The 43083-nt window shown below is 49.9% G+C and carries 36 protein-coding genes, 1 tRNA gene, 1 other RNA gene and 1 pseudogene; 29 read left to right on the forward strand and 10 right to left on the reverse strand.

The window, feature by feature from the left end:
* Window positions 1–317: 317 nt before the first annotated feature.
* From HZA49_07020 to HZA49_07040, 5 genes are all read right to left on the reverse strand, one after another.
* Window positions 318–1238 (reverse strand): RimK family alpha-L-glutamate ligase, encoded by a 921-nt coding sequence (locus HZA49_07020; GenBank protein MBI5779192.1) that lies wholly within the window; start codon window positions 1236–1238, stop codon window positions 318–320.
* A 39-nt stretch (window positions 1239–1277) separates the two neighbouring features.
* On the reverse strand, window positions 1278–2939 hold the full coding sequence (nadB, locus tag HZA49_07025) for an L-aspartate oxidase (GenBank protein ID MBI5779193.1): 1662 nt from the start codon (window positions 2937–2939) through the stop codon (window positions 1278–1280).
* 66 nt (window positions 2940–3005) lie between these two features.
* Complete coding sequence (locus HZA49_07030; protein MBI5779194.1) at window positions 3006–4526, reverse strand: FHA domain-containing protein; 1521 nt, start codon at window positions 4524–4526, stop codon at window positions 3006–3008.
* Between the two features lie 3 nt (window positions 4527–4529).
* Complete coding sequence (locus tag HZA49_07035) at window positions 4530–5237, reverse strand: ABC transporter ATP-binding protein (protein MBI5779195.1); 708 nt, start codon at window positions 5235–5237, stop codon at window positions 4530–4532.
* A 35-nt stretch (window positions 5238–5272) separates the two neighbouring features.
* Window positions 5273–6484: an ABC transporter permease gene (locus tag HZA49_07040; GenBank protein MBI5779196.1), complete on the reverse strand. Its 1212-nt coding sequence runs from the start codon at window positions 6482–6484 to the stop codon at window positions 5273–5275.
* Window positions 6485–6586: 102 nt separating this feature from the next.
* Here HZA49_07040 and sppA point away from each other — a divergent pair, with 102 nt between their 5' ends.
* The 6 genes from sppA (at window position 6587) to HZA49_07070 (ending at window position 11415) form a co-directional block, all read left to right on the forward strand.
* Complete coding sequence (sppA, locus tag HZA49_07045) at window positions 6587–7639, forward strand: signal peptide peptidase SppA (GenBank protein MBI5779197.1); 1053 nt, start codon at window positions 6587–6589, stop codon at window positions 7637–7639.
* A gap of 9 nt (window positions 7640–7648) precedes the next feature.
* A complete protein-coding gene (locus tag HZA49_07050) occupies window positions 7649–8242 on the forward strand; it encodes a hypothetical protein (GenBank protein ID MBI5779198.1) in 594 nt (197 codons plus the stop codon).
* Window positions 8240–8430: non-coding RNA, 6S RNA (gene ssrS, locus HZA49_07055), on the forward strand. The genes HZA49_07050 and ssrS overlap by 3 nt, the downstream gene beginning before the upstream one ends.
* An 87-nt stretch (window positions 8431–8517) precedes the next feature.
* Window positions 8518–9348: a DUF2520 domain-containing protein gene (locus HZA49_07060; GenBank protein ID MBI5779199.1), complete on the forward strand. Its 831-nt coding sequence runs from the start codon at window positions 8518–8520 to the stop codon at window positions 9346–9348.
* Window positions 9345–9887 carry a shikimate kinase gene (locus tag HZA49_07065; GenBank protein ID MBI5779200.1) on the forward strand — a complete coding sequence of 181 codons (543 nt, stop codon included), beginning with the start codon at window positions 9345–9347 and terminating at the stop codon, window positions 9885–9887. The genes HZA49_07060 and HZA49_07065 overlap by 4 nt, the downstream gene beginning before the upstream one ends.
* A 1-nt stretch (window position 9888) precedes the next feature.
* On the forward strand, window positions 9889–11415 hold the full coding sequence (locus tag HZA49_07070) for a DUF2851 family protein (GenBank protein MBI5779201.1): 1527 nt from the start codon (window positions 9889–9891) through the stop codon (window positions 11413–11415).
* A 9-nt stretch (window positions 11416–11424) separates the two neighbouring features.
* On the opposite strand, the gene HZA49_07075 is transcribed toward HZA49_07070, so the two are convergent.
* A complete protein-coding gene (locus HZA49_07075) occupies window positions 11425–12447 on the reverse strand; it encodes a lysophospholipid acyltransferase family protein (protein ID MBI5779202.1) in 1023 nt (340 codons plus the stop codon).
* A 125-nt stretch (window positions 12448–12572) separates the two neighbouring features.
* On the opposite strand from HZA49_07075, the gene HZA49_07080 reads away from it, so the two are divergent.
* The 8 genes from HZA49_07080 to gatA all read left to right on the forward strand — a co-directional run bounded on the left by HZA49_07080 (window position 12573) and on the right by gatA (window position 22996).
* On the forward strand, window positions 12573–13964 hold the full coding sequence (locus HZA49_07080; protein ID MBI5779203.1) for a glucose-6-phosphate isomerase: 1392 nt from the start codon (window positions 12573–12575) through the stop codon (window positions 13962–13964).
* A gap of 90 nt (window positions 13965–14054) precedes the next feature.
* The gene (locus HZA49_07085; protein ID MBI5779204.1) at window positions 14055–15230 is read left to right on the forward strand and encodes an acetyl-CoA C-acetyltransferase; all 1176 of its coding nucleotides are present in this window, start codon (window positions 14055–14057) and stop codon (window positions 15228–15230) included.
* Window positions 15231–15271: 41 nt separating this feature from the next.
* Window positions 15272–16123, forward strand: a complete 852-nt coding sequence (locus HZA49_07090) for a Bro-N domain-containing protein (protein MBI5779205.1) — start codon at window positions 15272–15274, stop codon at window positions 16121–16123.
* Window positions 16124–16219: 96 nt separating this feature from the next.
* Window positions 16220–16891, forward strand: coding sequence for a hypothetical protein (locus HZA49_07095; protein ID MBI5779206.1), 672 nt, complete (start codon window positions 16220–16222; stop codon window positions 16889–16891).
* 1089 nt (window positions 16892–17980) lie between these two features.
* On the forward strand, window positions 17981–19450 hold the full coding sequence (gene aroA / locus HZA49_07100) for a 3-phosphoshikimate 1-carboxyvinyltransferase (protein MBI5779207.1): 1470 nt from the start codon (window positions 17981–17983) through the stop codon (window positions 19448–19450).
* A 63-nt stretch (window positions 19451–19513) separates the two neighbouring features.
* Entirely contained in the window at window positions 19514–20863 is a 1350-nt protein-coding gene (locus tag HZA49_07105; protein MBI5779208.1) for an NAD(P)/FAD-dependent oxidoreductase, read from the forward strand.
* Window positions 20864–20865: 2 nt separating this feature from the next.
* Complete coding sequence (gene radC, locus HZA49_07110; GenBank protein MBI5779209.1) at window positions 20866–21561, forward strand: DNA repair protein RadC; 696 nt, start codon at window positions 20866–20868, stop codon at window positions 21559–21561.
* Between the two features lie 4 nt (window positions 21562–21565).
* Entirely contained in the window at window positions 21566–22996 is a 1431-nt protein-coding gene (gatA, locus tag HZA49_07115) for an Asp-tRNA(Asn)/Glu-tRNA(Gln) amidotransferase subunit GatA (GenBank protein ID MBI5779210.1), read from the forward strand.
* A gap of 2 nt (window positions 22997–22998) precedes the next feature.
* Here gatA and HZA49_07120 read toward each other — a convergent pair whose 3' ends face one another.
* Genes HZA49_07120 through HZA49_07135 form a run of 4 tightly spaced genes read right to left on the reverse strand, consistent with a single transcriptional unit; the run spans window position 22999 to window position 27186 of the window.
* On the reverse strand, window positions 22999–24294 hold the full coding sequence (locus HZA49_07120) for an O-antigen ligase family protein (GenBank protein ID MBI5779211.1): 1296 nt from the start codon (window positions 24292–24294) through the stop codon (window positions 22999–23001).
* Window positions 24295–24317: 23 nt separating this feature from the next.
* Window positions 24318–25175 carry an FkbM family methyltransferase gene (locus HZA49_07125; protein ID MBI5779212.1) on the reverse strand — a complete coding sequence of 286 codons (858 nt, stop codon included), beginning with the start codon at window positions 25173–25175 and terminating at the stop codon, window positions 24318–24320.
* Window positions 25176–25219: 44 nt separating this feature from the next.
* Entirely contained in the window at window positions 25220–26257 is a 1038-nt protein-coding gene (locus tag HZA49_07130) for a glycosyltransferase (GenBank protein ID MBI5779213.1), read from the reverse strand.
* Window positions 26258–26259: 2 nt separating this feature from the next.
* Window positions 26260–27186: a glycosyltransferase gene (locus HZA49_07135; GenBank protein ID MBI5779214.1), complete on the reverse strand. Its 927-nt coding sequence runs from the start codon at window positions 27184–27186 to the stop codon at window positions 26260–26262.
* Window positions 27187–27352: 166 nt separating this feature from the next.
* Between HZA49_07135 and HZA49_07140 the strand changes: the two genes are divergently transcribed.
* From HZA49_07140 to HZA49_07210, 15 genes and pseudogenes are all read left to right on the forward strand, one after another.
* Complete coding sequence (locus tag HZA49_07140; protein ID MBI5779215.1) at window positions 27353–28648, forward strand: thiolase family protein; 1296 nt, start codon at window positions 27353–27355, stop codon at window positions 28646–28648.
* Window positions 28649–28673: 25 nt separating this feature from the next.
* On the forward strand, window positions 28674–30707 hold the full coding sequence (locus HZA49_07145) for an enoyl-CoA hydratase/isomerase family protein (protein ID MBI5779216.1): 2034 nt from the start codon (window positions 28674–28676) through the stop codon (window positions 30705–30707).
* A 96-nt stretch (window positions 30708–30803) separates the two neighbouring features.
* The gene (locus HZA49_07150) at window positions 30804–31583 is read left to right on the forward strand and encodes an enoyl-CoA hydratase/isomerase family protein (GenBank protein MBI5779217.1); all 780 of its coding nucleotides are present in this window, start codon (window positions 30804–30806) and stop codon (window positions 31581–31583) included.
* A gap of 2 nt (window positions 31584–31585) precedes the next feature.
* Window positions 31586–31969, forward strand: a complete 384-nt coding sequence (locus HZA49_07155; GenBank protein ID MBI5779218.1) for a hypothetical protein — start codon at window positions 31586–31588, stop codon at window positions 31967–31969.
* Window positions 31970–31980: 11 nt separating this feature from the next.
* On the forward strand, window positions 31981–33396 hold the full coding sequence (locus HZA49_07160; protein ID MBI5779219.1) for an MFS transporter: 1416 nt from the start codon (window positions 31981–31983) through the stop codon (window positions 33394–33396).
* Between the two features lie 168 nt (window positions 33397–33564).
* Window positions 33565–34170, forward strand: coding sequence for a type II secretion system protein (locus HZA49_07165; protein MBI5779220.1), 606 nt, complete (start codon window positions 33565–33567; stop codon window positions 34168–34170).
* A gap of 116 nt (window positions 34171–34286) precedes the next feature.
* On the forward strand, window positions 34287–35294 hold the full coding sequence (locus tag HZA49_07170) for a prepilin-type N-terminal cleavage/methylation domain-containing protein (protein MBI5779221.1): 1008 nt from the start codon (window positions 34287–34289) through the stop codon (window positions 35292–35294).
* A gap of 73 nt (window positions 35295–35367) precedes the next feature.
* A complete protein-coding gene (locus tag HZA49_07175) occupies window positions 35368–36519 on the forward strand; it encodes a HEAT repeat domain-containing protein (GenBank protein MBI5779222.1) in 1152 nt (383 codons plus the stop codon).
* 542 nt (window positions 36520–37061) lie between these two features.
* A complete protein-coding gene (locus tag HZA49_07180) occupies window positions 37062–37769 on the forward strand; it encodes a hypothetical protein (protein MBI5779223.1) in 708 nt (235 codons plus the stop codon).
* A gap of 313 nt (window positions 37770–38082) precedes the next feature.
* Window positions 38083–38155, forward strand: a tRNA-Ala gene (locus tag HZA49_07185).
* 159 nt (window positions 38156–38314) lie between these two features.
* A complete protein-coding gene (locus HZA49_07190; protein ID MBI5779224.1) occupies window positions 38315–39745 on the forward strand; it encodes a YchF/TatD family DNA exonuclease in 1431 nt (476 codons plus the stop codon).
* Window positions 39746–39800: 55 nt separating this feature from the next.
* Window positions 39801–40994: a thiolase family protein gene (locus tag HZA49_07195; GenBank protein MBI5779225.1), complete on the forward strand. Its 1194-nt coding sequence runs from the start codon at window positions 39801–39803 to the stop codon at window positions 40992–40994.
* Between the two features lie 97 nt (window positions 40995–41091).
* Window positions 41092–41241, forward strand: a complete 150-nt coding sequence (locus HZA49_07200) for a hypothetical protein (GenBank protein MBI5779226.1) — start codon at window positions 41092–41094, stop codon at window positions 41239–41241.
* A gap of 117 nt (window positions 41242–41358) precedes the next feature.
* Window positions 41359–42525: pseudogene (prfB, locus tag HZA49_07205) on the forward strand (peptide chain release factor 2).
* A 126-nt stretch (window positions 42526–42651) separates the two neighbouring features.
* The coding region (locus HZA49_07210) for an AAA family ATPase (GenBank protein ID MBI5779227.1) at window positions 42652–43083 on the forward strand (432 nt) is incomplete at its 3' end.

Here is a 43083-nt window from a genome sequence, read left to right on the forward strand (position 1 = left end):
AAAATAACCAGGAAAGTAGTCAGCGGAGAGAGAAAGCTGGCGATTACGACCAACTAAGTGGTTAGGCCGTAAAGTTTCTGTTAGTAAAATCACTGTTTACCGCTTAGTGCGGTTCTGTAAAAGTGTTTTTGGACATGCTCTGTAGCCCGCCTACGGCGAGGTCTAAGATGTATGTGATGTAGCGGTGGCATTTATGCTACTCCTCAAGCGTCATTCCCGTGCAAACGGGAATCCAGGATTAAATTGTCTGGATTCCCACTTTTGTGGGAATGACAATAGAGGGGGGTCTTTGTGAACTCAGTGTCCTTTGTGGTGAGTTATACGTTTAGTGTCGTGGTAAAGTCCACGATTCTCCTGGCAATGTTGAGTCCAGTTACCTTTTCCAGTCCCTCAAAGCCCGGAGAGGCATTGACCTCCAAGACCAGCGGCCCATTCTTTGTTCTCATTATGTCAATCCCGGACAGTTTCAACCCCAGCGCCCGGGTGGCATTAATTGCTAACTGCTTTTCTTGAGCGGTGATAGCTACTTTCTTAACCGAGCCGCCTTGATGGATATTACTGCGGAAGTCGCCCTTAGCCGGTGTCCGTTTCATTGCGGCAATTACTTCATTATTAAGCACTAATACCCGGATATCTTCGCCCTTGGTTTCCTTGAGATACTTTTGTAGGATGATATCAAATCCGATAGCCCAGACCGCGGTCAGGATGGAATCTACCGATGCGATGTTCTCGCCCAGCATCACGCCCTTGCCCTGTGACCCGCGGAAGAGTTTCAGCACTACGGGCAAGCCGCCTAATTGTTTTATGGCATTCTTGACTGTGGTTGGATTGTGGGGAACTTGTGCTGAGCGCAACGTGCGAAGCATGAGCGTTGCAGGTACCGGAATGCCGGATTTGGCCAGTATCTGCAGGGACAGGAATTTGTTCTTGGCGTAATCGAGCGACCGGGCGGAATTAAGCATGGGCTTGCCCATGAATTCCAGCTGATGCGCCACCAGCAGGGCATAGTCAATGCCGATAATGCCGATGCGCGGGATGACGATGTCAAAGGAGGACAGGTTCAGCGTCTTGTGTTGTGCGTCATGCGTTGTGCGTCGTGCGTCATGTGTCATGCCGAGGGAGATATCGCATTCCAGCGGGTTGACGACCACTGCCTTATGGCGCAATTTGAGCGCCTCAGCCACCAGCCGCTGGGTGGAGTAGTAGTCCTTGCCGCGGGATAAAATAAGTATCTTCATATTATCTGTGTTAATCTGTGTTTATCTGTGGTTGCATTTCTATACCACCGTATGTTTCTTCCATTTCTCCAGCGTCTTTGGATAATCAGTCCGGTAATGGACGCCCCGGGATTCCTGCCTGAGCCGGGCCGATTGGGTCAAGAGGCGCGCCAGGATGAGCATATTCTGGACCTCCCAGCCCTGGGGCGTATTGAATTCGTTGAGCAGGCAATACCCGGACCAGTAATCAATCTTGGCCAGGGCTTGTTTCAGACCGTCGGCCGTGCGCTCCAGGCCGACATTATACCACATCAGACTCTGGAGCGAGTTCCTGAGGTCCGGGATATCGACCTCAATATGCGGATGCTTGGGCGGAATATGCCACCCGGTGCGCTCCAGTAGGTGCTCCTGACCATTGCCTTCGCCAAAGGGGTTATTACGCCGGAAACTGATATGGCTGGGTGAAATCGGCTTGTCCGATGATATCTCGTCTGATGCGGTTGCGCCGGCCAGGTAGCCGATGACCAGCGATTCCAGCAGTGAATTACTGCCCAGCCGATTGGCGCCGTGGAATGAGGACGAGGCGCATTCGCCGGCCGCAAAGAGGTTCCTGATGCCGGTGTGTCCGCGTAAGCCAATCTTGATGCCGCCGATCAGGTAGTGGGCGCTGGGCCGGACAGGAATCATATCCTTCTTTACGTCGATGCCGAAGTCGCGGCAGAGTTTGCTTAAGGATGGGAACCGTTTTTCGATGAAGGCGGCTGATAAATGCTTCAGGTCCAGATAGACATTGGTGTCCTTGGTCAGTTTCATCTGGTTGATGATGGCGCGCGAGACCACGTCGCGCGGCGCCAGTTCGGCCAGCGGGTGATAGTCGGTCATAAACCGTTTGCCGGATTTATCGCGCAGGATGCCGCCTTCGCCCCGGACCGATTCGGAGATGAGCAGCCGGCTGGCCCCGGCCACATAGAGCGCGGTCGGATGGAACTGGATGAATTCGATGTCCTGGAGTTGCGCGCCCTTGCGATAGGCAATACTTAATCCGTCGCCGGTTGTCACATCCGGATTAGTGGATTCGCGGTAGAGTTGTCCGGCGCCGCCCGAGGCGATGATGGTCTTTTTGGCCCAGATGACCGATGTCTGTCCGGTTTTCTGGCTGTATATCAGCGCGCCGCAGCATTCATTGGGCCTTTCGGGGCAGGTGAGGATGTCTATGATAAATGTATAATCCAGGGCAGTGATGTTGGGTATTGATTTTACTTTCTCCAGCAGGGTTTGGTGGATGTTCTTGCCGGTGGCATCGCCGCCGGAATGGAGGATGCGGGCCAGTTTATGGCCGCCCTCACGGGTCATGTCCGGGCCGTCGCTTTTGCGGTCGAACTTGACGCCCCAGGCAATGAGCTGCCGGACCAGCGGGATGCCGCGCCTGATTATTTCCTTGACAATATGCGGGTCGGACAGTCCGTAGGAATGCTCGATGGTATCGGCAATGTGCGACGAGACCAGTTTGGGCTGGTCAATCTGGGATGCGATGCCGCCCTGGGCGTAGTAGGTATTACATTCGGCCAGCGAATTCTTACTGGCCAGGATGACATTATGGGTCTTGGATGATTCGATGGCGGCCCTCAAGCCGGCCATGCCGCTGCCCACGACCAGCACATCGGTGATGAACGAGGGCAGTTTGTTGGTATCGAAGGAAATAAGGTATTCGGGCGATTTCATAATTAAAGATTAAAATAAAGACAGAGGAAGGTCAAGCTAAAATCAGTAATAAAGACCCGGCTTTGGTTAGAGTGAGTCCTCGAACAGCTTGGTGCTCTTGAAGAGCGAGCCGTCGTTGTAACTGGCAATCAGGGCATTGACCACGCCCGGGTCGAATTCCTTGCCGCTTTGGTGCTCAATCTCGGTCAGGGCGTCCCGGATGGGCAGGCCGATGCCCTTGACGCCGCCCCGGGTGACCAGGTTGTCCAGGGTGTTTGATACGCTGACAATCCTGGCAATCAGCGGCAAATCCTTAATCTGGTAGGGGAATCCGGTGCCGTCAATCCGTTCGTGGTGGTATTTGATGGCCGGTAGGACGTCGCCCAAATCCGGTATCTGGCTCAAGAGTTTCTCGGCGGCGTAGATGTGTTCCTCCTTGGCGGTCGAGGTGGCGGCCAGCTTGCCGATATCGTGCAGCAGGGCGGCCAGCTGGACCTGGGAGATTTCATACGGAGTCATGCCCAGATGCTGGGCAATAGCCGAGGCGTAATTGGCCACCCGTTCGGAATGGCCCTGGATGCTCATGTCCTTCATCTCAACGCTGGAGACTAAGACCTTGACCATGGACATCAGGATGCGTTTTGATTTATCCGAGGCCATAATGGAGACCATGGCCAGCCCGGCCTGGATGCCGATGGCGCTGGCGATTTCCAGGTCGTCTTCATTGAACGGCTTGTCCAGCGAGATGTTTTCCAGGTACAGCACGGCGTCATAGCTGGGCATCTTGATGACCGGCACGCAGATGGCCGAGCGGATGTCGCCCGAAGCGATACTGTCGCTGGAGGAAAACCGGCCGTCCAGCATGGCGTCCGAGGTGAGAATCGGGCGGGTGTATTGGATGACCCTTTTTACGATGGTCTTGCTGACCTTGGGTATTTGGGCCGCCAGTTCCTTGGGCCAGGCGGCCATGGATGAAATCTTGTCGGTCTTTTTCTCCAGTAGGATGAAATATCCGGTCTTGGCCCGGGTGGCGACCGAGGCGAATTTAACGATGCGCTCGACCATCGGGGTTAGGCTCTTTTCGGTGGCGATGATGCGGGCGATTTCGTAGATGTTGGTCAGGTGCTTGGATGAGAGTTTCTTGCCGATGAAATTGGCCCCGTGTTTCTTTTCCTCCTCCTCGTCCAGGTTTATTTCCACGGTATCGCCGCCCACGCTGGAGCCTTCTTTTTCATCCGGCGGGGCGGGGGTGAATTTCACCTGTCCGGCCGGCGCGGCATCAGATTCCTCGGCTATGTATTCAAAGTAACTGTTGCCGATGGTGATGTTGGTGCCGTTGATGAGTTTTTCGCCGTCGCCTTCCGGCGTGGGTTTTATTTTAAGGCCGTTTAACAGCGTGCCGTTGCGGCTATTCAGGTCCCGGATATAGTATTCGCTGCCTTTGGTGAATATCTCAACATGGTGGCGGGAACACTTGACGTCGCCGTTCAGGACCAGATTGTTCTTGGCATCGCGGCCGATGACGAATTTGTTGCCGCCGATGAATTCCACCTTTACCTCTCCGATAATCTTCTTGTCCGGGCCATTGACCATTTTAAGGGACGGCATATTTTAAACCTCCGGGTTGGTTATTCGTCCATCCACTAAATGTATCATCCGGTGCGACCACCGGGCGATATTTTCATTATGGGTGACTATTACAAATGTCTTGCCTTCCTGTCTATTTAATTCGGATATTAAATTCTGGATTTCCAGGGTGGCGTTGGTGTCAAGATTGCCGGTCGGCTCATCGCACAGGATTATTTCCGGGTCGGTCACCAGGGCCCGGGCAATGGCCACCCGCTGCTGTTCGCCGCCGGAGAGCTGGTTGGGCCGGTGGAAGACCCGCTCGGTCAGGCCCAATTTGGCAATCAATGACTTGGCTTTGTCTTTGAGGGCATGGCGCCGGATCTGCCAGCCCAGGATGGAATTAGATATCATGTGGGGCAACAATATGTTTTCCAGTATATTCAGTTCCGGGACCAGGTGATAGAACTGGAAGATGAAGGCGACTGAGGAATTCCGCAGCCGGGCCTGTTCCGCGCCGGGCAGTGTATAGAGGTCTTTATCCCGGAAGAGCACCCGGCCCGAGGTGGGCCGGTCCAGCAGTCCCATAATATGCAGCAGAGTGCTTTTTCCCGCGCCGGACGGTCCGGCAATGGCCAGTATCTCGCCGGCCTTAATGTCCAGGGAAATATCTTTCAGTATTTCCAGCGTCCGGCCGTCGGCCTTAAAGGAGCGCGAGATGTTTTCTATTTTAAGTATATGGGGTCCAGCCATGTTCTACCTTTCCCATCCCCGCCTTAGCGGGAGAGCTATTCATATCTTAATGCATCAACCGGATTCAAGCGGGCCGCTTTTATGGCCGGATAGATGCTGAATAATAAACTGACTGACACCGTGGCAATAATGATAATTACAATGGTCGGGTAACTTATTTCCGAGGGTATCCTATCCAGGTAATAGATATCCGGCGGGAAGAGTTTCCACCCGCTGTGCTTATAGATAAAATCCTCCACGTGGTTAAGGTTGGCGGCCAGGGAATAGCCGGCGATAACGCCGAGCAGGCTGCCGACGAATGAAATCAAGAAACCCTGCCAGAGGAAGAGCCACATCACGCCGGATGGCCGGCCGCCCAGGGATATCAGCACGCCGATGTCTTTGGTCTTTTCCACCACCCGCATGGTTAGTAGCGCCAGGATATTAAAGGCGGCCACGATGACGATAAAGAACAGCAGGAAGGCATTGATGTTTTTCTCGGTGGCCACGGCCCGGAGCAGCGTCTGCTTTTCTTCTTCCCAGGTTTTTAACTGGAATACGCCGAACGGTTTTAACGCCTCGTCAAGCCGGGCCCGGACCTGTTCCACATCGCGGTAGTCCCTAATGGCGATGCATATTTTGGTCACGCCGTTGGGAATGCCCAGGAAATCCTGGGCGGTTTTGAGCGGGATGTAAACATTGCCGTCATACTCGAACATGCCGGTGCTGAACCGGCCGACTATCTGGAAGTTCTGGTGCACCGGAGAGGTTATCAGCGCATGTAATTTAAGCGAGGTCAAGGATATCGTCCGGTCGGTCGAGGCGGCCAGATGGTTGCCGGCGATGGCCGGCTGCAGTCCGCTGTCGGTTTTATCCGGGAAATCGAGCGGTGTGCCGTGGAGCAGGTATTTCTCGTATTTATTGACCTGGTTTTCCATCCGGGGCTCGATGCCGATAATCTGGACGAAGTTCAGGCCGCCGCCCAGTAGCGCGCCCCATTCCAGGCGCGGGGCATAGGCGACCACGCCGTCCACCTGCTTGATGGCCTCCATTACCTGCGGGGCGTCGTCTATGAAATAACTCTCCTGGCTGGTGACATTAAGATGGGCCGTGGTGCCCTTGATGCGTTCCAGCATCTCGCGCGAGAATCCGCCCATCACCGAGGTGACCACTATCAGCGCCATCACGCCGACGGCAATGCCGCCGATGGCCAGGAATATTATCTTCCGGCTCAGGAGATACCGCCAGGCCAGGAATAACTTATACATAATCCGTAAATTATATAATATTCCTGAAAAGTAAAGAAATATTCGTTGACAGAATGTGACGGATATTATATCTTGTTATCCAGAGTAAAGGAGTTAACAATTATGGAATCCGTGAAGAATGATAACATGTCAAAGCCTAAGAGTAGGTTAAGTTTCTGGTTGTCTGTAATCTTTGGTGTCGGTCTGGCCTTGAGCGTCCTGCTTAACATCATTCTTTTCATTATGGTGGTAGCCAAATTCTCCACTATGTCCGGGTTCCAGGATTTACAAGACCGGAGATACCGTGAACGGGTGGTGGGCGGCGAGACCGGATCCGATAATAAGATTCTGCTCCTGCCGATTAGCGGGGTGATTATGTCCGGCGGCGAGAGTTCCGGTTTCTGGGGCGCCGCGTCAGACCCGGTCCAGACCGTGCGCGATGTCCTGAAAAGGGCGGAAAGCGACAGGTATGTCAAGGCGATTATCCTGGACATCAACAGCCCGGGCGGCGGCGTGACCGCTTCCGATAACATCCACCGGGAACTCAAGCGGTTCAAGGCCAAACGGCCGGACGTGATTATCGTTTCCTATCTGGGTGAAGTGGCCGCTTCAGGCGGGTATTATGTGGCTATGCCGAGTAACCGGATTGTGGTGCACCCGACCTCGATTACCGGCAGTATCGGAGTGATTGCTTCAATGCTTAATGTCGAAGGGCTATTCCAGAAAATAGGCCTGAGGTCAGAGGTTATCAAATCAGCCGATAAGAAGGATATTTTTTCCGGCACCCGGCCGATGACCAAAGAGGAACGGGCTATCATGCAGGCCATGATAGACGAAATGTATCATCGGTTCGTCGGCATAGTTGTTGAGGGCCGGCCGAACCTGACCCGATCGGAGATTCTTAAACTGGCGGACGGGCGGATTTATACCGGTGAACAGGCCGTAAAGAACGGGCTGGCCGATGAATCAGGCGACCGCGAGGATGCCTTTGAGGCGGCCAAGAAATTGGCCAAAATTGCCGATGCCCGGCTGGTCCAGTATCAGAAACGCCACGATTTCTGGGAGATATTCGAAGCGGCGGCCTCGTTCCAGCCGCAAGGCCTTAATGACAATATTAAGAGTATTCTTCTGGAGCGGAATACTCCCCATTTATTATATCTTTGGCAGATGGAGTAGTGTGTTATTATGCTGAAATTAGGCGATATACTGGTTGAGGCCAAGTTACTGACCAATGAGCAGCTCAAGACCGCCCTGGACTATCAGAGGAAAACCGGTCTGAAATTAGGCGAGGTGCTGGAGAAACTGGGTTTCGTCTCCGAAGACGAAATCCTGGCCTGCCTGGCCAACCAGCAGAGCATGGAAATAGTCAATCTCAAGAATATCATTGTTCCCAATGCCCTGGTCAAGAAGATACCGCTGCAGTTAATAGAGAAATACAATATTATTCCCATCGGCATCAAGGGCGAAACCCTGACCATCGCCACCAGCGACCCGACCGATTATGAAGCGGTCGAGCAGGTCCAGTTATTGACCGACCTGAAAGTGGATATGGTCCTGGCCACCACCACAGAGATAAAGGCTTCTATCCGGGATGTGTTCCAGCCGGCGCACCAGAAGGCCAAGGAAAAGGACGATATCCTGCAGGAATTATCAGACGCTCCAAAGAACAAGAAAAAGCCGGCCAATAGCGATGAGATATTAAATCATCCGCTGACCCGGCTTCTGATAGAGAAGAGGATTATTACCGAAGAGGAGATACGAAAAAAGACAGAAGAATAACCCCTGCGCTGTGCGTTATGGGCTATAAAAATGAGAGAAACTAACAACATTCGCGAAGGGGGCCGAAATCTGCCGGGGAAAGACAGGTCTCGCCAAGACAACGGGAATCTCTGAACCTGGCAATTGGTCCCCACCTGAACATAAATGGTTTCTTTTCTTAATGCCCGGACGGCAGAGGCGGGGGTTTTTAGTTGCTCATACAAACATCGTGATATCATTTCGCACTATAGATGCATAAAGTTGTGATTATCGGTACCGGTCAGGTCGGTCAGACAGTGGGTTACCTATTAAATCATTCCGGCAAATATAAAGTAGTCGGGGTTTGGGACCGAAAATTAAATAATGCCCGGCAGGCCACAAGGTTTATCGGCAATGGTGCCAGGATTTATAGAGACAAGGCAGCGGCGGTCCAGCCGGCTGATATCATCTTTATCACCACGCCGGACGGCGCCATCCAGGATGTCTGCCGCGCGATTTTCTCAGGCGGGCGCATATACCGCGATAAAATTGTCATCCATTGCAGCGGCAGCCAGCCATCTGATATTCTTAAGAGTGCCATGCAGCACCATAACGTGCACATTGCATCGCTTCATCCAATGCAGACCTTCGCCAATAAACCGGAAACAGTCCGGAGTTTCAAAGGGACTTATTGCGCCTATGAAGGCCAGCGTAAGGCCATGCCGATAGTCCGGAATATCATCAGCGCCTTGGGCGGAAAACCAGTCGAGATTAAGGCCAAGGATAAGACGCTCTATCATATCGGGTGCGTCTTTGCCTCTAATTACCTGGTTACCCTGATAAAAGCATCGCAGGACTTCATGAGGAAGTGCGAATTTAAGGACAAGGATATATTGCAAGCCATCCGGCCACTGGTTGATTCAAGCATTAAGAATATAATGACCATCGGTCCGGCCTCGGCGCTGACCGGTCCGATTAGCCGGGGCGATGTGCTGACTATAAAGAATCACTTGAAGGCAATCAGGAAAAATATGAGGCATTATCTGCCTTTATACCGGGAACTAGGCCGGCATACGGTGTGGATTGCCTTGGATAAGAAGAGCATTAATAAATCGCAGGGGCGGCGATTGAAAAGGGGGTTGAGATGAATATCATTTTAGTCGGTTTCCGGGGCACGGGCAAGACCAGCGTGGGCGAATTATTGGCCCGGGAAATAAAATGGAAGTTTGTCGATGCGGATCAGTATATCGAGAAACGCTACGGTTTTATGATTGCCGAACTGTTCGAGAAACAGGGCGAGTCGTTGTTTCGGATGCTGGAGTCTGATGTGATAAATGAGCTGTGCAAGCTGGATTCGCACGTCATTGCGGCCGGCGGCGGGGCGGTCCTGAAATATAAGAACGTTAAGAATCTCAAGCGCAATGGCATGGTTTTTCTTCTGGAGGCGGATTGCGACGTGGTTTACCAGCGGATTATGAAGGACGACAAGGCCGGCAAAACCAGGCCGCGGCTGACCAGGAAAAACATGTATGATGAGATAAAATCGCTCATGGAATTCCGGGTGCCATACTATAAGCAGGCAGCTGACTACACCATCAACACTACAAAGTCAAATCCCAAGGGCGTGGTTCATAATATCTGCGAGATTTTGAGAACCAAATCCATCATTCCGTATACAACCGATTAATATGGGATATCCGAAAATAGCCGATGTTTTCACGGCCTTTCCCAGGGCAAGGCAATATCGTTTATTAAGGGACAAGGTTTCAGGCATTCCCAAACCGCGCAATGTCCTGCAATGCGCTGATAAGAAACGGGAACCGGAATTGGAGAAGATAACCGAGAAATTCATTTACTACCTTTGGGCTGAACAGCCGCTTAAAGGGCTTACCTATCGGACTTCGGATGATAAAGAAATCAGGATAGTCTCTTCGGGACTGTGGAATTCCAGCCCGGGCCCTGATTTTACCGAGGCAAGGTTTTATATCGGCGGGAAATTATACCAGGGCGACGTGGAGATGCATCTCTATTCCTCGGACTGGTATTATCATAAGCATCACCTGGATAACCGCTATAATAATCTGGTTCTTCATATCACGCTTTGGGATGATGCGCAGAAGCCCATCAGGTTGAACAACAAGAAAGAAGTGTCCCAGGTTATCCTGGCGCCGCTCCTGCGGGATAAATTGGAGGATATTGACAAGCTTCTGGAACTTGATGTCTCAATAAATCAGGGACAGTATTTTACCGCACCGGGCCGGTGTCATTCATTGATTAACCGGGCAATTCCCCAAAAGACCGCTTCCTTCCTGGAAGGCGCCGGCGAGTCGCGAATGCTGCGCAAGATGGAAAATCTGGCCGGGCGATTAGAGAGATTTAATAACGACTACGAAGAGGTGTTATACCAGGGGATAATGGGCGCGTTGGGTTACCGGAATAATCAACTCCCGTTCCTGCAACTGGCTGAGAACGTGCCGTATAAGAGAATAAAGCAAATCATTAAACAGTATCCAGTGGATAAGAGACCGTTGGTTATTCAATCCGCATTGCTTAATGTTGCCGGGCTTACGCCGGAGATTCCGGATAATTTCACTGAGCCGGCAAGATATTATCTTAAATGCTTGAATGAGTTTGCCGATTTGTCAGATGGTTTAAAAAGAATAGGATTGGACTGGCAGATACCTGGTGGCCGGCCGGCTAATTCTCCATGTCGCCGGATAGCCGGAATGAGTTATCTCCTGACTAAAGAGCCGTCTCTACTTGACGGAATAATCAAGATTATAACCAATCAGCCAGACATCAGAAAAGAGTTGATTGGATTACTCTCTGTTCCGGCTACAGGCTTCTGGGCAACACATAGCACCTTTGATAGCAAGCCGTTTACCAAAGAATACGCCCTGATTGGCAAGGAGCGGGCGGATGCGATTATCCTGAACGTGGTTATCCCGCTGGTATGGCTCTATTCCCAATCCGAGAAGAATAACGCCTTACAGGAGGCGGTACTGCGACTCTATCGCTCGTATCCTAAGCTGATGGAGAATTATTACACCCGTTTTATGAAGCAGCGTCTTTTTAAGTCAGACCCGAAACTCTATTTAGGTGCGGTTAATACCGCTTCAACCCAGCAGGGTTTGATAGAGATATTTACTGACTTCTGCAAAAAAGGCTACGAGGGCTGTGAGCACTGTGGTCTGCTGGAATGGCTCAAGAACTAATCTGTAGCTCTATTTGTATTTTTTCCATCTCCTATGGAACCAAATCCATTGTTCCGGCGCCCGGCGGATTATCTTTTCTATCTCCGAAAGATATAGCTGGGTTAGTTGTTTGATATCTTCATCCTTATTGCCGCTCGGCTGGAATCGGACCGGCTCTTTGACGCTGATGGTGTAGTGAATCCGGAATCTGGTATCCTGCTCGCTGTCAGCCCCGTTAGAAGCGTCTAATCGCGATGGGGTAGATCTACTTGGAATATTATGGCTTTGGTTGTGTTCGCTTCTAACGGGGTCATAGTGTACGCCGTAAGGGATTAGCGGCGCGCCGGTTTTGAGATGCAGGTTGGCCGGGCCCCACATGGCCGGCGCGGTTCGGCCGAAGAATTCCGCGTCCACGCCCTCGTCACGGCCGGTTTGGTCAATGAGCATAATTACCGCCTCGCCTCTATTAAGCGCCGCTTCGCAGTGCCTGATAGCGCCTTTGGTCGGAATGATGTTAACTTTACAGCGCAGGCGGAATCGGTTCATCATGTTGTTTAAGTAGGGATTGACGTATTGGAATGCCACCAGGTTTATCGGGAAGCCCTTTTTAGCCAGCTCGTTTATGCCGATCTCCCAGTTGCCCAGATGGCCGGAAATCAGGAGTACTCCGCGGTTTTCTTTTAAAGCCCGGTCTATTACCTCGGTGTTCTCAAATCTGATGTGTTTCTTGTCAGAAAGGTGGATTAATCTGTCCATATAGAGCATGTGTACGAATGACAGGGCGAAATATTCAAATGTCCTTCGGGCCAACTGGTATGCCGCGTCTGGTGTTGTCACTACCGGAGGTTTAGCCAGTTGAATATTTTCAATTGTTATATTCCGGTATTTCCCGGCCAAGCCATAGCCGAATCTGACTGTATTTATGACCAGCGAGGTGGCAATTTCATACGGCAGGGCGGTCAGGAAGAAAGCCAGCCAGCGGAAGATAAAATACTCGCCCCAAAATATCAGGCCCTTGGGGACCGGCACCCGGCGCCAACTCTGTAAGTTCATATTAAATCAAGTATACAGTAGCCAGTAAACAGTAGACAGGAATAAATTAGCAAATCTATACTCATAATCAACTTATCTATTTCTTTTTATTGACCAGGCGGTCTTTATAGTATTATCTATTAGGGATGATAGAACTGGATTTCAATAATATACTCTATAATGTTTTAGGTCCGTCGCACAGTATCGGCGAGCCGGAACTGTATAACGCCATCAAGGATAATGCCCGTATCTGCCAGGAAATCCAGGATGAACGCAAAGAGCATAAGCACGCGTTCTTGGATTTGCCGTATCAGGATGTCGCTGGAATACTCTCCTTTGCCCGCGCCAATGCCAAGAAATACGAGAATATCGTGGTTCTGGGCATCGGAGGTTCGGCATTAGGCGCCCGGACATTGTTTGAGGCGTTAAAGCCGCCGTTCTATAACCTGATGAGCGCCAAACAGCGTCAGGGGTTCCCATGGCTGTTTATTCTTGATAATATTGATTCGGCCGAGACCAAGGCGTTGTTTCAGGTCATCAATCCCAAGAAGACGCTTTTTAATGTGGTTAGCAAATCAGGCGAGACCACCGAGACCATTGCCTCCCTGCTGGTTACTTTAGGGATATTAAAGAAGGCAGTGGGTAGGAGTTATCGCAAAAATCTGGTGATTACCACTGACAAGGGCAAGGGATTCCTGCGTCGGCTGACTGACCAAGAAGGCATAACATCATTTAATACGCCGGATGATGTCCAGGGACGTTATGCAGTCTTGAGCTCGGTGGGATTACTGCCGGCCGCCCTTATCGGCATTGATATAAAGAAAATATTAAAGGGCGCCGCGTCTGTGGACAATATGGTCAAGACATCCGGCCCGCAAATCAATCCGGCCTACATCTCGGCTCTGGTGAATTTTATCTATGACCGCGAGAAGAGCAAGAATATCCTTGTTATGATGCCGTATTCGGCACAGCTCAAGGCGTTTGCCGAGTGGTTCAGGCAAATCTATCCGGAGAGCTTGGCTAAGCGCTATGACCGGGATAATAAAGAGGTCTATACCGGCCCGACCGTGATGAATGCCCTGGGCGCGACTGACCAGCATTCCCAGATTCAGTTATACAACGAAGGCCCGAATAATAAGTTGATTGTGTTCGTGGAAGTGGAGACAACCAAGGATAAACTCATTATGCCAAAACTGGATGATGAGAGCAGCTCGTTCCTGGCCGGCCGGTCCTTGCATGAATTGATGATGATTGAAAAGAAAGCCACTGCTTATGCCTTGGTCCAGTCCCGGCGCCCGAATTACACCATCCGGCTTAAGGAAATCTCCGAGGAGAGCATCGGCGCATTATTATATTTCTGCCAATTGGTTACGGCCTATGCCGGCAAGCTCTATAAGGTTAATCCGTATAATCAGCCGGGAGTGGAAGCCGGCAAGCGCGCTACCTTCGGTTTGATGGGCAAAAAAGGATATGAAAAAGAGGTGGCGGATGTTATCAACACGGTAACCAAAGATAAACGCTGGATAATGAGAATGTAAGCGTAGAGCGTTGAGCGTATAGCACATTCGCTGCGCTCAGTGTAAACTCCGAGCGTAGAGCGCAAGACGCATGAAGAGAAGGATGAAATTATGAAAAAAGTAGTTATTACCCACGCCAAGCGCACACCCATCGGTAAATTCCTGGGCGCATTTGCCAATACTACAGCCGTTGATTTGGGCGTTACGGCCGTAAAAGGGGTGCTGGCCGAATCCAAACTTGACCCGAAACTGGTTGAGGAAGTAATCATCGGCAATGCCCGCCAGGCCGGGAATAAACCCAATCCGGGCCGGCAGGTGAGTTTCTTCTCCGGTATCCCGCAGGAGACACCGGCCTATACGGTCAATAAGGCCTGCGGCTCGGGCTTGAAGGCAATCATCCTGGCTTATCAGTCAATAATGCTGGGCGACACCGAGATTATCGTGGCCGGCGGCACGGAGAATATGTCCCGGGTGCCATTTATGCTGGAAAAGGCCCGGGATGGTTATCGGCTGGGAAATTCCAAACTCATAGACGGCATGTATCACGACGGACTGCTCTGTCCGCTCTCTAACCTGATTATGGGCCAGACGGCTGAGAATCTGGTTGACAAATATAAAATCTCACGCGAGGAACAGGACCAATTCGCGCTCAACAGCCAGCACAAGTGCGAACAGGCCCGCAAGGCGAATAAGTTCAAGGAAGAGCTCGTGCCGGTAATGATAAAAGAAAAAGGTAAGATGGTTGAATTCTATACCGATGAGAATGCCCGGGACGGCGTAAAAATAGAATCGCTGGCAAAATTAGAGCCGGTATTTAAAAAGGGCGGCACGGTGCATCCCGGTAATGCCTGCGGTATTGCGGACAGCGCGGCCGCGGTATTGGTCATGTCCGAAGACAAGGCCAAGGAATTGGGCTATAAGCCGATGGCGTATATTACCGGTTATGCCACAGCCGGGGTTGACCCGGCATATATGGGCATTGCTCCGGTGCCGGCTATTCGCAAGCTGGAGCAGAAGACCGGGCAGAAACTGGCTGACTTTGATTTGATAGAGCTCAACGAGGCATTTGCCGCACAGGTGATTGCCGATGACCGGGAACTGCATCTGGATATGAGCCGGGTCAATGTCAATGGCGGGTCTATTGCATTGGGGCATCCGATTGGCTCAACCGGTTGCCGGATTGTGGTCACGCTCCTGCACGAGATGCAGAAGCGCAACGCCCAAAAAGGCCTGGCCTCGCTCTGTATGTCCGGTGGAATGGGCATGGCTGTGAGTTTCACACGGTGACCCTGTGGGTCTTGGCAAAATAATATCTGGGAAATACTAATATGAATAAAGAGTTACCTATTACTAAAATAGTCGTTTTTAGAGGTAAGGACATCAGGAAAACAATTTATAATAATGAATGGTGGTTTTCAATAGTTGATATTATTGAGGTATTAACTGGCAGTGACAGGCCCAGAAAATACTGGAATGACCTCAAGAAAAATCTTCTAACAGAGGGCTATTTTGAGTTGTCCGAGAAAATCGGACAACTCAAATTGCAGTCGTCAGACGGAAAATATTATCAAACCGATTGCGCCAATACCGAAACGATGTTTCGTATTATCCAGTCTATTCCTTCACCTAAGGCGGAACCATTCAAACGTTGGCTGGCGCGGGTGGGTTATGAGCGGGTTAAGGAAATAGAAGACCCTGAGATTGCCACCAAGCGAACCCGGGCTTTGTATAAAGCCAAGGGTTACAGCGATGCCTGGATAGAAAAAAGAATGCGCGGTATTGCTATCCGCGAAGAATTAACCGATGAGTGGCAGAAACGGGGCGTTAAAGAAGAAAAAGAATATGCGATTTTGACCGCTGAAATATCTAAGGCCGCTTTTGGCTTGACTCCAAGCCAGTATAAAATAGTTAAAGGACTGAAACGAGAGAATCTGCGAGACCATATGAATGATTTGGAACTGATTTTCTCTATGTTAGGTGAAGCATCTACTACAGAAATAGCCCGAAGCAAAAATCATCAAGGATTTGGTGAGAACAAATATGCCGCCCGGCAAGGTGGTGCGGTGGCAGGTAAAGCCAGAAAAGACCTTGAGAGAAAAAGCGGTAAAAAAGTTGTCTCAAGGCAGAACTATCTGCACCAACCACAAAACAGGAAATTGTTAGATACTGGAAATGAATAAACAACCCGCTCTGTATGTCCGGCGGAATGGGTTTACCCTGACGCCGATGTCTATTGTCGGAATGGCATGGCGGTGAGTTTTGCTACAAAATAGTATATGGACTTTAAATCTAGATTGGCCTATTTTAGAAACAATATTTTAATAATCCTGCTTGTATCGTTGCCCATACCACTTGCCACTCTTGTTTTGCCATCTTTAAGAGTTTTACCTGGGCCAGCCACTGTTGGTGTTTTGGCTGACTTTGGTAATTTTTGCTTAGCAATACCATTTCTATTAACTTTTTTTATATTTAGGTATATTGCGATCCCCTGTCTGATTATCGGATTTATAATCGGTAGAAAAGGTAATATTATTGCGTTGATTGGGTTGGTATTGTTAATTATATGGCTTGGACAGGAAGCATCGTGGCGAGGTACATATAAAATACGAACATGGGCAATGCATAAAGCAGCGGGAAGGTCCGAGCCTATTATTAATGCCCTGAAACAGTTTAAGGAAAAGAATGGCAGTTATCCAGTGGGGTTAGAAGAATTAATTCCGTACCACCTTTCCAATATTCCAGACACTGGAATGAGTCATTATAGAAAATACGAATACACTAAAAAGTCTGAATACCATGAAGCAGGCGGATACGAACTATGGATAAAGACACCTATTGGCGGTATAAACTGGGACGTGTTTGTATACTGGCCATCAGAAAACTATCCAAGTAGAATGAAAGGTGGCTCTGTTGAAAGGATTAGTAAGTGGGCTTATGTTCATGAGTAATTATAGAAATTCCGGTAACGCCACGCCCAAATAGCCCCGGCTGATTTTTAACCTTGAATTCGGGGGACGCCCCTCCTGCGGCAGGCAGGCCAGATGCCGTTCCCGGACATCCCCGACTGAAATGGGGACATCCCCGACCGGAATGGGGACATCCCCAGCCGAGACGGGGACACCCTTTTAAGGATGACTGGGCAGGATTGCCGGGTGACTGAGCAGGTTTGTTGGATGATTGAGCAGGCCTGCTGGATGATTGAGCAGGTTTGCCGGATGACTGAGCAGGTTTGCCGGATGACTGAGCAGGTTTGCTGAATGACTGAGCAGGTTTGCAGAATGATTTTGCAGGTTTGCAGAATGATTTTACAGGTTTGCAGAATGATTTTACAGGTTTGCAGAATGATTTTGCAGGTTTGCTGAATGATTTTACAGGTTTGCAGAATGACTGAGCAGGCTTGCTGGACGGCTGAGCAGGCTTGCTTAAGAGCTGAGCAAGCTTGCTTAAGAGCTGGACAAGTCAGTATAAGAGCTACACAATATAGGTTAAGAGTAACAGCTGGTGATATAACACCTTAATTTTAATGGGTTATCGCAAATCCCCAGAGTCCTGGGGACGCCATACCTAATTATCCCTCACAAAAAACTATCTTTTTCACACCCCCTATAGGGATGGTGAACATACACCGATGATACTGCTGGTGACGTACCTCCGTAGTGCCAGGAGCATACCTCCGTAGCGCCGGGAGCATACCTCTGTAGCGCCAAGAGCATACCTTCGTAGCGTTTGGAATATACCTCTATAGCGCCGGGAGCATACCTTTGTAGCGCCTAGAATATACCTCCGTAGGGCATGGAAGACACCTATGTAGGGCCTGGAATATACCTCTGTGGGATATGGAATGCACCTCTGTAACGCCGGTGACGGACCTCCGTAGCGCCAAGAGTACTACCCCCCACCATACCCCCTCCCCCTGACACAATTTTGTGAGGGATTTTAGTCGAAAATAGGGCTGAAGGTGCTTAGTTTTAGGCCTAAATCCAATGGTTTTAGCAGGTAATTATTGACTATTTGAAGAAGAGGGATACAATTAGTATATGATTCTTAATATCAACCATCGCAATAAACCAGTCAAAGGCACGATTTACCCCCACACCAATGGAATTGGTGTGGGGGTTTACCCGCCCGGAGATAAGTCCATTGCCCAGCGCGCTATTATTCTGGCATCCATAGCCGAGGGGAAAAGCATATTAAGAAATGTTCCTCTTTCGGATGATTGTTTGTCGGTGATTAGGTGTATCAGGCAATTAGGGGTTGAGGTTGAGGTCAGTGAGATTCTTCGCGGAGTTTATCCTGAGCGAGATTCTTCGGTCGCGGAGTTTACACTGAATAAAATGAATGTGCTCCCTCAGAATGACAGAGAGCGAAGGACTCAGAATGACAAAAGGGGCATGATGACAGCAGTGGTTACAATCAAAGGCAGGGGGCTTTATGGGTTGAAGAAATCATCCAAACCTCTGAATGTCGGCGAGTCAGGCACAGCCGCCCGACTCCTGACCGGTTTACTGGCCGGACAGAGATTCCCGTCTGTTATCACCGGGAAAAAAACACTGCTCAATCGGCCGATGAAGCGGGTGATTGAGCCGTTAATTAAAATGGGCGCTAAGATAAAATCTGAAGGCGGCAGATTGCCGCTTCGGATTTATCCATCCGAATTAAAAGGTATTAAATATGTAATGCCTGTAGCCAGCGCGCAGGTCAAGTCCGCCATACTCCTGGCTGGTCTTTATGCGGATGGCGAAACGGTTGTACGGGAGAAGATTCCTACCCGCGACCATACAGAGCGGCTATTGCGGGTGATGGGAGCATCTGTAGACAAAATTGCGAATGGCGAATTGCGAATGGCGAGTTGTAATAACAGTTCATTAAATCGTCTAAACACAGAAATCCCTGGCGATTTTTCGTCCGCGGCTTATTTTATCGCGGCCGGGTTATTGATACCTGGGTCGGAGGTCGTAATTAAGAATGTCGGGCTGAATCCGTATCGGATTGGGTTACTAAAGATTCTGAAGAAGATGGGGGCGAGGGTGTCACAAATCACAAATCACAAATCACAAATCACAAATCCCGAACCCATCGGCGACATCACTGTGAAATATTCTCAACTTAAAGGCGTGAATATTCCTGAAGGAATCATTCCCTTCCTGATTGACGAAATCCCCATTCTTGCCCTGATTGCTACTCAGGCAAAGGGCATAACCGTTATCAAAGGCGCGGGCGAGTTGCGGGTCAAGGAAACCGACCGGATAAAGGCCATTGTTACAGAACTGGCTAAACTGGGTGCTGATATCAGGGAGACGGCGAGCGGTATGATTATCAAAGGGCCGACCAAACTTCAGGGAGCGGCCTGTTCGTCTCATAATGACCATCGGATGGTGATGACGCTGGCCATTGCCGGCCTGATTTCTGAAGGCCGAACTAAAATATCAGGGTTTGAAGTAGTCAATAAATCATTCCCATCGTTTTTGGATTATGCTATATTTAAGAAATCTAACAACAGGATTTAGCTGATTAAACTGATTAATATTTTCCGCTAAATCCGTTTAATCCAGTTGTCTAATAAGTAATTTATGGAGAAATTCCAAACGATTATCATTGGGGGCGGGGCAGCAGGATTAATGGCCGCCATCACTTCGGCCAAACAGGGCTTTAAGACCGCTATTATTGAGAAGAATAAGGCGCTGGGGCGCAAGATTCTGGTTACCGGCAACGGACGCTGTAATCTGACCAATATTGATATTTCACCTGATAAATATTACGGCCAGAATACCAAGTGCCTGCATAGTATCTTTAACCGGTTTTCCTCTAAAGACGCTATGGTGTTTTTTGAGCATCTGGGCGCGCAACTCAAGACCGAGGAGGCCGGGCGGGTATTCCCGGTGACCAACCAGGCATCTACTATCGTTGACCTGCTGATAGAAGAGGTTGAGCGATTAGGAATAAAGGTGCATTTGCAGGAGAGCGTCCGAAATCTGGATTCTCCGCTGGAGTTTACCCCGCTGGATTCCCGCCTACGCGGGAATGACAAGCGGGGCGGGAATGACAGTGGGGGGCGGAACGGCTGGAAGGTGGAGACACACCGCGGCGAGTATCAGGCGGATAATGTTATTCTGGCTGTAGGCGGCCAGAGTTACCCACAGTTAGGCACAACCGGAGACGGATTTATGCTGGCCCATAAATTAGGCCATCGGATTATCGAACCGCGGCCGGCGCTGGTGCCTCTGGAATTAGTCGGTAACTGGTTTCATAAACTCCAGGGCGTGAAATCAGATGTGGAGTTGATATTGACTGCGCAGGGCAAGATTGTGGTTAAAGAAGTCGGTGAACTGCTTTTTACCCATTATGGCATTTCAGGTCCGATAGTGCTTAATATGAGCAGGTTGATAAATACACCTCATAGTGAATTTACGATAAACTTTTTTCCGGGCAATGACGTGGATAAACTTAAGGCATTGCTCTCCAAGCGCTGGCAGGCGCATCCGCAAAAAACACTGGCTAATTCGTTGATTGGTTTATTGCCCAAGAAATTATGTGATGTCCTGACTACAGAACTGAAACTGGCTGACAGGCAAGTCAGTCAATTAACTAAGCAAGACGTGCAGTTTATTGCCGAACGCCTGATTCGTTGGTCGATAGCGGTCAAAAAGCCGCGTCCTTTTGAAGAGGCAATGGTCACCGCCGGCGGCGTGGCTATGGATGAGATTAATACCCGGACTATGGAATCGCTCAAGGCCAAGGGATTGTATTTAGCCGGTGAGATACTGGATATTGACGGTGTTTCAGGCGGTTATAACCTCCAGTTCGCCTGGAGCACGGGCTATATCGCAGGGTTGCAAGGGACAGTGCCGAAAATAGTGAATAACTATAGGGATAATCTTAAATCATTGACGCAGGAACAGAAGGGGTATAAACTGAATTAGATATGGATGAATCATTTAAGATTCGGGATTGGCCGTCATCAGCCCGGCCCAGGGAGCGGCTTCAGGAACTCGGTTCCGGCGCGCTTTCCGATATTGAATTGCTGGCGGTTATTATGGGACGCGGCGTTAAAGGCGGAAATGTTCTTGATATTGCCCAAGACCTGCTTGATAAGTTCAGGTGTCTTAAGGACATTGCCAATGCCTCGGTAGAGGAACTTTGTGAGATTAAGGGCATCGGTCTGGCCAAGGCCACCCAGATTAAGGCCGGACTGGAATTGGGCATACGGGTTGGCAAGCAATCTATATTAGGAACAGACCGGCCCCGTATCCTTGGGTTTACTGATGTGGCAAACCTGCTGGGCGGTAAACTCCGTAATATGAAAAAGGAATCTTTTATCCTGCTGGCTCTTGATACCAGAAGCCATCTTATTAAGGAGATAGAAGTATCCAGGGGCAGCTTGAACGCCAGTATTGTCCATCCGCGCGAGGTGTTTAAGGAGGCAATTTCAGCCAGCGCCGCCTCGGTTATTCTGGTGCATAATCATCCGTCAGGCGATCATGCGCCATCTGATGACGATATTAAACTGACCAAACGCCTGATCGAGGTCGGCAAATTAGTTGACATAGAGGTATTAGATCATATTATTATCGGGGGCGAGGAAGAACCTTATAGCATGAAAAGGAATAAGCTCATATAGCATTATGGAATTGTATAAACAGGGCGCATTAGAAATCAAGAATCTGATTGTCGGTAAGAAGGTTACGGCGCATGAGGTTGTAACTGACTTATTTAAGCACATAGACCAGACCGAACCGAAAATCAAGGCATACCTGACGCTCACCAATAATTCTGCCATACAGCAGGCAGAGAAGGTGGATGAGAAAATAAAGCGCGGTGATAAATTAGGCCGGCTGGCCGGTATCCCGATTGCCATTAAGGACAATATCTGCACTGATGGTATCAAGACCACATGTGGCTCCAAGATACTGGGGAATTTCGTCCCGCCTTATGATGCGCATGTGATAAAGCGTATCAAGGCAGAGGACGGTATAATTATCGGCAAGACCAATATGGACGAGTTTGCCATGGGCTCGTCCTGCGAGAATTCGGCATTCTATCCGACGCATAATCCGCACGATTTAGCGCGCGTGCCGGGCGGTTCGTCCGGCGGTTCAGCCGCGGCTGTGGCTTCTCATATGACTTCTTTGGCTCTGGGTTCTGATACCGGCGGCTCTATCAGGCAACCCGCCTCTTTCTGCGGTATCGTTGGCTTAAAACCCACTTACGGCCTGGTCTCACGTTACGGCTTGATTGCCTTTGCATCATCATTAGACCAGATTGGGCCGATGACCCGAAGCGTCTCTGATGCGGCTTTGCTTTTGCAGGTTATTACCGGATACGATAAACAGGATTCTACCTCGGTTAATGTGCCTGTTCCGGATTATCTAAAAGAGATTGACAAGGATATCAAGGGCATAAGAATCGGTCTGCCCAAGGAGTATTTTGCTGATGGGATTGATAAGGATATTAAAGATTCCGTAAGGCAGGGCATTAAGAAATTGGAGAAGGCCGGGGCGAAGATTGTGGATGTTTCTCTGCCGAATACCGAATACGGTATTGCCACGTATTATATTATCGCGCCGTCCGAGGCATCATCCAATCTGGCGCGCTATGACGGAAGCATTTACGGATACCGGGCTGATGGATGCTCCGGTTTAAAGGATATGCTCAGCCAGACGCGCAGTCAGGGATTTGGTCCGGAAGTAAAGCGCCGGATTATGCTGGGCACCTTTGCGCTCTCCAGCGGATATTATGATGCCTATTATCTTCGGGCGCTAAAGGTGCGGCGGCTCATCAGGCAGGATTTTGATGAGGCGTTTAAGCAGGTGGATGTGATTATCGGGCCGACCTCGCCGATTCCGCCGTTTAAGATAGGGGAGAACATCAATGACCCGTTGAAGATGTACCTGAGCGACGTGCTGACGGTCACGGCAAACCTGGCCGGCATACCGGGGATTTCCATACCGGCTGGCAAGGATTCACATAACCTGCCGGTTGGGATGCATGTTTTAGGCAAGCCGTTTGACGAGGCAACCATATTGCGCGTGGCCCGGGCGTTTGAGCAGCTATAGAATCAGGCCTTTAAATCGTCAGGCGACATTTTTTGATGATAGATATGATAAGCCACCATGACCAGCCCGCTTAGGAACCAGAATGGTATCATGGTTCGGACGGTGTAAAAGTTAGTTACCGCAATCCCGTGAACCAGCAAGGCAACCAGCCCACCTAAATATCCGGCCGATAGCGCGGATATATACTTATCGTTTTCAGATTCCGGCGATAAAGGAATTTTACTGAGCGGATATATATTCTTGAAGATTCTTATTAATAGCCAGATAAATGCCGCGACCCCTAACAGCCCCATATAAACCGCGTCGATTACATATTGGCTGTCTATCCAGCCGAGCGGGTATGAGCCGGCGCCGAGTCCGAATAGGGGATTGTTTTTGATTTCCGGCCAGGCGGCTTCCCAGGCGCCGACTCGGGCGTCCCATGACGGTGCCAGGCTTTGCTCCGCCGGCCGCCGCCATACACCCTGAATGCTATAAGCCGCTTCTTTTATTGGCTCTGAGAAAAACGATTCGGTCAGAATTATCAACGCCAGAGGCACAAGCAGCAAATAGGGTTTTCTGTGCAGAATACTGACCACCGCCAGCCCGATGGCTCCTCCTACATATGATGAACGGGTTCTGGTAAAAATAATCACCAGGAATGACAATATTATGATTATGAGCATCGGTAATTTTATCCGGAAACTTTGATATCTGATTAAGAAGCCGATTGCCAGGAATATAATAATCAGGAAAAAACCTCCCAGGATCGGCGGCTGTCCCATTCGCAGAAATGGCCCGGTGATTCGCTTTTCCGAGATGAAATACTCCACAATCGCCCAGATGGCCACACCGGCGGCAAACAGAAACAGCAGGTTAATGTTATTCCTGATATCCTTTAATGTTCTGATGTTACCGATAACCAGGAAGAAGACGACAAAGTACTGGATTCTTTTAAGCGTGTAGAAGAATCCCGCGCCGGCTGTCGTGGTGCCGGCCATGATTCCCAGCAGAGTGCTGAATACCATTAGTATTGACAGCGCGATTATGGGCAGGGTCAGAGGCGTGGCGATGATTGACGGGGCCTGGCGCCTGATGGTGCGTTCAGCCAGCCAGCCCAGGGCAACCAGTACCAGGAAAAAATCCTCCGGGCGGAGTGAAATCTCTCTTTGTTTGCCGACCGCGGTTGCGACAGCGCCAAATTGAACCTCAGGCAAAAATAGGGTGCTTAATAAAATAATCATCAGCCCGAGCGTCGGCTTTATGAATACCAGAAAACCCAATAAAATAAATATTGTAATAATTAAGATAAGCATCATAATCTATCAGTTTTCCGCGTTATTCATTTACGGGATTGGCCACCGGGCGGGATAAACAGAATGTTGCTGAGTTCTTTTATATCAGGCCATTCTATTCTTTTATTATTCATGTCGAAAGGGATATAGCCGAATCCTTTCATGTAATCAAACAATTCTTTAAGCTGGTAGCCCAAAAGCTCGCAGGCGTCAAGGCCGATTTCGCATAATATAGCGGGGCGATTAAGCGGATTGTCCAGGAAACCGCGCATTCCTTTTAATACCGGAAATTCAAATCCTTCCACATCAATTTTTATCAAGGTGATGTTTTCCAGGTTATATTCCCTGATATACCCGTCCAGCCGCCTGACGGATATATCAATAGTCCGTTTTTTAGTTTCCGGTTTCATAAATCCCGGGACCATAGTATTCCAGCCGATATTAGCCTTACTGGTGATATCAATTTGAGCCAGTCCTTCTTTTTCGCCTAAAGCCAGCGGCTGGACGGTAATTTTATAATCCGGGTTCATGGCCGCCATTTTATGGGCTTTTTGAAAATGCTCGGGCACGGGTTCAAAACCATGAACTGACCCGGTCTTCCCGACCAAGCCGGCTCCAATGGCGGAAAGGTATCCGATATTTGCGCCGACATCAATAAAAGTAGCGCCCGGTTTTAGTATTTTCTTCATTGCCGCGAGAGTGGGTATTTCGTATTTATTCAGGAACATATCCCGAATAGCCGGGTCATAGGTAAAATCGAATTCAAACATGATTCCGTTGATTCTTTTTTGGATCGGGTGGTTAGGTAAAGCTCGGAACCCTCTGATTTCCGCGGCCAACCTTTTAAGGAATAAATCCGGGTTGTTTTTCAGGAGCGCTGCGGCTTTAATAATCTTGTTCATCATTTCTTAGTCTAATGTAAACTGTATTTTTCTGCCCGCCTGTTGATTCAGAACGTGGCATGTCCTGAGACAGTATTTATGAATTTTCTGACAGAGCCGACCAAATGTATTAAATCCAACCCGGTATAAGAGGAGAAGATACCCAGCAGTGACAGTGCAGAGGATATAAATCGTTTCCGGCGTCTTTTCAGGTATCGGAGGAAATATTGCCGTGCCGGACGGTATTCTTTCATTCCTAAATGCGTTGCCGCTTTCCAATATTCTTTGCTTAAATTAAATTTATTCTCTAAGCGCCTAAGGTTTTTTTCGATTTGAGATATGTTTATGTCTGTTTTGAGCGCTTCAATTCTTTTTTGGTATTTATTGATAAAATCCAGCCGAAAGCTGGCTGACCTGAAATTAAAGAGTTCTACCAAAGTAGTATTTTTACTATGCTGGCGCCAATACCCCAGCGGTTCAGGTAAATACCCGAACTCTCCTTCCATGGCCAGGGCGCAGAAGGTCGGCGAGTCCACCGCTGGTATATAAGGCGATGAAATGAAGCCGCCTATTTTCAGGAGGGCGTTTTTCCTTAGGCAGACCGTTACCGCGCAGCTGAACAATTCGTGTTGCAAGAATGCTTTTAGCGACATGCCCACCGGCCGATTTTCCCTGATGTTTTTATCAGGCACCGCTAAGCCGGGGCGATATTTTTTTGTAATCCTTCCTTTTTCGTTGACCGTAAAACAATCGCCGTAACTTAAGATTACCCGTGGGTTATCAAAAAGGGGTATCTGGCGCTCAAGTTTATATTCGGGCCAATAATCATCTCCCTCCAGAATGGCGATAAACTCGCCCTTAGCCAGAGACAGGGCTTTATTGTATGTTTCCCCCAACCGGTAAACCCCGATATGTTCCTGGTATATGTATCTAATCCGCTGGTCGCTGAATCCCTTTATTATTTTTGCGGTATCATCAGTAGAGCCGTCGTTTATAGTAATTATTTCCCAGTCATTATAAGTTTGCGCAAGCACCGACTTTATGCAGGATGCGATAAAGTCCTGGTGGTTATAAACCGGGATTATAATAGAAACCGTTGGTTTCATGATTAATCCTGTATCTGTTGTTTAGACGCTTCGCCGGCTGGGCGTTGGGGGAAGAATTCCCCCCTCGTCAACTGCTTTGCCAGGCCGATAATATAACCCAGGCCATAAGTGATTCTTGCGGACAGGAAGATAAGCCTTAGATTAATAAAGGCGTCGATATTTTGGATAACAAACCTAATGGTCCGATATAAGAGAGTTCTTTTCGGTATGAAATTCTTTACCTCGCCGGCCGGTGTTTCATAAACCAAATGCGGATAATGCCAGAAAACATAAGCGGCATTTTTGCCTCTTTGAAATACTCCCTTTAGCAATTCTCTTATGTTTAAAGGCGGCGGATGATAAACCCAGGTGTGTGGAACAACCACCACCTTGTAGCCGGCTTGCCTGACGCGGTATCGCAAGTCGGGATCTGTTCCGAAAAACAGGTCTTCGTTTTCCTGCCCGATCTTTATATAAACATTTTTCTTTATGGCTAATCCGGCCTGATGCGCCATATCGGTCTCAACTATTTCCGAAACCACCGGGAACTGAAATCTGCTAAATTCCTCTGTGCACTGTCTTTGGAATCTATTGGCATCCGGCGGAATCAATGTGGAAGCGCCGGTTATTCCGATTGGCGATTGGCGATTGGTGATTGAGGATTGTTTTACAAGTGGGGTAATCAGGTTTTCAACTACTTTATCATCACCCAGTGTAACATCATCATCAAAGAAGACCACAATTTCCCCTTGGGCGGATTGGACGCCGAGATTGCGCGCGCGGCTACTTGGTTTTTCGCCTGTCACCATAAGCAACTCAAAGTCCTGAAAGGCCTGGTCGTTCAGCCCCTGGATGAGTTTGGGTACGTTGCCGGCCCGATAACCGTCCAGGGAAGGGATGATTATTGACACCAATGGATTATTTTTCTGACGGATAATTTGAATTGGCATAAAGGCTTCTAATATCAAAAGGTCACTCTTTCATCAATCTTTTATCTCCTTTTTGTTGACCCCGCACATACTTTGTATTAGTGTTGATACTTCAAGATTACTTCTTTATACAAAGTATGTGCGGGGTTGGCCCCGGCTGACATTCTAATTAAGACAGGAGCTTTGCATGGACAAGAAATACATCGTTCCGCCGCAGGTCAAAGGATTAAAAGACAAAGTTAACGGCTACGGCGCTAAGTATGATGGCATTGTATTCCTGGCCGGCAAGCGCACGCCATTCGGCCGGTTTATGGGTTCGTTCGCTAATGTCGGGGCAGTGGAATTAGGCGTGATTGCCTCGCGGGCGGCTATTGCTCAGGCCGGTATCAAGCCGGAGCAGATTGAGTCGGTGGTATTTGCCAATGTAGCGGCTTCCAGCGGTGATGCCTTTTTCTTCCCGCGTCATATCGGGCTTTACAGCGGCGCGCCCATCAGCGCGCCTTGCCATTTGGTTCAGCGCATCTGCTCCAGCAGTTTCGAGACCATTGCCCAGTCAGCCGAACAGATATATTTTGGCAAGGCGGATTTCGTCCTGACCGGCGGAGCCGAGAATCTGACCCAGGTTCCGGTGGCTTCATTCGGCGGCCGGATGGGCTTCCCGTTGGGCCGGCCTAATTTCGTGGATTATCTCTGGGAGGCGTTTCTGGATACCTCCTGTGATTGCCCGATGGGCCTGACGGCCGAAAACCTGGCCAAGAAATACAAGATTACCAAGCAGGAATCGGATGAATTTGCCATACTGTCACAGCAGAGGTCAGGTATTGCTATAAAGAACGGGTATCTCAAGGACGAAATAACGCCGGTAACTAACTGCAAATTAGAAGCGCACAATCTCAAGCCGCGCACGGTTAAATTACCCCGAGGTGTGGAATCAATTAATGCCGATGAGCATCCAAAGCCAGATACCAAATTAGAAAAAATAGTAGGTTTACCACCGGTTTACAACAAGGATGGGGTGCAGACCGCGGCTAATTCCTGCGGTATCGTGGATGGCGCGGCCGCGCTGGTTCTGTCATCAGCCCAAAAGGCAGCCCAGATGAATCTCAAACCACTGGGACGGCTGGTGGCGACTTCCGCTTCGGGCGTTGAGCCGCATATTATGGGCATCGGTCCGGTCCCGTCCTGCAAACTGGCGCTGGAGGCGGCCGGGTTAAAACTCAGCGATATAGATTTAGTGGAGATTAACGAAGCCTTTGCCGCGCAATACATTGCCGTGGAAAAGGAATTAGGCCTGGACCGGAACAAGACCAATATAGATGGCGGGGCGATTGCCTATGGGCATCCTTATGGCGCGACCGGCGCCCGGCTGACCATGACGTTGTTATATAAACTCAGACGGCTGGGCAAGCGCTACGGCATGGCTTCGGCCTGTATCGGCGGCGGGCAGGGAATGGCCGTGATTGTGGAAGCGTTCCCGGAATAAACAGACAGTGAGGGGAGGGAATGGGATGAGTCAATTTACCAAAATCGGCGTGGTCGGCGCCGGCACCATGGGTTCGGGCATTGTCCAGAAGATTGCCCAGGAAAATATCCCGGTGGTAATGGTTGATGTCAAACAGGAATTCGTGGACAAGGGCTTGAATAATATCAAGGCGCTCCTTGAGGAAGGCGCGCAGAAGAAGATATTCTCTCCGGAAAAAGTTCAACAGATACTCAATAATATTAAAGGCACTACTGATATTAACGAACTTAAAGACGCTGATTTGGTTATTGAGGCGGTCTTTGAGGATAAGAACGTCAAGGTGGATTTATTCAAGAACCTTGATAAGATTTGCCAGCCGACCACCATTTTGGCTACCAACACTTCATCATTCAAGGTTTCGGAACTGGCCCAAGCGACTTCACGACCGGACCGGTTTGTCGGCCTGCATTATTTCTATCACCCGGCAAAGAACCGGTTGTTGGAGATTATCCCCGGCGCCAAAACTGTGGCCGCCACTATAGAAAGGGCAGAGGACTTTGCCAGCCGGACCAGTAAGACCGCTATCGTGGTCAAGGATGCGCCGGGTTTTGCGGTGAACAGGTTTTTCGTTCCTTGGTTGAACGAGGCGGTGCGGATTCTGGATGAAGGCGCCGCCAATGTTGTAACGATTGACGAGGCGGCCAAGCGGACATTCAAGATCGGCATGGGGCCGTTTCTGCTGATGAATGTTACCGGCATTCCGATTGCCTATCATTCCACCGAGACACTGGGCCGGGAATTAGGAGCATTTTACGCCACGGCCAAAGGATTGAAAGCGCAGTTTGAGAAGAATGTCAAATGGGACTTGAGCGGGAATATTGACGAGTCCAAGATTGAGTCAATCGGCAACCGGTTGCTGGCTGTGGTATTTCTGGTGGCGGCCCAACTGGTTGATGAAGGCATTGCCAGCGTTGAAGACGTGGACCGGGGCGCCAAGATCGGATTGAGATGGGCGCGCGGGCCGTTTGAGATGATGAATAAAACCGGAATGGATAAGGCGCAGGCGATGATAAAGGAACTCTGCGCCAAATACCAGCTCGCCGTGCCCAAGATTATGGCGGCCCAAGCCGCTAAACCCTGGACATTCAGGTTGGTGGACCTGTCCGTAAAAGATAGCATTGCGACTGTTACCATTAACCGTCCTGAGGCGTTAAACGCCCTTAACGAAGAAGTGGTCCGGCAATTAGAAGATGCGTTCAGCAAGGCCGAACAGGATAAGGATGTCAGGGTAATCGTATTTGAAGGCAAGGGTAAGGCGTTTGTTGCCGGGGCGGATATTGGATTCTTCGTCAAGAAGATTGAGCAAAAGAAGATAGATGATATCGTGGAATTCACCCGCAAGGGACAGGGATTGTTGCTGAAGATAGACAAAAGCCCCAAGACAGTTGTTGCCAAGGTGGATGGCCTGACCCTGGGTGGCGGCGCCGAACTGGCATTGGCCTGCGACGTCATCCTGATGACTGAAAGGGCCAGCATTGGGTTTCCCGAGACCGGCATCGGTATTTATCCGGGCCTGGGCGGGACCCAGCGCCTGGCGCGGCTGATCGGCAAGGCGCTGGCTAAATACTTGATATTTACCGGCGATATTGTCAATGCCAAACAGGCCAGCGAAATGGGGCTGGCTGAGTTTGTTTCTGTGGCCAATCTGAATAATCAGATAAAAGATATCGCTAAAAGCCCGGACCCCAAGGCGCGGATGTTAAAGACTATAATGTCGTCAGCCCAGACCGAGAAAACCAGGGCGTTATTCAGCGATGACAAGCTGGATTCTTTGATGACCGGTAAACTGGCCGCCAGCTCGGATGCCATAGAAGCCCAATTAAGCAAGAAGGTGGCGTTCAAGGCGCCGATTGCCTTGCGTCTGGCCAATAAGATAATCGAAGACGGGCTTCAGGCGACATTGGAACAAGGTATCCAGATGGAGCTGGCTTTTCTCCCCGAGATATTCTCAACCAAGGATGCCTATGAAGGGCTGACCTCGGTGTTACAGCGGAAACGGCCGGTATATAAAGGAATGTAATATATTGCATGTCATTCCCGCGAAAGCGGGAATGCAGAAGACCACGATGTACTGGATTCCTGCCTGCGCAGGAATGACAATGAGGGAGGAAATATTATGCCGTACAACAACATTTTATACGAAGAGAAGGACAGAATCGGGATAATAACTATCAATCGTCCTACTAAACTCAATGCCCTTAATGACGAGACCATCAATGAACTGTTCGATATTTTAGGGAAAATCAAGCGGGATGAGAATATCTGGTGTGTGATTATTACCGGCAGCGGCAAGGCCTTTGTCGCCGGGGCCGATGTGGGTGAGCTGGCCGAACTGACCTCTCATACGGCCGAGGAAAAAATGCTCAAGGGCCAGGATTTATACAACCGGATCGAGAATTTAGGCAAACCGGTCATTGCGGCGATAAACGGATTCGCCTTGGGTGGCGGATGCGAGATGGCCATTGCCTGCACGATTCGGATTGCGTCTGATGATGCCAAAATCGGACTGCCTGAGATTAATCTGGGCATAATGCCCGGCTACGGCGGCACCCAGCGGTTGACACGGCTTCTGGGCCGCGGGAATGCCATGGTGATGTTATTGACCGGCGAAGCCATATCAGCCCAGGAGGCGCACCGGGTGGGACTGGTCAATGCGATTTATCCCAAGGACCAGATTATGAATGCGGCTATGGAATTAGCCAGGAAGATTACTTCCAAGAGTCCCTTGTCAAGCAAGACCATCCTTGAAGTGGTCAATAACGGGTTGGAGACGCCTTTTGGAGAAGCGCTTAAGTTGGAAGCCAAACTTTTCCGAATACTTATTACGACCGAGGATGCCCAGGAGGGCTTGAGGGCGTTCCTGGAAAAGCGGCCGCCTAAATTTAAGGGAAAATAAATATGACAAAAGCCATTATCATCGTCGCAATTCTGCTGGTTATTTTTGTTATTCCTTTTATTGTATTGAGCAATTGGGGAATGGGAACTATAGAGAAGTCCGCGATAGAAAATGGGTCTCCGGACTGGGTCTGGCGGGTGGCCAATATTTATTCCTGGTCATTCCGGGAAGATAAGGCGATTGAGGCTTATACGGATTTTATGGACCACTATGGCTCTGACCCGCGTTATCCTGAGGCAAAATATCGGCGGGCCGGTTGCCTGGCGAAGGTAGGGAATAAAGAGCGGGCGATTTTTGAGCTTAACGAATTTGCCCAGTGGTATCCGGAACATCCCAATGCCGAAGAAGCCAAGAAGCGGGCATCCCTGATAAAATATACGCGATAATAACCACGTCAATGAATGAACCGAATGACCAGTTGAATCCGGCAAGCCAGGAACAATCAATTCAAAGTGTTCATGGGTCTGATGCAAAGGAGAAAAGTTTACAATACTCCATTATCGAGGGCGGCGCGGCCTCGGTCATGGGCGGATTCGGCGACACTAAAATAGGATATTTCGCCATATTCCTTAAGGCCAACGAGCAGTTTATTTCATATCTGGCGGCGTTTCCGCAGATTTGCGCCCTGACCCAGTTGATTTCAGTGGGGATTCTGGATCGGGTTGGCCGGCGGAAGGCGTTAATCATTCCCGGTGTTTTTATCAATATGCTCATGTGGCTGCCGATATTTTTCCTGCCGTTTTTGTTCCCGAATGCTGGGCCAATATTGCTTATCGTGACCGTGGCTATATCCACCGGAGCTGTCAATTTCAGCGTTCCGGCCTGGAACAGTCTGATGGGCGACCTGACTGAACCGGCCACACGGGGCCGGTATTTTGCCAAGCGCAATATCGTTGCCATGACCCTTTCCCAGCTTTCATCATTTCTGGCTTTTATCATTCTGGATTACTTCAAGCCGGTGGATGAACGGATTGGCTACGGCATAATCTTTGCGGTGGCCTTTATCAGCCGGGCGGCTTCCGTGTATTATTTAAAGAAGATGTCCGAGCCGGCTTATGTAACTCAAAAAGGGGATTATTTTACATTTTGGGATTTTTTAAGACGCTCCCCAAAATCAAATTTTGCCCGTTTTGTTTTTTATATCTCGTTGATTACCCTGGCGGTTAATATCTCCGGGCCATTTTTTGGGCTCTATATGGTGCGCGACCTGAAATTTTCATATATCCAGATTGCGGTTATTGATACCGGCCAGGTGCTGGTCCAGATTTTAATGATGCGCTACTGGGGCAGGGTGTGCGACCGCTATGGCAACCGGCGGGTGTTGGCGTTTACCGGATGGCTGATATCGTTTGTGCCGATACTTTGGCTATTATCGCCTGATTTCTATGCCATCATTGCATTTCAGCTCTTTGCCGGACTGGTCTGGAGCGGATTCGGACTGGCGGCCGGTAACTTCATGTTTGATGCGGTCTCGCCGGCCAAACGCGCCAGATGCGTGGCTTATTTCACGCTGATTAATACCCTGGGTTTGTTCCTCGGACCCATATTAGGCGGTCGGCTTGCACCGTACATGCCCAGCCAGCTTTATCTTTTTGGCTGGCATGTTACTCTGGTATCGTCGCTTCTGGTTTTGTTTCTTATCTCCGGATTATTGCGCCTGCTGATATCTTCAATCTTCCTGACTCATATCAAGGAGGTCCGTCAGGTGGAACAGATTACCACCTGGGAATTGATATATAACTTCAGCATGATCAAGCCGGTGCTCGGCCCGATTTTTGACGTATTCACCGGCGGCAAGGAAGACAAAGAATAATAACCGCCCCGAAACGCTCTCTCTGTCATTCCCGCGTAGGCGGGAATCCAGTAATCACTAGGGGTCTGGATTCCTGCTTTCGCAGGAATGACACCTTTGTGGCAGATTTTCCTTGATTTATTGTGGTTACCATGATATATAACACTTTGTATAAGGAGGAATGATAATATGAAAAGCAATTCGCAAAAAGGGTTTACCCTGGTGGAATTATTGATTGTCATCAGCATTATCGCCCTGTTGACCACCATGGTCACCGTGAGTTTATTGTCGGCGAAAAACAAGGCCAAGATACAGGCTACCCGGGCCCTGATTGCCAACATCCAGGCGGCCATCGAGAACTACTACGGCGCCTACGGCGATTATCCGCCCACCACACTGGCTGACATGTACACCGGCGGCTTTAGCGGCAATAACGGCATCGAATCCGTGGTCTATTGCCTCTCGGCCCAGGACAAGGGCGGTCCGTTTCTACTGGGCATCCTGGACAGCAAATACAGCAATCTGGATAGCGACCAGTTCGGTTCCACGCCCCTCAGGGAGCTTGTGGACGAGTGGAAGAATCCCATTGTCTATTTCCATTCCAAGGATTATTTAGACCCTTCCAAAGGCAATATCTATTCGTTCCGGAAGCCCGGGGATGCCATTATGCCGCAGCAGAATCCGGCCGCCGGTGCAAACGTGTATTACAACCCGGTCACCTTCCAGCTCTGGTCCGCTGGCCCGGACGAGAAAAACAATAACGGCTTGACTGACGATATCAATAATTGGAAATAGGAAATATTTGTATCAGATTAGAGTCCCCCTTAGCAAAGGGGGATTAAGGGGGTTGTTCCTTACGTGATCCTGTGGGATAACAACCCCCTCGCCCCCTTTAATAAGGGGGAATAAATATGAGACAATCCGGAAGTCATCGGGCTGGGTTCACCATCGTCGAACTGCTGGTGGTCATATCCATTATCGCCCTGATTACCGGCGTGGGTCTGGCGGTCATGTCGCACTCCGGCCGTCAATTCGGATTCCAGGCCGTGCGCGGCGAGCTGGTCTCGCTCATCCGCTATACCCGGAGCAATGCCGCGATTGAAAAGGGCGTCTCGGCCGTGGTCATCGACCCGATTAAAAAGGAAATCTATTCCTGCGCCCGGCGGACCGTCGGCCTGTGGCACTTTGAAGACCTGGACGGCTCCAGTAAATCCAGCGGCGCCTTCGGCAACAATGCCACGCTCCAGGGCGATGCCGTAATCTCGCCCCTCGGCCGGTTCGGCCACGGACTGCTGATTGTGTCCAGCGGCTCGGCTGACTGCGGTACGATTCCTATCCCGAGCCAGAACGCGGGTGTCTCCATCGAATGCTGGATATCGCCCACCGGCACCGGCCCGCTGAGCCAAAGAACCATAATCAATCTGAGCGAGGGCAATATCATGCTCGATGCCGATGACAGCGTCCGGGCAACCTATGGCTCGCTGACAGTCAACAGCGACCCGGCGATTATCCCTTATGAAAGATGGTCGCATCTGATGATGGTCTATGAGCCGGACTATACCAGCTATGGCGGCTCCGGAACATTGTTCCTGTATCTCAATAACGCACTGGTCGGGCAGGCATCCGGCACTCCGTCTGTATCAATCGGCAAAAAGAACTTCACGGTCGGGACGTCGTTTACCGGAATAATTGACGAGGTCAAGGTGGCGCTCCTGGTGGAAACGGATAAGCTGAAACTGGAGCCCGACGTCACCATTACCAATGAATTTGGCGCAACATTCCCGAACCCATTCGCTTTTCGCTTCAATAAGGACGGCCGGCTGATTCAGGCCATTGTGCCGTTGCTCTTCACCTCGACCTCAACTAAGGATTCATTCATCTTGGAAGTCGCCGCCGACGGCGGGGTGAAGATAAGATAGGGATATAGGAGGCAAGGTGGTGGTACATAATGTAAAGACATATAGGGTATATAAATTATCTAATTGTGTATTAGTGGCATTGTTGGCGTTAAGTGTTTGCACCTCTGGTTGTCGCAGTTTCAATAAAGAACATCTGTCAAAAGAGGAAAAAATTAAGCAGGCCCTGGCCGAATTGAATGACGATTCATGCTGGGATCGTCCCCATTCTCCTATTATTTGTCAGGATATTGAAATTTTGGTCGAGGCCAATGTTAGAGAGGTCATCCCTGTATTAATTGAACGGCTCAATCACAGTCAACGCAATATTCGTATTTATGCGATTTGGGGATTAGGCAGATTGGGAGCCAAAGATGTTATACCTAAGATAGAGAATTTATTAAGCGATAAAGACAGCGGGGTCCGGGTTGAGGCCATCGTATCGCTCTGGCGGCTTAATTCACAGCAATCCACACCGAAAATTGCCGAATTGCTTCATGATGAAGAAGAAACTGTGCGTATCAAGGCAGTAGAGATACTGACAAAGATGAAGGCAAAAGAACTCATACCTGAATTAGTTAAGAATCTTAAACATCCGAATAAATATGTTCGTGAAAGCGCCGTTTTAGCCTTAGGTGAACTCCAGGTTAAGGAGGCTATTCCTGAGATACTGCCATTATTATACGATAAATATCAGATAGTTCGCGATGCGGTTGCTGAGACATTGCGTAAATTTGGGGTTTTGGATAAAGAAATCAAAGTCGTGCCCGCGCCGGAAAACAAAGACCCCAAATACAGGATAGCTATTGATGTATTTATGTTGATATTCAGCGATCCCAAACAAACAGAGTTTTATTTTGAGTATATCCCATCTGATACCTGGGTTGAGAAAATTTCTATATTTCAGAGTAGGATTAAATTTGGTGACATTAAAGGTATGTCATACCAGGTGTTACCCGGGGTAAAATGGTTCTGGGGGCATAATGCCCCGGAAAGTTGGTATCTATACGCCGAAGCCGGTTCAACCATGGGTCATATTTATACGGAACATCTGGGAAAAAGCGATCGGCTTAACGTGTTTACTTATGGATATGGAATAGGTTATGCTTTTGGTGAAAATGGAACTGGTACGGTTTCCTTTGGGCTTTTGGATGGAACAAAGGGTGACGAAATAAAAACCAGTGAAGGTGAATCCTTGTTTGGGCCAGCAAAGGGCACGCTAATATTAACAGCTGGGATCTTATTTTAGTAGCATTCCGGCATCACGACACATAATGATGAGGGTTGTGATACACATCTTCCGCCAAACCACGAGACATTTCCAGATAGGGCTTTGAATTAAGGAACAGCCCAGCACATAATTACGTTATGTGCTGGGTAAACATACCTAATCCGGCAAATCGTCAGGAAATTACAGATTCAGATTGACAAATCAAAGATAAAGGGTATAATATTAACAGAGATGGGGTTAACCCCCACACCAATGGAATTGGGGTGGGGGTGTGACATCTTAAGAATACTTTGTTAAACCTTGACGCTACAGGTTATCGCGTCAACGCTACAGGTTATCGCGTCAACGCTACATGTTATAGCGTCAACGCTACGAGTTATAGCGTCAACGCTACGAGTTATAGCGTCAACGCTATGAGTTATAGCGTCAACGCTATGAGTTATAGCGTCAACGCTACGAGCTATAGGGTTAAGATTTCCCTATTGGATGAGGAGATTTAAAGGGTCTATAACAACCCCCTGACCCCCTTTTCTAAGGGGGAGTTAAGAAAGGATATAGCTATGCCAAAGAGAGTGTATTTTATACCGCGGAAGGACAGCGAGTTCATGAGCTTCCAGAGGATTCTGGTGACCAAGGTGCAGGCCAAGAAGGCGGATTGGGGCATCCCGGATTCGGCGGTGGATGTTCTGGTCGCTCACCGCGCCATCTATGAGCCGCTTTACCAGAAGGCAAATGCTCCGGGTACCCGGACCAGCGTGGCTGTTATGGCCCATCGCCGTGAGCGCAAGGCATACGAAAAGGACATCAGGGCCTTTGTCAATGCCCATGTCAGATTCAATGACCGGATGACTGACGTAGACCGGCTGTCCATAGGCGTGCCGCCGCGCGACCCCAAGAACTCGCCCAAGCCCAAGATTAACGATATCCCGTTTGTCGGCCTGACGCCAATAGGCGGCGGTTGGATTAAGGTCTTTTGCCGGAGAGAGACCGATGAGGACCGGTCCAGTATGCACGACTTTGCGGACGTGATTGAATGCCGGTACACGTTTCTGCCCGTGCATTTAAAACCGGTGGAAGGCAAGAAGTTTTATTTCCCGACGCCAGAGGAATGTCAGTATGTGCAGAACTCAACCCGGGCGCGGTTTATCATCAAGTGCGCGTCCGAGGGTGTGGGCATGAAGTTCTACGGCTATTTCCGCTGGGCCAATCTGAGCAATCCGGCCAACAACGGCTCCTGGACCAATGGCCTGCAAGTAGTCATCGCATAGAGCCAGTTAGCGACGAAGGAGTGTTACTGGCTCTCAGCCCCGCCGGATGGCGGGGCGTAAATGCCTAACCACACGTTCGCTTTGCTCAGTGTAAACTTCGGCACAAAGACACTAAGAATTCTTCGTGCCTTAGCGCCTTAGTGGCAGAAAAGTACCTAAAATCTTGACATCCCGGAAATGTTTGGTATAGTGCATGCCTTGTTTAGTCCCGACAAAGACTGCCGGGGCATAAGGTCTCTAACCCCGATGTCGTCCCTGCGGGACTCATCGGGATAAGAGACAGTACGTCACTTTGTTCCTACTGTCTCTAAACGGGGGTGTAGCTCAATTGGTAGAGCGTGTGAATGGCATTCACAAGGTCAGGGGTTCAACTCCCCTCACCTCCACAATAGTTTAGGAGAGCGCCCCGGCAAAAACTGCCGGGGAAGTCAGGGATTTGAACCCCTGACCTCCACCATACTAAGAAAGCGTAGAGCAAAGAGCGTATAGCAAAGAGCATTTCTAACTCTATGCTCTAAGCCCTACGCTCTACGCTAATACTGATTATGTTCATAGTCGATACCCACGCGCATCTTGATTTCCCGGAGTTCAAGGATGATTTAGATGCCGTCTTAAAGCGCGCCCAGGAGCATAATGTCGGCTGTATCATTACGGTTGGCACTGACCTTGCTTCATCCCGCCGGGCCATCGCCCTGGCCAAACAGTATCCCCATGTCTATGCCACGGTCGGTATCCATCCGCATGAAGCAAAGAATGTTACCGATGCCCAGTGGAAGGAGTTTGCCAAGTTAATCCAGAGCGATAAGGTGGTGGCGGTGGGGGAGATTGGGCTGGATTTCCATAAGGATGAGTCGCCGCCAGATGTTCAGAAGGATGTCTTTACCCGGCAACTCAAGCTGGCCAAGGAGTATAAGAAGCCGATTATTGTCCATGACCGGGAAGCCCACTCTGACTGCCTGGCGATATTAAAGCAGGTCATGGGCAACCAGATAAAAGGCGTGGCGCATTGTTTCTCCGGCTCGGCTGAGGTAGCCAAGGAGTATCTGGCGCTTGGGATGTATATCTCCGTGGCCGGTCCGATTACCTATCCCAATGCCACGGCCTTGCGCGAGACCGTCAAGGCGGCGATTCCGGTCGAGTCATTGATGCTGGAAACGGATTGCCCGTTCTTGGCGCCCCAGGCCAAGCGCGGCAAGCGTAATGAGCCGTCCTACCTGACGCACCATATCAAGGAACTGGCCAAGCTCTACAAATTGTCCGAGACGGATATTGCCCGGATAACCACCCTGAACGCGCACAATCTTTTTGGAATAGATGTATCGCATCAGTGCGACAAGGTCGCAACGAGTCCAGCTAAGAGGGCCGTGAAGACTAACGCCTCAACCATTACCTATGCCATCCGGAATTCGCTGTATCTGAATATCACCAACCGGTGCACCTGCAAGTGCTATTTCTGCGTGACCCATTTTACCGATTACGTCAAGGGGCATAATCTCCGGCTGGATACCGAGCCGTCATCGGATGAGATTATCTCGGCTATCCCGGCCGATGTCCATACCAAATATAAAGAGGTGGTGTTCTGCGGTTATGGCGAACCGACCCTGCGCTTAGACGTCATCAAGGATGTCTGCCGTCATCTGAAAAAGAAGGATATGACCATTCGGATTAACACCAACGGGCATGCCAACATTATTGCCAATCGTTCGGTGGCGCATGAGCTGAAAGGTCTGGTGGATAATGTCTCGGTCAGCTTGAACGCCTTAGACCCCAAGGAATACCAGCGGGTCTGCCAGTCGCAGTTCGGCGAGGAGGCGTTTTATAAGGTCATTGAATTTATCAAAGAGGCCAAGGAGCATCTGCCTTATGTAGAAGTAACCACCGTGATGCGGCCGGGCATTGACGTCAAGCCGTTCCAGAAATTCGCCGGTGAATTGGGAGTGGACTTCCGGGCCCGGATTTATAATGAAGTGGGGTAGCTGTATAGGTTACAAGAGGTTACAAAGGGTACAGTAATAATTACGAAAGGTATTTATGAGTAAAAAATATCCGAATGTTTTCCTGGCCTCGGCCGCGGTCAGCCCGCCGGAACGCGCGGTTCTTGGATTGTCCTACCGCCAATATCTGGCCAATGTGGTAATGGAGGCGTTGAAGATAGCCAAGCTGACACCGTTGGATATCCAGATCGGGGCGATTTCATATAACGAGCGCAATATCACCGAGGGCGCCTTGGGCTGCGTGGTGGCTGACGCTTTGGGCATCAGTCCGGCTCCGTTCATCGCGGTGTCCCAGGCCTGTCCGGCCGGCGGGATTGCGGCGGATATCCTTTGGAACTACATCGTCAGCGGCAGATACGATGTCGGCATCGTCCTGGGCATCAATAAGCCGGATAACTTTGATTTCCGCGATGCCATGGGCCCGATCGGTAATTGGTGCGACTACGATTTTATGCTCGGATTCACCCACGAGAACTACGGCGCCTTGAGAGGCGAGTACTATAAACTCAAATACGGCTATGATGACAAGGCGGCGGCCCGTTGGTCTTATCAGTGCCACTGGTATGCCCGGCGCAATCCCATGGCGTTGCATAATTCCGGCCCGCTGCCGACCGATGAGGAACTCAATGAGCAGTCGCCAGCCGGATACCGGATGCGCACGGCCACCGGACGGAATATGGCCACCTGCTTGGTTATGGTCAGCGAGAAGAAGGCCAAGGAATTGGGCCTGCCGCCGGTTTATATTAATGTTTCCTATGCCCATCGTCCGATATATATCGGTAATATGTATAACTTCAATGATGCCCGCGGATATTTCGCCCGGGATGATATGGCCGGCCAACCGGCGATTCGCATTGCCGCCAAGGAGGCATACGATATTGCCGGAATTACGGCTGAAAATATTGACATTGCCCAGGTGCATGATTTAAGCTTATACGATGGCGTGATGGCCTTGGAAGGATTGGGCGTTGCCAAGCCCGGCGAAGGAGGCAAATTCGTATTAGAGGGTAAGACCGCGATTGACGGCGTCTGCCCGACTAATACCGATGGGGGAGCGATTGCCTTTGCCCATTCCTCGGCCGGAGGGGATTTCCAGTCAAAGATATACGAGAACTGGCTCCAGTTGCTGGGCAAGGCCGGTAAACGCCAGGTAAAAGACCCGAAAGTAACCGTCGCCCACGCTTATGGAACCCATCATTCCCTGGATGTGGTGGGCGTATTGAGAAAATAAATGCAGCCGGGCATAATATTGGCCTAGCTGAGTGTTAAGAAAACCCCGCCATACGGCGGGGTCTAATCCCGCTTCGGCGGGATAAGAGGAGGAATTTATGGCAGAAAAAGGTTATTGCGTGAAGTGCAAGGACAAAAGGGAAATGGGAAAAGCCAAAGAGGTGACCATGAAGAACAAGCGCAAGGCGCTCAAGGGCGAATGCGTCAAGTGCGGCACCGGGATGTACAAAATCCTTGGGAACAAATAGCATCCGGTTCTGATTCATTGGAAAAACTACCACGGTGGTCGAATTGTCTCTATAAAGGGGCACTTCCGTTAGTGTCGGAGTGCCCCTTTTATCTTTCGTATTGACAATTCTGCAGGGATATGCTATCTAAAGCTAATTAAAAGGAGAGTTTCACTATGGCACAGAGTAAATTACAGCTACGCCTGAAGGCGCTTCATACCTCACTTAAGGAATTAGGGGACTCTCTTTGACCTGGCTCCATGTCTGGAAGAAATCAAACAGCTGGAAGAGGAATCTGCCCATCCGTCATTCTGGAACGAAGTCACCGCGGCCCAGGACAAGATTGCCCGCCTGAAATCCATAAAGATGCGGGTGGTGCCGTTCATAGAACTGGAAGAGGATATCCGGGAACTGATTGATTTGTGCGGGTTGGCCGAAGGCGACGACGAAACCGCCCAGCAGGAGATGGAGGATGAATTAGCCGGAATCGAGCAGCGGTTCAATGATTATTCATCCCTGGCCATGTTCAGCGGCGAGGACGATTACCGGAACGCTTTTTTAAGCGTCCACGCCGGGGCCGGCGGCACCGATGCCTGCGATTGGGCTGAGATACTTCTCAGGATGTATACCCGCTGGTTGGACCAGCATAATTTTAGGTATCATCTGATTGATTCGCTCAAAGGCGATGACGCGGGGCTACGCCGGGTGGCCATTTACGTTGAGGGCATGTACGCCTTCGGATATCTCAAGTCCGAAATCGGCGTTCATCGCCTGGTCCGGCTGTCGCCCTTTAACGCCAATCACAAGCGGCACACCTCTTTTGCCTCGGTTGATGTGGTGCCGGAAATAGAAATAGAAAAGGTGAAACTTAGCGATGCGGATTTGAAGATTGACACCTATTCCGCCGGCGGCCCGGGCGGCCAGCACGTAAATAAGACCGCCTCGGCCATCAGGATTACCCACCTGCCGACCGGCATTATTGTCCAGTGCCAGAATGAACGCTCGCAGCATCAGAATAAGCAGGTGGCCATGAAGATGCTGGTGGCCAAGCTCAATGCCATGAAACAGAAAGCCAAGGATGATGATTTCAACAAGATGTACGGCGACAAGGGCGAGATTGCCTGGAGTTACCAGATTCGTTCCTACACCATCCATCCCTATACCCTGGTCAAGGACCACCGGACCGAGGTTGAGGTGGGGGACGCCCAGGGCGTTCTGGATGGCGATAAACTGACGGTCTTTATGGAGGCGTATCTCAAGATGCCCAAGGCCCGACCAAACGACCAGAAGGCGAACTGTAAATAAATAATCAAGACCGCAAGCGATTTTGCCGATAGTCTTATATAGTATGCAGGGCATCGGGGATTGGAATATTAGGTGATTAGGCCTACTGATATCCTGTTTTCCTAATATCCTAATACCATAACTACTATGTATAAAGATTATTGGGGACTGAAGGAATATCCGTTTGAGAATACGCCGGACCCGCGTTTCCTGTACATGTCTCCCAGCCACGAAGAGGGCCTGATGCGCCTGAATTATGGCATCAGCCAGCATAAAGGGGCCATCCTCCTGACCGGTAACTACGGCACCGGCAAGACCGTGCTGAGCCGGGCGATTGCCCGGATAATTGACCCGGCCAAGTATCATCTGGTTTATTTTGCCAATCCCCAACTGCCGTCAACCGACTTCCTGATCGGCATCGCCCATCAATTAGGAGCTGATAAAATCCCGACTGCCAAGGTAGAACTGATTGAGGTTATTAACGGGATGCTCCAGCGTAACCTGGACATCAATAAATACACCGTGGTCATAGTCGATGAAGCTCATCTGATTGAAGACCGGCTCATCTTTGAGGAACTC

Source organism: Planctomycetota bacterium, from assembly GCA_016235865.1.
Taxonomy (GTDB): Bacteria; Planctomycetota; MHYJ01; order JACQXL01; family JACQXL01; genus JACRIK01.

Excerpts from the sequence above, each read along its gene's own strand:
- gatA (MBI5779210.1), top strand. The coding sequence starts at position 21,566 with ATGGAATTGTATAAACAGGGCGCATTAGAAATCAAGAATCTGATTGTC.
- HZA49_07080 (MBI5779203.1), top strand. The coding sequence starts at position 12,573 with ATGATAGAACTGGATTTCAATAATATACTCTATAATGTTTTAGGTCCG.
- HZA49_07075 (MBI5779202.1), bottom strand. The coding sequence starts at position 12,447 with ATGAACTTACAGAGTTGGCGCCGGGTGCCGGTCCCCAAGGGCCTGATA.
- HZA49_07030 (MBI5779194.1), bottom strand. The coding sequence starts at position 4,526 with ATGCCGTCCCTTAAAATGGTCAATGGCCCGGACAAGAAGATTATCGGA.
- HZA49_07040 (MBI5779196.1), bottom strand. The coding sequence starts at position 6,484 with ATGTATAAGTTATTCCTGGCCTGGCGGTATCTCCTGAGCCGGAAGATA.
- HZA49_07145 (MBI5779216.1), top strand. The coding sequence starts at position 28,674 with ATGAGTCAATTTACCAAAATCGGCGTGGTCGGCGCCGGCACCATGGGT.
- HZA49_07065 (MBI5779200.1), top strand. The coding sequence starts at position 9,345 with ATGAATATCATTTTAGTCGGTTTCCGGGGCACGGGCAAGACCAGCGTG.
- HZA49_07155 (MBI5779218.1), top strand. The coding sequence starts at position 31,586 with ATGACAAAAGCCATTATCATCGTCGCAATTCTGCTGGTTATTTTTGTT.
- HZA49_07150 (MBI5779217.1), top strand. The coding sequence starts at position 30,804 with ATGCCGTACAACAACATTTTATACGAAGAGAAGGACAGAATCGGGATA.
- HZA49_07165 (MBI5779220.1), top strand. The coding sequence starts at position 33,565 with ATGAAAAGCAATTCGCAAAAAGGGTTTACCCTGGTGGAATTATTGATT.
- HZA49_07050 (MBI5779198.1), top strand. The coding sequence starts at position 7,649 with ATGCTGAAATTAGGCGATATACTGGTTGAGGCCAAGTTACTGACCAAT.
- HZA49_07135 (MBI5779214.1), bottom strand. The coding sequence starts at position 27,186 with ATGCCAATTCAAATTATCCGTCAGAAAAATAATCCATTGGTGTCAATA.
- HZA49_07130 (MBI5779213.1), bottom strand. The coding sequence starts at position 26,257 with ATGAAACCAACGGTTTCTATTATAATCCCGGTTTATAACCACCAGGAC.
- radC (MBI5779209.1), top strand. The coding sequence starts at position 20,866 with ATGGATGAATCATTTAAGATTCGGGATTGGCCGTCATCAGCCCGGCCC.
- HZA49_07195 (MBI5779225.1), top strand. The coding sequence starts at position 39,801 with ATGAGTAAAAAATATCCGAATGTTTTCCTGGCCTCGGCCGCGGTCAGC.
- HZA49_07170 (MBI5779221.1), top strand. The coding sequence starts at position 34,287 with ATGAGACAATCCGGAAGTCATCGGGCTGGGTTCACCATCGTCGAACTG.
- HZA49_07095 (MBI5779206.1), top strand. The coding sequence starts at position 16,220 with ATGGACTTTAAATCTAGATTGGCCTATTTTAGAAACAATATTTTAATA.
- HZA49_07090 (MBI5779205.1), top strand. The coding sequence starts at position 15,272 with ATGAATAAAGAGTTACCTATTACTAAAATAGTCGTTTTTAGAGGTAAG.
- aroA (MBI5779207.1), top strand. The coding sequence starts at position 17,981 with ATGATTCTTAATATCAACCATCGCAATAAACCAGTCAAAGGCACGATT.
- HZA49_07160 (MBI5779219.1), top strand. The coding sequence starts at position 31,981 with ATGAATGAACCGAATGACCAGTTGAATCCGGCAAGCCAGGAACAATCA.
- HZA49_07070 (MBI5779201.1), top strand. The coding sequence starts at position 9,889 with ATGGGATATCCGAAAATAGCCGATGTTTTCACGGCCTTTCCCAGGGCA.
- HZA49_07140 (MBI5779215.1), top strand. The coding sequence starts at position 27,353 with ATGGACAAGAAATACATCGTTCCGCCGCAGGTCAAAGGATTAAAAGAC.
- HZA49_07120 (MBI5779211.1), bottom strand. The coding sequence starts at position 24,294 with ATGATGCTTATCTTAATTATTACAATATTTATTTTATTGGGTTTTCTG.
- HZA49_07180 (MBI5779223.1), top strand. The coding sequence starts at position 37,062 with ATGCCAAAGAGAGTGTATTTTATACCGCGGAAGGACAGCGAGTTCATG.
- HZA49_07035 (MBI5779195.1), bottom strand. The coding sequence starts at position 5,237 with ATGGCTGGACCCCATATACTTAAAATAGAAAACATCTCGCGCTCCTTT.
- HZA49_07105 (MBI5779208.1), top strand. The coding sequence starts at position 19,514 with ATGGAGAAATTCCAAACGATTATCATTGGGGGCGGGGCAGCAGGATTA.
- HZA49_07125 (MBI5779212.1), bottom strand. The coding sequence starts at position 25,175 with ATGATGAACAAGATTATTAAAGCCGCAGCGCTCCTGAAAAACAACCCG.
- HZA49_07020 (MBI5779192.1), bottom strand. The coding sequence starts at position 1,238 with ATGAAGATACTTATTTTATCCCGCGGCAAGGACTACTACTCCACCCAG.
- sppA (MBI5779197.1), top strand. The coding sequence starts at position 6,587 with ATGGAATCCGTGAAGAATGATAACATGTCAAAGCCTAAGAGTAGGTTA.
- nadB (MBI5779193.1), bottom strand. The coding sequence starts at position 2,939 with ATGAAATCGCCCGAATACCTTATTTCCTTCGATACCAACAAACTGCCC.
- HZA49_07190 (MBI5779224.1), top strand. The coding sequence starts at position 38,315 with ATGTTCATAGTCGATACCCACGCGCATCTTGATTTCCCGGAGTTCAAG.
- HZA49_07085 (MBI5779204.1), top strand. The coding sequence starts at position 14,055 with ATGAAAAAAGTAGTTATTACCCACGCCAAGCGCACACCCATCGGTAAA.
- HZA49_07200 (MBI5779226.1), top strand. The coding sequence starts at position 41,092 with ATGGCAGAAAAAGGTTATTGCGTGAAGTGCAAGGACAAAAGGGAAATG.